54 protein-coding genes (1 of these 54 only partly in view) are annotated in these 56,863 nt (G+C 70.8%); 44 read left to right on the top strand and 10 right to left on the bottom strand.

Features of this window, described 5'->3' with window-relative positions:
* The first annotated feature begins 175 nt into the window (after positions 1-175).
* From secY to map, 3 genes are read left to right on the top strand one after another with little or no spacing between them, the layout of a single operon-like run.
* On the top strand, positions 176-1,498 hold the full coding sequence (gene secY / locus FS532_RS09720; RefSeq protein ID WP_144753328.1) for a preprotein translocase subunit SecY: 1,323 nt from the start codon (positions 176-178) through the stop codon (positions 1,496-1,498).
* Positions 1,495-2,085: an adenylate kinase gene (locus FS532_RS09715; RefSeq protein ID WP_097181254.1), complete on the top strand. Its 591-nt coding sequence runs from the start codon at positions 1,495-1,497 to the stop codon at positions 2,083-2,085. Before secY ends, FS532_RS09715 begins: the two co-directional genes overlap by 4 nt.
* A 6-nt stretch (positions 2,086-2,091) precedes the next feature.
* Positions 2,092-2,925 (top strand): type I methionyl aminopeptidase, encoded by an 834-nt coding sequence (map, locus tag FS532_RS09710; protein WP_144753325.1) that lies wholly within the window; start codon positions 2,092-2,094, stop codon positions 2,923-2,925.
* A gap of 198 nt (positions 2,926-3,123) precedes the next feature.
* Here map and FS532_RS09705 read toward each other — a convergent pair whose 3' ends face one another.
* The gene (locus FS532_RS09705; protein WP_144753323.1) at positions 3,124-4,398 is read right to left on the bottom strand and encodes an LCP family protein; all 1,275 of its coding nucleotides are present in this window, start codon (positions 4,396-4,398) and stop codon (positions 3,124-3,126) included.
* 288 nt (positions 4,399-4,686) lie between these two features.
* On the opposite strand from FS532_RS09705, the gene infA reads away from it, so the two are divergent.
* The 9 genes from infA to FS532_RS09660 all read left to right on the top strand — a co-directional run bounded on the left by infA (position 4,687) and on the right by FS532_RS09660 (position 10,110).
* Entirely contained in the window at positions 4,687-4,908 is a 222-nt protein-coding gene (gene infA / locus FS532_RS09700; protein WP_017885509.1) for a translation initiation factor IF-1, read from the top strand.
* Between the two features lie 70 nt (positions 4,909-4,978).
* Entirely contained in the window at positions 4,979-5,095 is a 117-nt protein-coding gene (gene rpmJ, locus FS532_RS09695) for a 50S ribosomal protein L36 (RefSeq protein WP_022903266.1), read from the top strand.
* A gap of 162 nt (positions 5,096-5,257) precedes the next feature.
* Positions 5,258-5,632 (top strand): 30S ribosomal protein S13, encoded by a 375-nt coding sequence (gene rpsM, locus FS532_RS09690; RefSeq protein ID WP_058728274.1) that lies wholly within the window; start codon positions 5,258-5,260, stop codon positions 5,630-5,632.
* A 9-nt stretch (positions 5,633-5,641) separates the two neighbouring features.
* A complete protein-coding gene (gene rpsK, locus FS532_RS09685) occupies positions 5,642-6,040 on the top strand; it encodes a 30S ribosomal protein S11 (RefSeq protein WP_017885507.1) in 399 nt (132 codons plus the stop codon).
* A 205-nt stretch (positions 6,041-6,245) separates the two neighbouring features.
* On the top strand, positions 6,246-7,241 hold the full coding sequence (locus tag FS532_RS09680; RefSeq protein WP_079237370.1) for a DNA-directed RNA polymerase subunit alpha: 996 nt from the start codon (positions 6,246-6,248) through the stop codon (positions 7,239-7,241).
* A 66-nt stretch (positions 7,242-7,307) separates the two neighbouring features.
* On the top strand, positions 7,308-7,898 hold the full coding sequence (gene rplQ / locus FS532_RS09675; RefSeq protein WP_144753320.1) for a 50S ribosomal protein L17: 591 nt from the start codon (positions 7,308-7,310) through the stop codon (positions 7,896-7,898).
* A gap of 208 nt (positions 7,899-8,106) precedes the next feature.
* Complete coding sequence (locus FS532_RS09670) at positions 8,107-9,225, top strand: FUSC family protein (RefSeq protein WP_144753317.1); 1,119 nt, start codon at positions 8,107-8,109, stop codon at positions 9,223-9,225.
* Between the two features lie 38 nt (positions 9,226-9,263).
* Positions 9,264-9,620, top strand: a complete 357-nt coding sequence (locus FS532_RS09665) for an ArsR/SmtB family transcription factor (RefSeq protein ID WP_144753314.1) — start codon at positions 9,264-9,266, stop codon at positions 9,618-9,620.
* Between the two features lies 1 nt (position 9,621).
* Positions 9,622-10,110: an SRPBCC family protein gene (locus tag FS532_RS09660; RefSeq protein WP_144753311.1), complete on the top strand. Its 489-nt coding sequence runs from the start codon at positions 9,622-9,624 to the stop codon at positions 10,108-10,110.
* A 19-nt stretch (positions 10,111-10,129) separates the two neighbouring features.
* Here the strand turns inward: FS532_RS09660 and FS532_RS09655 are convergent, their stop codons facing one another.
* Positions 10,130-11,260 (bottom strand): hypothetical protein, encoded by a 1,131-nt coding sequence (locus FS532_RS09655; protein ID WP_144753308.1) that lies wholly within the window; start codon positions 11,258-11,260, stop codon positions 10,130-10,132.
* An 81-nt stretch (positions 11,261-11,341) separates the two neighbouring features.
* Between FS532_RS09655 and FS532_RS09650 the strand changes: the two genes are divergently transcribed.
* Positions 11,342-14,551 (top strand): BTAD domain-containing putative transcriptional regulator, encoded by a 3,210-nt coding sequence (locus tag FS532_RS09650; RefSeq protein ID WP_144753304.1) that lies wholly within the window; start codon positions 11,342-11,344, stop codon positions 14,549-14,551.
* Here FS532_RS09650 and FS532_RS09645 read toward each other — a convergent pair.
* Positions 14,533-15,363: an ABC transporter permease gene (locus tag FS532_RS09645; protein WP_144753301.1), complete on the bottom strand. Its 831-nt coding sequence runs from the start codon at positions 15,361-15,363 to the stop codon at positions 14,533-14,535. The genes FS532_RS09650 and FS532_RS09645 overlap by 19 nt on opposite strands.
* On the bottom strand, positions 15,360-16,349 hold the full coding sequence (locus tag FS532_RS09640; protein ID WP_144753298.1) for an ATP-binding cassette domain-containing protein: 990 nt from the start codon (positions 16,347-16,349) through the stop codon (positions 15,360-15,362). Before FS532_RS09640 ends, FS532_RS09645 begins: the two co-directional genes overlap by 4 nt.
* Before the next feature lie 173 nt (positions 16,350-16,522).
* Here FS532_RS09640 and truA point away from each other — a divergent pair, with 173 nt between their 5' ends.
* The 6 genes from truA (at position 16,523) to glmM (ending at position 23,797) form a co-directional block, all read left to right on the top strand.
* Positions 16,523-17,428, top strand: a complete 906-nt coding sequence (gene truA, locus FS532_RS09635; protein WP_144753295.1) for a tRNA pseudouridine(38-40) synthase TruA — start codon at positions 16,523-16,525, stop codon at positions 17,426-17,428.
* Positions 17,425-18,171 carry an MBL fold metallo-hydrolase gene (locus tag FS532_RS09630; protein ID WP_144753291.1) on the top strand — a complete coding sequence of 249 codons (747 nt, stop codon included), beginning with the start codon at positions 17,425-17,427 and terminating at the stop codon, positions 18,169-18,171. The genes truA and FS532_RS09630 overlap by 4 nt, the downstream gene beginning before the upstream one ends.
* 115 nt (positions 18,172-18,286) lie before the next feature.
* On the top strand, positions 18,287-20,968 hold the full coding sequence (locus FS532_RS09625) for an ExeM/NucH family extracellular endonuclease (RefSeq protein WP_144753286.1): 2,682 nt from the start codon (positions 18,287-18,289) through the stop codon (positions 20,966-20,968).
* A gap of 462 nt (positions 20,969-21,430) precedes the next feature.
* Positions 21,431-21,877: a 50S ribosomal protein L13 gene (rplM, locus tag FS532_RS09620; protein ID WP_022906970.1), complete on the top strand. Its 447-nt coding sequence runs from the start codon at positions 21,431-21,433 to the stop codon at positions 21,875-21,877.
* A gap of 38 nt (positions 21,878-21,915) precedes the next feature.
* Positions 21,916-22,401 (top strand): 30S ribosomal protein S9, encoded by a 486-nt coding sequence (rpsI, locus tag FS532_RS09615; RefSeq protein ID WP_144753283.1) that lies wholly within the window; start codon positions 21,916-21,918, stop codon positions 22,399-22,401.
* A gap of 22 nt (positions 22,402-22,423) precedes the next feature.
* The gene (gene glmM / locus FS532_RS09610) at positions 22,424-23,797 is read left to right on the top strand and encodes a phosphoglucosamine mutase (RefSeq protein ID WP_144753280.1); all 1,374 of its coding nucleotides are present in this window, start codon (positions 22,424-22,426) and stop codon (positions 23,795-23,797) included.
* A 98-nt stretch (positions 23,798-23,895) separates the two neighbouring features.
* Here glmM and coaA read toward each other — a convergent pair whose 3' ends face one another.
* Both coaA and FS532_RS09600 read right to left on the bottom strand, forming a co-directional pair.
* Positions 23,896-24,840: a type I pantothenate kinase gene (gene coaA, locus FS532_RS09605; protein ID WP_144753277.1), complete on the bottom strand. Its 945-nt coding sequence runs from the start codon at positions 24,838-24,840 to the stop codon at positions 23,896-23,898.
* 105 nt (positions 24,841-24,945) lie between these two features.
* Positions 24,946-25,431 (bottom strand): glutathione peroxidase, encoded by a 486-nt coding sequence (locus FS532_RS09600; protein ID WP_144753274.1) that lies wholly within the window; start codon positions 25,429-25,431, stop codon positions 24,946-24,948.
* Positions 25,432-25,501: 70 nt separating this feature from the next.
* Here FS532_RS09600 and glmS point away from each other — a divergent pair, with 70 nt between their 5' ends.
* The 15 genes from glmS (at position 25,502) to FS532_RS09525 (ending at position 41,452) form a co-directional block, all read left to right on the top strand.
* The gene (gene glmS, locus FS532_RS09595) at positions 25,502-27,349 is read left to right on the top strand and encodes a glutamine--fructose-6-phosphate transaminase (isomerizing) (RefSeq protein WP_144753271.1); all 1,848 of its coding nucleotides are present in this window, start codon (positions 25,502-25,504) and stop codon (positions 27,347-27,349) included.
* 7 nt (positions 27,350-27,356) lie between these two features.
* Positions 27,357-27,737, top strand: coding sequence for a holo-ACP synthase (locus tag FS532_RS09590; RefSeq protein WP_144753268.1), 381 nt, complete (start codon positions 27,357-27,359; stop codon positions 27,735-27,737).
* Positions 27,738-27,881: 144 nt separating this feature from the next.
* The gene (gene alr / locus FS532_RS09585) at positions 27,882-28,985 is read left to right on the top strand and encodes an alanine racemase (protein WP_144753265.1); all 1,104 of its coding nucleotides are present in this window, start codon (positions 27,882-27,884) and stop codon (positions 28,983-28,985) included.
* Positions 28,982-30,142, top strand: coding sequence for an alanine racemase (gene alr / locus FS532_RS09580; RefSeq protein ID WP_186321979.1), 1,161 nt, complete (start codon positions 28,982-28,984; stop codon positions 30,140-30,142). Before alr (FS532_RS09585) ends, alr (FS532_RS09580) begins: the two co-directional genes overlap by 4 nt.
* Positions 30,139-30,645: a tRNA (adenosine(37)-N6)-threonylcarbamoyltransferase complex ATPase subunit type 1 TsaE gene (gene tsaE / locus FS532_RS09575; protein WP_144753259.1), complete on the top strand. Its 507-nt coding sequence runs from the start codon at positions 30,139-30,141 to the stop codon at positions 30,643-30,645. Before alr (FS532_RS09580) ends, tsaE begins: the two co-directional genes overlap by 4 nt.
* Before the next feature lie 93 nt (positions 30,646-30,738).
* Complete coding sequence (locus tag FS532_RS09570; RefSeq protein WP_144753256.1) at positions 30,739-32,064, top strand: AAA family ATPase; 1,326 nt, start codon at positions 30,739-30,741, stop codon at positions 32,062-32,064.
* On the top strand, positions 32,064-32,753 hold the full coding sequence (locus FS532_RS09565) for a hypothetical protein (protein ID WP_144753253.1): 690 nt from the start codon (positions 32,064-32,066) through the stop codon (positions 32,751-32,753). The genes FS532_RS09570 and FS532_RS09565 overlap by 1 nt, the downstream gene beginning before the upstream one ends.
* Positions 32,754-32,873: 120 nt before the next feature.
* Positions 32,874-34,307 carry a 3' terminal RNA ribose 2'-O-methyltransferase Hen1 gene (locus FS532_RS09560; protein WP_144753249.1) on the top strand — a complete coding sequence of 478 codons (1,434 nt, stop codon included), beginning with the start codon at positions 32,874-32,876 and terminating at the stop codon, positions 34,305-34,307.
* Positions 34,304-36,949, top strand: coding sequence for a polynucleotide kinase-phosphatase (locus FS532_RS09555; RefSeq protein ID WP_144753246.1), 2,646 nt, complete (start codon positions 34,304-34,306; stop codon positions 36,947-36,949). The genes FS532_RS09560 and FS532_RS09555 overlap by 4 nt, the downstream gene beginning before the upstream one ends.
* Before the next feature lie 90 nt (positions 36,950-37,039).
* Positions 37,040-37,633 carry an RNA polymerase sigma factor gene (locus FS532_RS09550; RefSeq protein ID WP_260852631.1) on the top strand — a complete coding sequence of 198 codons (594 nt, stop codon included), beginning with the start codon at positions 37,040-37,042 and terminating at the stop codon, positions 37,631-37,633.
* Positions 37,630-38,322: a hypothetical protein gene (locus FS532_RS18675; protein WP_186321978.1), complete on the top strand. Its 693-nt coding sequence runs from the start codon at positions 37,630-37,632 to the stop codon at positions 38,320-38,322. The genes FS532_RS09550 and FS532_RS18675 overlap by 4 nt, the downstream gene beginning before the upstream one ends.
* Positions 38,323-38,398: 76 nt before the next feature.
* Complete coding sequence (gene tsaB, locus FS532_RS09540) at positions 38,399-39,034, top strand: tRNA (adenosine(37)-N6)-threonylcarbamoyltransferase complex dimerization subunit type 1 TsaB (protein WP_144753240.1); 636 nt, start codon at positions 38,399-38,401, stop codon at positions 39,032-39,034.
* Positions 39,031-39,576 carry a ribosomal protein S18-alanine N-acetyltransferase gene (gene rimI / locus FS532_RS09535; protein WP_186321977.1) on the top strand — a complete coding sequence of 182 codons (546 nt, stop codon included), beginning with the start codon at positions 39,031-39,033 and terminating at the stop codon, positions 39,574-39,576. Before tsaB ends, rimI begins: the two co-directional genes overlap by 4 nt.
* The gene (tsaD, locus tag FS532_RS09530) at positions 39,563-40,618 is read left to right on the top strand and encodes a tRNA (adenosine(37)-N6)-threonylcarbamoyltransferase complex transferase subunit TsaD (protein WP_144753237.1); all 1,056 of its coding nucleotides are present in this window, start codon (positions 39,563-39,565) and stop codon (positions 40,616-40,618) included. Before rimI ends, tsaD begins: the two co-directional genes overlap by 14 nt.
* Before the next feature lie 111 nt (positions 40,619-40,729).
* Positions 40,730-41,452: a DUF4190 domain-containing protein gene (locus FS532_RS09525; RefSeq protein ID WP_144753234.1), complete on the top strand. Its 723-nt coding sequence runs from the start codon at positions 40,730-40,732 to the stop codon at positions 41,450-41,452.
* A gap of 120 nt (positions 41,453-41,572) precedes the next feature.
* Here the strand turns inward: FS532_RS09525 and FS532_RS09520 are convergent, their stop codons facing one another.
* Positions 41,573-42,790, bottom strand: a complete 1,218-nt coding sequence (locus FS532_RS09520) for a class I SAM-dependent methyltransferase (RefSeq protein ID WP_144753231.1) — start codon at positions 42,788-42,790, stop codon at positions 41,573-41,575.
* Between the two features lie 163 nt (positions 42,791-42,953).
* Between FS532_RS09520 and groES the strand changes: the two genes are divergently transcribed.
* The gene (gene groES / locus FS532_RS09515; protein ID WP_071292506.1) at positions 42,954-43,250 is read left to right on the top strand and encodes a co-chaperone GroES; all 297 of its coding nucleotides are present in this window, start codon (positions 42,954-42,956) and stop codon (positions 43,248-43,250) included.
* Positions 43,251-43,471: 221 nt separating this feature from the next.
* The gene (gene rarD / locus FS532_RS09510; RefSeq protein ID WP_186321976.1) at positions 43,472-44,434 is read left to right on the top strand and encodes an EamA family transporter RarD; all 963 of its coding nucleotides are present in this window, start codon (positions 43,472-43,474) and stop codon (positions 44,432-44,434) included.
* A gap of 106 nt (positions 44,435-44,540) precedes the next feature.
* Here the strand turns inward: rarD and FS532_RS09505 are convergent, their stop codons facing one another.
* Together FS532_RS09505 and guaB are read right to left on the bottom strand one after the other, a co-directional pair.
* The gene (locus FS532_RS09505) at positions 44,541-45,872 is read right to left on the bottom strand and encodes an ABC transporter substrate-binding protein (RefSeq protein WP_144753228.1); all 1,332 of its coding nucleotides are present in this window, start codon (positions 45,870-45,872) and stop codon (positions 44,541-44,543) included.
* Between the two features lie 211 nt (positions 45,873-46,083).
* Positions 46,084-47,586: an IMP dehydrogenase gene (gene guaB / locus FS532_RS09500; RefSeq protein ID WP_144753225.1), complete on the bottom strand. Its 1,503-nt coding sequence runs from the start codon at positions 47,584-47,586 to the stop codon at positions 46,084-46,086.
* Positions 47,587-47,822: 236 nt separating this feature from the next.
* On the opposite strand from guaB, the gene FS532_RS09495 reads away from it, so the two are divergent.
* The 7 genes from FS532_RS09495 to FS532_RS09465 all read left to right on the top strand — a co-directional run bounded on the left by FS532_RS09495 (position 47,823) and on the right by FS532_RS09465 (position 55,455).
* Complete coding sequence (locus FS532_RS09495) at positions 47,823-49,271, top strand: branched-chain amino acid ABC transporter permease (RefSeq protein ID WP_260852630.1); 1,449 nt, start codon at positions 47,823-47,825, stop codon at positions 49,269-49,271.
* Between the two features lie 11 nt (positions 49,272-49,282).
* Positions 49,283-50,269 carry a branched-chain amino acid ABC transporter permease gene (locus FS532_RS09490; protein WP_144753222.1) on the top strand — a complete coding sequence of 329 codons (987 nt, stop codon included), beginning with the start codon at positions 49,283-49,285 and terminating at the stop codon, positions 50,267-50,269.
* Positions 50,262-51,149 carry an ABC transporter ATP-binding protein gene (locus tag FS532_RS09485; protein ID WP_144753220.1) on the top strand — a complete coding sequence of 296 codons (888 nt, stop codon included), beginning with the start codon at positions 50,262-50,264 and terminating at the stop codon, positions 51,147-51,149. Before FS532_RS09490 ends, FS532_RS09485 begins: the two co-directional genes overlap by 8 nt.
* Complete coding sequence (locus FS532_RS09480; protein ID WP_144753217.1) at positions 51,146-51,973, top strand: ABC transporter ATP-binding protein; 828 nt, start codon at positions 51,146-51,148, stop codon at positions 51,971-51,973. The genes FS532_RS09485 and FS532_RS09480 overlap by 4 nt, the downstream gene beginning before the upstream one ends.
* A 150-nt stretch (positions 51,974-52,123) precedes the next feature.
* Positions 52,124-52,315: a hypothetical protein gene (locus tag FS532_RS09475; protein WP_144753214.1), complete on the top strand. Its 192-nt coding sequence runs from the start codon at positions 52,124-52,126 to the stop codon at positions 52,313-52,315.
* Positions 52,316-52,382: 67 nt separating this feature from the next.
* Complete coding sequence (locus FS532_RS09470) at positions 52,383-53,504, top strand: GuaB3 family IMP dehydrogenase-related protein (RefSeq protein WP_144753211.1); 1,122 nt, start codon at positions 52,383-52,385, stop codon at positions 53,502-53,504.
* A 94-nt stretch (positions 53,505-53,598) separates the two neighbouring features.
* Complete coding sequence (locus tag FS532_RS09465) at positions 53,599-55,455, top strand: glycerol-3-phosphate dehydrogenase/oxidase (protein WP_144754246.1); 1,857 nt, start codon at positions 53,599-53,601, stop codon at positions 55,453-55,455.
* A gap of 87 nt (positions 55,456-55,542) precedes the next feature.
* Here the strand turns inward: FS532_RS09465 and FS532_RS09460 are convergent, their stop codons facing one another.
* Positions 55,543-56,058, bottom strand: coding sequence for a hypothetical protein (locus FS532_RS09460; RefSeq protein ID WP_144753208.1), 516 nt, complete (start codon positions 56,056-56,058; stop codon positions 55,543-55,545).
* 94 nt (positions 56,059-56,152) lie between these two features.
* Here FS532_RS09460 and hutH point away from each other — a divergent pair, with 94 nt between their 5' ends.
* Positions 56,153-56,863: the 5' portion of a histidine ammonia-lyase gene (gene hutH / locus FS532_RS09455; protein ID WP_144753205.1), read on the top strand. It continues 837 nt past the right edge of the window; 711 of the gene's 1,548 nt are visible here — the first part of the coding sequence; the start codon lies at positions 56,153-56,155; its stop codon lies off the right edge, out of view.

The following is a 56,863-nucleotide window of genomic DNA, read 5'->3' as shown; positions in this document are numbered from 1 at the left end:
GGCGGGGGGGGGCGCCCCCCAGGAAGCACCCCGGCGGGGGGCCGGGGGGTGGGCGGGGGCCCCGCCGTTACGGTTTCCTTGACAGTGGTCGGCGTCCGCCGACCAGGTCGGTCCTGCCGACCACACCGGTGACGGCCCCTCGAAGGGCCGCCGGTCCCAGAAGTTCGGAGTCCTCGTGTTCAGAGCGGTCGCGCGCATCATGCGCACCCCCGATCTTCGCAAGAAGATCGGCTTCACCCTCGCGATCATCGCGCTGTTCCGCCTGGGGTCGTACATCCCCGCGCCGTTCGTCGACTACGCCTCCGTGCAGACCTGTCTCGCCAGCGCCTCGTCGCAGCAGGGTCTCTACGACCTGATCAACCTGTTCTCCGGCGGCGCGCTGCTGAAGCTCTCGGTCTTCGCGCTCGGGATCATGCCGTACATCACGTCGTCGATCATCGTGCAGCTGCTGCGCGTGGTCATCCCGCACTTCGACGCCCTCTACAAGGAGGGGCAGTCCGGTCAGGCCAAGCTGACGCAGTACACGCGCTACCTCACCATCGCGCTGGGCGTGCTGCAGTCCACCACCCTGATCACGGTCGCCCGCTCGGGTGCCCTCTTCGGCACGAACGCCTCGTCCTCCTGCTCGACGATCATCTCGAACGACAGCTGGTACGCGATCATGCTCATGGTCGTCACGCTGACCGCCGGTACCGGCCTCATCATGTGGATGGGCGAGCTCGTCACCGAGCGCGGCATCGGCAACGGCATGTCGCTCCTCATCTTCACGTCCATCGCGGCGCAGTTCCCGTCGGCGCTCTGGGCCATCGAGCAGTCGAACGGCTTCGAGGTCTTCCTGTTCGTCATCCTCGTCGGGCTGGTCATCATGATGGCCGTCGTGTTCGTCGAGCAGTCCCAGCGGCGCATCCCCGTCCAGTACGCCAAGCGCATGGTCGGTCGCCGCACGTACGGCGGCAACAACACGTACATCCCGATCAAGGTCAACATGGCCGGCGTCGTGCCCGTCATCTTCGCCTCGTCGCTGCTCTACCTGCCGGCCCTGGTCGCGCAGTTCAACCAGCCGTCGGACGGCAAGGAGCCGGCCGCGTGGGTGACGTGGATCCAGAACAACCTGACCTCGGGTGACAACTGGTTCTACATGGCGCTGTACTTCCTGCTCATCGTCGGGTTCACGTACTTCTACGTCGCGATCACCTTCAACCCCGAAGAGGTCGCCGACAACATGAAGAAGTACGGCGGCTTCATCCCGGGCATTCGGGCTGGTCGACCCACCGCTGAGTACCTCGACTACGTTCTCACCCGGGTGACGTTGCCCGGCTCCCTGTACCTCGGTCTCATCGCACTGATCCCGCTGGGCGCACTGGCGTTCTTCGGTGCGAACCAGAACTTCCCGTTCGGCGGCGCGAGCATCCTCATCATCGTGGGTGTCGGCCTCGAGACCGTGAAGCAGATCGACTCGCAGCTGCAGCAGCGTCACTACGAAGGGCTTCTCCGTTGAGCGCACGTCTCATCATCGTCGGACCTCCCGGAGCCGGGAAGGGCACCCAGGCCGGTCGTATCGCCGAGGCCTTCGGGATCCCCGCGGTCTCGACGGGTGACATCTTCCGCAAGAACGTGGCAGAGGGCACGCCGCTCGGTGTGCAGGCCAAGGCGATCATGGACGCCGGCGACTACGTCCCGGACTCCCTGACGAACGAGCTCGTGAAGTCCCGCCTCAACGAGGCCGACGCCGAGGGCGGGTTCCTGCTCGACGGCTACCCCCGCACGGTCGGGCAGGTCGAGTACCTCGACGCGCTGCTCGCCGAGCAGGGCACGGGCATCGACGCGGTCATCCAGCTCGTCGCCGACCAGGACGAGCTCGTGGGCCGTCTCCTGAAGCGCGCCGAGGAGCAGGGCCGCAGCGACGACAACGAGGAGACGATCCGTCGTCGCCAGCAGGTCTACACGGAGCAGACCGCTCCGATCGTGGCCGCCTACGGCGAGCGTGGCCTCGTGGTCGACGTCGACGGCCTCGGTGGCATCGACGAGGTCGGTGACCGGATCCAGGCGGCGCTGTCGTCGCGTGGGCTGACCGCGGGCGTCTGACCCCGCGTGGTCCGCTTCCGCAAGCCCTCGATCTACAAGACCCCCGAGGAACTCCGCGCGATGGTGCGGCCCGGGCAACTGACCGAGGCCGCCCTGACGGCGGTCTGTGAAGCGGTCCGTCCGGGAACGACGACCGGCGAACTCGACGCGATCGCCGAGGCAGTCATCCGTGACGGCGGCGGCATCCCGAACTTCCAGCTCGTGCCGGGGTACCGCCACACGCTGTGCGTCTCCGTGAACGACGAGATCGTGCACGGCATCCCCGGCGACCGGGTGCTCCAGCCCGGCGACATCGTGTCGGTCGACGCCGGCGCCGAGGTCGACGGGTGGAACGGCGACAGCGCGTTCACCGTGGTCGTGCCCGGCGGCGACGCCGGCGTCACGGCAGCACGGCAGACGCTCTGCGACACCACCGAGCGTGCGCTCTGGCACGGGATCGCCGCGTTGGCGCACGCCAGGAACCTGCACGAGGTCGGCGCCGTCATCGAGGACGCCATCGACGAGACCGGTGCGTGGGGCATCGTGGAGGACTACACCGGGCACGGCATCGGCCGGTCCATGCACGAGGACCCGCCGGTCTTCAACTACCGCGTCCGCGGCGCGGGTCCGGCGATCCGCCCGGGACTCGTGGTCGCGATCGAGCCCATGGTCACCGCCGGCACGATCGACAGCTCGACGGACGACGACGACTGGACCGTCCGGACCCTCGACGGGTCGGACGCCGCGCACTGGGAGCACAGCATCGCGGTCCACGCGGACGGCATCTGGGTCCTGACCGCCGCCGACGGCGGCGCTGCGGGCCTGGCCCCGCTGGGTGTGACGCCGGTCCCGATCCCGTAGGTCGCGCCTCCAGGCAGGTGCGTGGTCCCCATCTGTCGGCCTGGAGGCACGGCGCGGCCCCGCCACGCGGCTCCCGTCCGGCTGGTCCCAGCCCGGATGCGTCCGCCCGAGACTCGGTCCGAGCGACGGTTCTCGCGCCGTGCGGCGCGAGAACCGTCGCTGCGCCCGAGTCTCGCCTCGCGGAGCCCGATTCTCGGCTCAGTTGTTGCCGACGGAGCAGGTCTCCTCGGACGCGCTCTGCCCGGTGATCGACGAGGGCAACGGCGTCGACGAGGTGGTCGCCGTGCTCGTGGCCGCCCCCGTGCTCGTGCCCGACGACGACCCGCTCGATCCGGTGGAACCAGCTGAGGTGCCCGTCGACGGAGCCGTGGTCGCCGTGCCGCTCGCGGTACCGGACTCCTCGGACGCCCGCCCCGTGCTGGAGTCGCTCAGCGAGGTCTTCTGGTCGTTCTGCAGCGCGACGTTGAGGGTGTGCGCCGCGTCCTGGTCGACGATCACGCGCGCGCTGTCCGCCGGGTCGTCCGCGACGGGGTACTGCACGAAGAGCATGTTCGCGGTGCTCATGCCGCGCAGTGCGCCGGCGAGCCCGACGAGCGTGCGTGCCTGTGCGAGACCGTCGGACAGGGTCATGTTCGAGAGCGCGGCGCCGGCGAGCTTGTAGAGCGTGATCGGGTTCGAGAGGGTGCCGTCGGCGGTCACCTTCCGGAGGAGCGCCGACAGGAACACCTGCTGGGAGCTGATGCGGGCGAGGTCGCTGCCGTCGCCGACGCCGTGCCGGGTGCGGAGGAAGGCGAGTGCGTCCGACCCCTCGAGGTTGTGGGAGCCCGCGGTGAGGTGCAGGCCCGTGTAGGTGTCGTTGATCGGCTCGGCCACGCAGACGTCGACGCCGCCGAGCGCGTTCGACATCTCGATGACGCCGTCGAAGGTGATGAGGCCGGCGTAGGGGATGCTCAGCCCGGTGAGGTTCTCGACGGTGTCGACCACGCACGAGACACCGCCGTTGCCGAGGGCCGTGTTGAACTGCGCCGACGTGGCCGCCGGGTACGCGGTCCCCGTCTCGGGGTTGGTGCACGCCGGGATCGGCACCATGAGGTCGCGCGGGAAGCTGATCGCCGTGAGCTGCTGGTGGTCCTGCGAGATGTGGATCAGCATCGTGACGTCGTTGCGGGCGCCCTCGACGTCCTCGTCCGAGTCGAACTGGCCCACCCGGGTGTCGCTGCCGATGAGCAGGATGTTCGCGCCGCCCTTGATGGCGGTGATGTCGGCGGTCTGGGCGGTGCTCTGGTCGTCCGTGCTGAGCTTGACGGTCTTCGGCGCACTGGCGAGCTGCGCCCCGGCGATGGCGGCCACGCTCGTGCCGCTCACCAGGACGACCGCGAGGGCGGACGCGACGATCGAGGCGAGCGTCGTCCACCCGCGACGGCGGGGGAGCCGGCCGTGGCGGGCGAGCGGGCGTCGAGTGGCGTCGGGCACGTGGTCTCCGTTCGGTGGTCCGGCGCGGTCGTGCGGCGCGGACGAGGCTGCGGGTCACGCTAGGGTCCGGTGACATGCGGTGGCCCGGAAGCCGCCGACAAACCACTGTGGAACGCTCAGGCACGTCTGTGAAGCCCCAGACGTGGGGACTTCGCGGCCTCCACTTGGCAATCCTGGGTTTACCACATAAGATCGATCTTTGGTGTGCCATGCCTTCTTGGCGTGGCGCCCGACCCGCAGACCGGCTCGGGGATCACACCGGTTCTCCAACCAAGCGACAGTGAGGCTATGGCCAAGAAAGACGGCGTCATCGAGATCGAAGGCTCGGTGCTCGAAGCTCTGCCCAACGCGATGTTCCGCGTTGAGCTGACCAACGGACACAAGGTCCTCGCGCACATCTCCGGGAAGATGCGCCAGCACTACATCCGCATCCTCCCCGAGGACCGCGTGATCGTGGAGCTGAGCCCGTACGACCTGACCCGCGGCCGGATCGTCTACCGCTACAAGTGATCCGCGAGCTGGAAAGGAACGGCTCGGCAACCCTGCCGGGCACGAAGCCAGCGAGCACGAGGAAACAACAATGAAGGTCAACCCCAGCGTCAAGCCCATCTGCGAGCACTGCCGTGTCATTCGCCGCAAGGGCCGCGTCATGGTGATCTGCAAGAGCAACCCGCGTCACAAGCAGCGCCAGGGCTAGTCCCGGCTGCCTGATGCGGATCGCCCTCGGGCGGCCTGCGCAGGAACCACAACTCAACATCGAACGCAGTACCAAGAACCGCGCGAGCGGGGACACCTCGGGTCGGAGGCCCGAGCACCGGTACTGCTCCACACCTCCATCGACAACAGGAGCAGCCATCACATGGCACGTCTAGCAGGCGTCGACATCCCGCGCGAGAAGCGCGTGGAGATCGCACTCACGTACATCTACGGCGTCGGCCGTACCCGCGCGGTCCAGGCACTCGCCGAGACCGGTATCTCCGGTGACATCCGCGTCAAGGACCTGACCGACGACCAGCTCGTCGCCCTCCGTGACTTCATCGAGGGCAACTTCAAGGTGGAGGGTGACCTCCGCCGCGAGGTCGCAGCCGACATCCGCCGCAAGGTCGAGATCGGTAGCTACGAGGGTCTTCGCCACCGTCGTGGTCTCCCGGTGCGCGGTCAGCGCACCAAGACCAACGCGCGTACCCGCAAGGGACCGAAGCGCACCGTGGCAGGCAAGAAGAAGGCTCGATAGGAGACCCCGATGGCTACCCCCAAGACTGCCGCGCGCAAGCCGCGCCGCAAGGAGAAGAAGAACGTCGCCGTGGGCCAGGCCCACATCAAGAGCACGTTCAACAACACGATCGTGAGCATCACCGACCCGTCGGGTGCCGTCCTCAGCTGGGCGTCCTCGGGTGCCGTGGGCTTCAAGGGTTCGCGCAAGTCGACGCCGTTCGCGGCGCAGCTCGCCGCCGAGTCCGCTGCGCGTCAGGCGCAGGAGCACGGCGTCAAGAAGGTCGACGTGTTCGTGAAGGGTCCGGGTTCGGGCCGCGAGACCGCGATCCGCTCCCTCCAGGCCGCTGGCCTCGAGGTCGGCTCGATCAACGACGTCACGCCGCAGGCGCACAACGGGTGCCGCCCGCCCAAGCGCCGTCGCGTCTGACGCGAGGAGCAACCGGCCGCGCCCTGCTCGTCCCCTGATCGGATCCACTCCGACGGGGCCGGGCGGGGCCCGCGGCCATTCCTGGTCGTTCGATCGCGCACCTCGGTGCGCGTGATCACAACTCAACAGACCCGTCGGGGCCCGGTCGGCCCCGTCGTACCGCCGAGTGTCATATAGCGGACACTCCGCCGAAAGGAATCCCACAGTGCTCATTGCACAGCGCCCCACCCTGACCGAGGAATCGATCTCCGAGTTCCGCTCGCGCTTCGTCATCGAGCCGCTCGAGCCGGGCTTCGGTTACACCCTCGGCAACTCGCTGCGCCGCACGCTCCTCTCCTCGATCCCCGGCGCGGCTGTCACCAGCATCCGCATCGACGGCGTCCTCCACGAGTTCAGCACCGTTCCCGGTGTCAAGGAAGACGTCACCGAGATCATCCTCAACATCAAGAGCCTGGTCGTCTCCAGCGAGCACGACGAGCCCATCACGGCGTACCTGCGCAAGCAGGGTGCCGGTCAGGTCACCGCCGCGGACATCTCCGCGCCGGCCGGCGTCGAGATCCACAACCCGGACCTCGTCATCGCGACCCTGAACGACACCGCGCGCTTCGAGCTCGAGCTGACGATCGAGCGTGGCCGTGGCTACGTCTCGGCGACGCAGAACCGTTCGGAGTTCAGCGAAGCCGGTCAGATCCCGATCGACTCGATCTACTCGCCCGTCCTCAAGGTCACCTACCGCGTCGAGGCGACGCGTGCCGGTGAGCGCACGGACTTCGACCGCCTGGTCGTCGACGTCGAGTCGAAGCCGGCCATCACGCCGCGCGACGCCATCGCGTCGGCTGGTCGGACGCTCGTCGAGCTGTTCGGGCTCGCCCGCGAGCTCAACACCGCGGCCGAGGGCATCGAGATCGGCCCCGCGCCGGTCGACGCCGTGCTCTCGAACGAGCTGCAGACCCCGATCGAGGACCTCGACCTGTCGGTCCGCAGCTACAACTGCCTCAAGCGGGAGGGCATCAACACGGTGTCCGAGCTCGTCGCCCTGTCGGAGACGCAGCTCATGAACATCCGCAACTTCGGTCAGAAGTCGGTGGACGAGGTCAAGGACAAGCTCACCGAGCTCGGCCTGTCCCTCAAGGACACCGTCCCCGGATTCGACGGCGCCCACTTCTACAGCGGGTACGACGAGGACGAGTCCAACAACTGACCTCGCGCTGACGCGCACGCGCGCCGCTGACGCAGCGCGCAACACCATCACCACTGGAGAACTGACATGCCGAAGCCCACCAAGGGCCCCCGCCTCGGTGGCGGCCCCGCCCACGAGCGCCTGCTCCTGAGCAACCTCGCCAACGCCCTCTTCACGCACGGTCGCATCACGACCACCGAGACGAAGGCCAAGCGCCTCCGTCCCGTCGCCGAGCGTCTCATCACGTTCGCGAAGCGTGGCGACCTTCACGCGCGTCGTCGCGTGATCAGCATCCTGCGCGACAAGTCCGTCGTGCACACGCTGTTCACCGAGATCGCTCCGCAGGTCGAGGAGCGTCCGGGCGGCTACACCCGCATCACGAAGCTCGGTTTCCGCAAGGGCGACAACGCTCCCCTCGCGTCGATCGAGCTCGTCCTCGAGCCGCTCTCGAGCACGCCGGCCCCCGTCACGCGCAAGTCGGCTCCGGCCGCCGCCGCGCCGGTCGAGGAGCCCGCAGCCGACGAGACGAGCACCGAGGAGGCCCCGGTCGAGGAGACCGAGACCACCGAGGAGTCCGCTCCCGTCGCCGAGGAGGCCGACACCGAGGCTGCCGCCGAGGTCGAGGAAGACGCCGCGACGAAGTCTGACGACGCCGAGAAGTCGGACGACGCCAAGTAACCTCAGCACCACCACGAGGAAGCCCCCGCAACATGCGTTGCGGGGGCTTCCTCGCGTTCTGGGGGCGACCAGGAGGCGGCCTGGAGGCGCGGTGCGGGCCCGCCACGTGCCTCCAGGCCGACAGCGGCGCAGGTCGCAGAACGCGGATCAGCCCGGTCTCCCAGCCGCGGGCCCGTATCGTGACCGGCCGACACGACGAGAGGAAGCGATGCCGTTCGAGCACGTGGCGGGGGTGGGCACCCGCCTCTGGCGGTGGAGCCGGACCTCCGGGACGCAGCCACGCCTGCTGCACGCCGCGAAGGCGGCAGCAGCCGCGGTGATCGCGTGGTTCCTCGCCCGGCACGTCCCCGGCGTCGCGGCGGAGTACCCGTACTACGCCCCGCTCGGCGCCGTCGTGGCGATGCAGACGACGGTGTTCGCGGGCATCCGGAGCGGGGTCCAGACGCTGATCGGGATCGCGCTCGGCATCGTCATCGCCGGGTTCACGATGTGGGTCGGTGACCCCGGGTTCCTCGCCGTCGCGCTGGCCGTGGGCATCGGGGTGCTCGTGGGTGGGTTCCGGGTGCTCGGGGAGGGCAGCTCGTGGGTGTCCACCGCGGCGCTGTTCGTCCTGCTCGTCGGCGGAGCACACGCCGAGGGCTACTCGCTGGGGTACCTCGTGCAGATGGCCGTCGGCGTCGTGGTCGGCCTCCTCGTGAACTTCCTCGTCTTCCCGCCCCTGCACTTCTGGGACGCCGAGCACCGCATCGACGCGGTCAACGAGGTCCTCGCCGACCACCTCGAGGGGCTCGCGAACGTCCTCGAGGAAGGAACGCGCGACGAGAAGGCGTGGGACCGCCAGCAGGACCGGCTCGACCGTGCGATCGCCGACGTGCGGTCGCGGGTGTCGATCGCGCACGAGAGTCGTCGGCTGAACCCCCGCGGGGCGCTCCGTGGTTCGCGCGCCCGGCTCGAGCAGGACGGTGCGCGCTTCCGTGCACTGGAGCGCGTGGCCTGGTACACGACGGACCTCACCGAACTGGTCGCTCGTTCCGGCCCGGTGTCCGAGGGGCTCGGTCGGCCCGATCCGGCGTTCGCGGAGCCGCTGGCGAAGGCGATGCGACAGCTCTCGTGCGTCATCCGCGGGGAGTGCCCGGAAGAGGAGGGCGACGACGCCATCGCGGAGGTCGAGCGGGCGCTCGACGCCTCGCGGGAGAACCCGTCCCACGTCGCCGTCACGTCGGCAGCCCTCGTGGCGCTCCGCGGCATCGTGGAGTCGGAGCGGCGTGCGACCGCGGACCTGGACACCCGGACGGGTCCGTCGGCGTTCGGGAAGCCGCGCGGCTGACCCTCGACTTCATAACACCGCGGTTATAGAGTGTCGGTGTGCACGCCTTCGACGTCCTCGGTGACCCTGTCCGACGCCGGCTCACGGAACTCCTCGCCGAAGGAGACCGGACAGCCGGTGCGCTGACCGACGTCATCGCAGGGGAGTTCGGCATCTCCCAGCCCGCGGTCTCCCGGCACCTGCGCGTCCTGCGCGACGCCGGGTTCGCCACGGCGGCACCGCGGGGGACCGCACGCGTCTACCGACTGGAGCCCCGCGCCGTCGAGGAACTCGACCGCGCCGTCGAACGGTACCGCGCCCTCTGGCGGCAACGGCTCGACGCCCTCACGACCGAGATCGCCCGGGGTCGACGTGCTCCGGGTGCGCCGCCCGACGTCCACCCCGAGGAGCACTGACATGCGCACCACCGACGGCACCGTCGAGGACTCGCCCTCCGGCGGGTACCTCATCCGCTTCGCCCAGACCTACCCGACCACCGTCGAGGACCTCTGGGACGCCATCACCGACCCCGAACGGCTTTCGCGGTGGATGGCCCCGTACGAAGGGGAGTTCCGCCTCGGCGGCCGCTGGCTCGCGCGGTACGACGACGGCACGGTCTTCACCGAGGGCACGGTCACGGCGTGCGACGCCCCGCGCACGTTCACGACCACCTGGCACGCCAGCGAGGAACAGGAGACGACGATCACCGTCACGGTCGAGCCCGTGGCGGGCGGTGCGGCCCTCCGGCTCGAGCACGACGGCGTCGGCGGGCGGGACTACGCGCCGGGGTGGCACACGTACCTCGAGCTGCTCGAACTCGATCTCGCCGGGGATGTCGACGGCATCGCGGCGTTCGACTGGGACGCGCGCTACGCCGAGCTGCGGGGGCGCTACCGCGGCGAGTGACCGGTCTGGCGGCGACCGATCAGGAGCCGAACGACGACTCGACCCACCGTGCGATCGCGCCGCTCGTGTCCGGGGCGGCTCGGCGGAACAGCACGTAGTGCGTCCAGTCACCGCCCCGCACGACGTCCACCGTGCAGGCGTCGTCGTCGCAGGTGCGCCAGGCGGCATCGCGCGCACCCAGCCCGTCGACGTCGAGGCGCTCCGCACGTGCCACGGTGCCGGCCGCGAGTCGACGCTGGACGATCCACCCGGCGTCGGGGACCCGCGTGAAGAGTGCGTCCGCCGTCGGGTACGACCCGGCGGTGCCGACGAACACGCACGAGTCGCCGCCCACGCGGTTCCGGGCGAAGTCGTCGGCCTCGGGAGCGGTGCTGCTGTTCACGAACGGTCCGACCGCGAGTTCGGTCGCGGTGACCGCGTTCACGTTCCCCGCGTCACACGTCGTGATGGAGCCGTCGTCCGCCGCGGTGTCGTCGGACGCGGTGCCGAGCGGGGACGCCGAGACCTGTCGGACCACCGCCGACAGGAGCGCGTCGAACGCCGGTTGCGCCTGCTCGGGGGTGGCGTCGGTGTCGTCCTGCAGCCGCGTCGAGGCGAGGTGCACCCAGGCGTTGCCGGCGAGCACGTCGGCCGTGCAGTACACCCGCGCGGAGTCGCTCGCCCCGCAGGCGGTCGGTGTCCCGCCGCCGTCGTACTCGGTGTGCTCGGCGAGGGCAGCTCGAGCGTCCGGCAGCACGCTGAGACGAACGCCTTCGAACAGGGCCTCCCCGGCGCGTCCCGGCACGTGGTCGTCGAGCGGCGCGACACCGTTCGACCGGTCGCAGACGATCCCGCCGGCACCGGGGACGAACGCTTCGGACCCGGCGATGTGCGCCGAGTCGGTCAGGGTGTCCACGGCACGCAGCCCGGGCACGAGGGCCGCGACGAGGTCGTCCGGCAACGCCGTCGAGCAGGCGAGGCGCCCGGTCGCGTCCGGGGTGGGACCGAAGTCCACCGTCGTCGCGGCGTCGGTCGGCGCCGGGGTGCCGGTCGGTGCGGTCGAGGCACTGACCTCGGCGGTCGGGGTGCTCGGGACGGAGCAGCCGGTGACGACGATGATCGACGCGAGGGCGACGGCGGCCCCCACGACCCCCCGGGTGAACGTGTGCATCCCCACAGGCTAGGTGTCGCGAGCGCGCCGCAGCGCTCGGGAGCCATCACGATCCGACAACGCTCGACCTAGACTCGGACCGTGCCCGTCCAGCCTCGCGTCGCCGTCCTCGGACCGGTCGAGGTCGCGGACCAGGAGGGGCGCCCGACCGCCGTCCCCGGAGCCCTCGCACGCTCGTTCCTCGTCGCGCTGGTGCTGGCACGCGGGCACGCCGTGACGACCGAGGCGCTCATCGACGAGCTCTGGGGGGACGACCAGCCAAGGGGTGCACGTGCGGCGCTGCAGACGCTCGTCTCCCGCCTCCGGCGCAGCACGGCTGACGGTGTCGTCGTGTCGACGAGCACCGGTTACGCACTCGGGGTCGACCCCGGCTCGGTCGACCTCACGGCTGCCGAGCACGCGGCGTCGAGCGACGACGTCGTGACGGTCCGGGCAGCGCTCGACGAGTGGCGGGGCGACCCCGGAGCGGACGTCGACGGGGACCTCGGCGCATCGCTGGCCGACCGCGCGGCCACTGCCCGCCGTGCGCTCCGACGCCGGCTCGGTGAACTCCTCCTCGACCGTGGCGACGCGGGCGAAGCAGCCGTGCTCTGGCTCGCCGAGTCCGAGGCGAACCCGTTCGACGAGGTCGCGGTCGCCGGGTGCATGCGTGCCCTGGTCGCCGCCGGTCGGACGGCCGAGGCGCTCGCCGCGTTCGCGGCGCACCGGGACCGTCTGGCGGACGAGCTCGGCGCGGACCCCTCGGCCGACCTGGTGCGGCTGAACGCCGAGCTGCTCCGACGGTCCGCCGCCGACTCCGGTCGCGCTCGCCGGGTCGGGCTGCGGGCCGCGCCGAACACGCTCGTCGGGCGACAGGAGGACCTCGCCACCGTCACGGACCTGCTGTCCCGCAACCGGCTGGTCACGATCCTCGGTGCGGGCGGGCTGGGCAAGACCCGTCTCGCGCAGGCGGTCGCCGCCGATGTGCCGCCGACCACCGGGGTGGTGGTGTTCGAGCTCGCGCCGATCGCCACCGCCGAGGACGTCGTCCCCGCGCTCGGTGCCCTGCTCGGGGTGGCCGAGTTCCGCTCCGCCCGGGCACTGCGGGACGTCGTCGTCGCCGACCTGCGGGCGCGGGTGGGGCGGGCGCTCGGGGAGGCCCCGACGGTCCTCGTCCTCGACAACTGCGAGCACCTCGTCGCCGATGTCGCCGGCCTCGCCGCTGACCTGCTCGCGAGCATCCCGGACCTCCGGATCCTCACGACCTCGCGCGCACCGCTCGCGATCGCCGGTGAGGTCGTGGCCCCGCTCGCGCCCCTGCCGGTCGAGGCCGACGGTGCCGCCGTCCGCCTCTTCACCGAGCGCGCCCGGGCCGCCCGACCCGGGGCCGTGCTGCCCGTCGACACCGTCCGACGCATCTGCACGCGGCTCGACGGGTCGCCGCTCGCGATCGAGCTGGCCGCCGCGCGGATCCGGGGGATGAGCATCGACGAGATCGAGCGTCGGTTGGACGACCGGTTCGCCCTGCTCCGCGGCGGCGACCGGAGCGCACCGGAACGGCACCGCACGCTCCTGGCGGTCATCGAGTGGAGCTGGCGGCTGCTCGACGCCGGTGCGCAGGACCTCCTGACGCGCCTGGCGCTGTTCCCGGACGGCCTGGCGGTCGACGCCGTCGAGGCAGTGGCCGCGCCGGACCGCCGGGACGATGCGCTCGACGACCTCGCCGAACTCGTCGAGCAGTCCCTCGTGCAACTCGTCGAGGTCGAGGGGGAGCCGGTCCGCTACCGCCTGCTCGAGACCGTCCGCGAGTTCGGGGCCGCACGGCTCGACGAGCGCGGCGCCACCGAGACCGTGCGCACGGCGATGATCCGCTGGGGGCGGGACTTCGCCGCCGCCCGGAACCTGTTCACGCTCACCGGCCCGGAGCAGCTCGGCCGCTTCCACGAGGTCCAGCGGGAGGCCGACAACCTCGTGACCCTGCTCCGCTGGAGCCTCCGCGCCGAAGACGCCTCGGCGACCGCGCACGTCTTCGCCGCCCTCGGTGCCTACTGGACGCTCCGGGGCGCCCACGGCGAGGTCACCGCGATCGCCTCGGACGTGGTCGCGGTGCTGCGCTCGGGCCCGCCCGCTGCCGAGGACGTCGCCGCGGTGCACGTCGGACTCGTCGTCGCCGGTGCGTCCTCGGCGTTCGACGACCGCCGGACCGCGGCGTGGGCGATCTCCACGCTCCGACGGCTCCGTCGTGCGGGGACCACGGGCTTCCCGGTGCTCGACGCGCAGGCCGCCCTGCTCCTGACCCTCGGTCGTCCGGCAGCGGGCACCGCACTGCTCGAGCGTCTCCGTGACGACCCCGACGAGGGCGTGGCCGGGACCGCCAACATGCTGAGTGCGCCCCTCGCCGAGAACGACGGCGAGTTCGAGGCCGCCCTCCGGTACGCCACCCGGGCGCAGACGCTCGCGGAGCGCACCGCCGACGCGTGGACGATCGGCACCGTGGCCGTCACCATGACGCAGCTCCTCGCCCAGACCGGCCGGTACGCGGACGCCCTCGCGAACGCCGGCCGCGCGCGGGAGCAGCTCGAGCGCTTCGGCGCCGAGGACGACCTGTACGAGATCGGCTGGACCGTCGGCCTCTGCTCGGCCGCGACCGGAGCCGTGGACACCGCCCGGTCGGTCGCTGCCGAGCTGCAGCACCGCCCGGTCGCGGGGCGCGGCGGCTTCGACGGCGACCGCTCCCAGATCGGCGTGCTCGCGGTCGCCATCGGTGCCGAGTGCCTCCGGTTCGAGGGCGACCTCGACGGTGCCGCGGCACAGTACACGGCCGCGTGGGACTGGGTCCTGCCGCACCGGAAGGCGACGCCGCACTGGACCGTGATGGCGGGCGCGGCACGGATCGCGGCGGTCGACGAGGCGGCGGTGCGCGCGGCCGACGGGGCCGCACCGTGCCTCCAGGCCGACGAACGCACGGTCGCTCGCCGTATCCGGAACGCCGCCCTCGTGATGATCCGCGTGCACCCGTGGTGGCTCGACCTGCCGGTCATCGGCACGACGCTCGTGGGGCTCGCCGTCGCGGCCGCGCGGAGCGGCCGTCCGGCCGAGGCAGCCCGCTGCTGGGGGACCGCGATGCGCTTCGGCACCCGCCAGGACTTCGCGGTGCTCGCGCACGCACGGTTCCGACCGCTCCTCGTCGACGCGGTCGGCGAGGGTCCGGTCGCGGACGCCGAGACGGCCTCGGCCGGATGGGACCGGACCGAGGCCGTCGCGCAGGCGAGGCTGCTGCTCGAGGACCTCCGCTACGCCTTCCGCATGTAGGCGCGGACCGTCAGCGGCGCGAAGACCGCGACGACGACGGCGGCGCCGAGCAGGCTGATCCACAGGTCACCGGTGACGGCACCGTGGTTGATCAGCTCCCGCACGGCGGTGATGAGGTGCGAGATCGGGTTGACCTCGGTGAACCACCGCAGCCAGCCCGGCAGGGTGTCGGTCGGGACGAACGCGTTCGACAGGAACGTCAGCGGGAACAGGACCAGGTTGGCGATGCCCGAGACGCTCGACGCGGTGCGGGCGATCACGCCGAAGTAGGCGAAGATCCAGCTGATCGCCCACGCGACGACGATCACGAGCAGGCCGGCGAGCACGACCGCGGCCGCGCCGCCCTCGGGACGGAGGCCCATGATGATGCCGACCGTGAACGTGATGGCGGTGGCGATCGCGTACCGGACGGTGTCGGCCAGCAGTGCGCCGGCGAGCGGCGCGATGCGGGCGATCGGGAGCGACTTGAAGCGGTCGAACACACCCTTGTCCATGTCCTCGCGGAGCTGGACACCGGTCACGATCGACGAGGTGATGTTCGTCTGCACGAGGATGCCGGGGATGATCACGGGCAGGTAGCTGCCGATGTCGCCGGCGATCGCGCCACCGAAGATGTACGTGAACATCACGGTGAAGACGATCGGCATGAGCGTCACGTCGAACAGCTGCTCGGGTGTGCGCCGGACCTTCACCAGGCCGCGGTACGCCATCGTGAAGGACTGCCGGATCGTGGCGCCGAGTCCCGTCGCTCCGACACCCGGGCGGGGTGTGACGCGTGGAGTCGAGGTGGGTGCGGGGGCGATGGTGGTCATGCGATGCTCCCTTCGAGCTCGCGCTGGGTGTCGTCGTCGGCGGTGGCCGGGGCACCCGTGATGGTCAGGAAGACCTCGTCGAGCGTCGGCTTCTGCACGCTCATCTCGGCGAGGGAGATGCCGGCCTCGCGGAACGACACGAGCAGGTCGGTCACGCGGTCGGGGTCGGACATCGGCGCGGTGAGGCGCGAGCCCTCGGGGCTGGCCACCGCGTCGACGCCCAGGGTGTTCCGGACGATCGCGCGGGCGGCGTCGAGCCGCAGGGCGTCGGCCAGCCGGAGCTGGAGCGAGCTCGAGCCGATGGACGCCTTCAGCTCGTCACCGGTGCCCTCGGCCACCACCCGACCGTGGTCGATCACGGCGATGCGGTCGGCGAGCTGGTCGGCCTCGTCCAGGTACTGCGTCGTCAGCAGGACTGTCGAGCCGGTCGCGACGAGCTCCCGGATCGTGTCCCACATCTGTGCACGGGTGCGGGGGTCGAGGCCCGTCGTCGGCTCGTCGAGGAAGATCAGCGGCGGCTGCGCGATGAGGCTCGCAGCCAGGTCGAGCCGCCGGCGCATGCCGCCGGAGAACGCCTTCAGCGGGCGCTTGGCGGCCTCGGTCAGGCCGAAGCGCTCCAGGAGCTCGACCGACTTGCGCTTCGACTCGGCACGGCTCAGGCCGAGCAGCCGCGAGAAGATGACGAGGTTCTCGGTCGCGCTGAGCGTCTCGTCGACGCTCGCGTACTGACCGGTCACGCCGATCAGGGAGCGGACGAGCTGCGCCTCGCGCCGGACGTCGTGGCCGAAGACGCGGGCCTCGCCGGCGTCCGCCTTGAGCAGGGTCGCGAGCATCGAGATGGTGGTGGTCTTGCCGGCGCCGTTGGGGCCGAGCACGCCGTAGACCGTGCCGGCCTCCACGCGGAGGTCGACACCGTCCACTGCGCGGTTCGTCCCGAAGGTCTTCACGAGGCCGGTGGCCTCGACCGCGAGCGGTGTGGTGGTCATTCGCGCAGGTCCTTTCGTGGTGACTCGACGTGGTTCGTCGATGTCGAGGACGATCGTGCCGCGGGCCGCTCACGCGGCACTGACGTGGCGCTGACACCGGTGCACGGCGCACGTCAGGCGGGTCCTGTGGAGGACTGCCTGGAGGCGCGGCTCACCGCCGGTACGGTGGTCGCGTGGACGAGACGGCTGGCTCCCAGAACGGTGGTGCAGGTGGCAGCACCCGCTTGCGGCTGGACATCGCGTACGACGGCGCCGCGTTCTCCGGGTGGGCCCGGCAGCCCGGACTCCGCACCGTGCAGGGAGCGCTCGAGTCGGCGCTCGCCACCGTCTTCACCCGCTGGGGGGAGCCGCCGCTGCTCACCGTCGCCGGCCGCACCGACTCCGGGGTGCACGCCACCGGTCAGGTCGCCCACGTCGATCTGACCGCGTCGCAGTGGGCGGCCCTCAGCACCAAACGCTCGCCGCTCGAGTCCCTCGTGAAGCGTCTCAACGGCATCGCCGCACCGGAGGGCGACGTCGTCGTCACCCGGGCCTCGGTCGCGCCCGACGGGTTCGACGCCCGGTTCTCCCCGCTCTGGCGGCGCTACTCGTACCGGATCGCGGACGCCGACGCCCCGCGCGATCCACGTCGACGGGGGCACACCGTGTGGCACCCGACGCGTCTGGACCCGGCGGCGATGGAGAGCGGTGCGCTGCGGTTGCTGGGGCTGCACGACTTCGCGACCTTCTGCAAGCCGCGCGAGGGCGCGACCACGATCCGGACGCTGCAGGAGTTCCGCTGGGACCGCGAGCCGGACGGCGTGCTGGTGGCGCGCCTCCAGGCAGACGCCTTCTGCCACTCCATGGTGCGCGCGATGGTGGGGGCGACCATCGCCGTCGGCGAGGGCCGGTTCGGAGCCGACCGTCTCGAGGAGCTGCGCGTCGCCGAGACCCGTACGAGCGAGTTCAAGGTGGCACCCGCGAAGGGGCTGACGCTGACCGAGGTCGGGTACCCGGCGGACGAGGATCTCGCCGCCCGGGCGACGCAGACCCGTGCGCGGCGTGGGACGAGCGACGACGGCGGTACCGTCGGGGGATGAGTCCCCGCGAACCCCGCTCCGTTGTGTCCGTCGCACCCGGGGTGGTGTTCGTCGAGGGGCCAGTGTCGAACTGGGTCGTCCTGGCGGAAGAGGACGGTGTCGCCCTGATCGACGCCGGCTACCCGGCCGACGCCGACCTCGTGCTCGACACCGTGCGGTACGCCGGACACGACCTCGACGACCTGCGCCGCGTGTACGTCACGCACGGGCACGTCGACCACGTCGGCGGCATCCCCGGCATCCTGGCGCGGTACCCGCACGTCGAGGTACTCGCGCACGCCGACGAACTCGACAACGTGCGCGGGCCGTCGCGGCAGCAGGTGACGCCGGCGGAGATCGGCGGACGGCTGGCGTCCCCGCGGGTGCTGCGCTGGCTGAGCCGGGCGATCCGGTCCGACGCCCTCCGCCCGACCGCGGTGCCCTCCGCGCGGGCGTTCACCGCGGCGGACTTCGACGGACGGGCGATCACGCCGTTCCCGGCCGACGGGCACACGGTCGGGTCGACCGCGTACCTGCTGCCCGCGGCGAACGCGATCGTCACCGGCGACGCCGTGGTGAGCCGGCACGACACGCAGCCCGGGTCCTGGGCGCCGCGGCCGCGGATGATCACGCCGTTCTTCACCGCCGACCAGGACCGCGCACTCGAGTCCGCCCGGGCCCTGCCGATCCCGGAGATCCTGCTGCCGGGGCACGGGCCGGCGGTACACCGGGTCGGATCGGCCTGGCTGCCGATCGGGTCGTGAGGGGGCGGCGAGGCGCCGCGGGCCCGAGTCTCGGCTCCAGCCCCCGACCGGGGGTGGAACGGATCGTTCACCAGCCGGAAACCTGAGGGCCCCTGCAGCTCGGTAGCGTGCGACCATGCACAGATCCGTCGGGCGCACTCTGCTGTGCGCCACCGCTGCCGCCGCGCTCGTCGCCGCACCGCTCGTCTCCGTCTCCACCGCCAGCGCGAACCCCGCCGGCACCGGCCTCGTCATCGAGGAGGCCTACCTCAAGGGCGGCAGTGCGAACCAGCCGTTCACGAACAAGTTCGTCGAGCTCGGCAACCCCACCGACACCGCCGTCAGCGTCGACGGCTGGTCGGTGCAGTACCGCGCGGCGACCGGAACCGGTTCCCCCGCGGTGGGGAAGCTCAGCGGCTCGGTCCCGGCGCACGGCACCTACCTCGTGCAGATGGGGTCGAACGGCACGAACGGCCAGGCGCTCCCCGAGCCCGACGCCGTCACCGGTCTGAACCCGTCCGGATCCACGGGCACCCTCGTGCTCGCCGACCAGGCCACCGCGCTCTCGCTGCCCGCCGGCGCGGTCACCACGGGTACACCGGGCGTCGTCGACCTGCTCGGGTACGGCACCTCGAACACGTTCGAGACCGCGGTCGCCACGGCAGGCACCGCCAACTCGGTGCCGGACGCGCTGACCCGCCAGGGCACGACCGACACCGACTCGAACGCCGCGGACTTCACGGTCACGTCGACGGTCACGCCGGAGAACGCGGCGGGCGAGACCACGCAGCCGACGGACCCGACGGATCCGACCGACCCCACCGACCCGACCGACCCCGGGACACCGGCCGAGCAGGTCACCATCGCGCAGCTGCAGGGCACCGGCGACGCCTCCCCGTACGTCGGCGGGACCGTCCGCACCGACGGCGTCGTCACGGCGGTCTACGCCACGGGCGGCTTCAACGGCTACACGGTCCAGACCGCCGGCACCGGCGGGGCGCTCGACCTGGCGAAGCACACCGCCTCCGACGCCGTGTTCGTCTACTCCGCGGCCACCGCCGGTTCGGTCCGCGTCGGCGACGCGGTCCGGCTCACCGGCTCCGTGTCCGAGTTCAACGGCCTGACCGAGCTGACGGTCCCGTCGGCCGCGGGCCTCGAGCAGTTGCCGAAGGAGGGCGTCGTGCAGCCGGTCCCGGCCACGATCACCCTCCCGCGGACGGACGCCCAGCGCGAGTCGCTCGAGAGCATGCTCGTCGCCCCGCAGGGTGACTACACGGTCGCCGACAACTACACGACGAACCAGTACGGCGAGGTCGTGCTGGCCAGTGGCAAGCAGCGGCTCCTGCAGCCCACCGAGGTCGCGCGTCCGGGCAGCGCCGAGGCGGCCGCGGTGATCGCGGACAACGCGGCGCGCACGGTCACGCTCGACGACGGTGCGAGCACGAACTTCCTCAGTGCCGCGAACCAGTCGATCCCGGTGTCCTGGCTCACCCAGGGGCCGGTGACCGTCGGCGCCGCCGCGACCTTCCGGAAGCCGGTCGTCCTCGACTACCGGAACGACGCGTGGAAGTTCCAGCCCACCTCGCCGATCACCGGAGCGACCGCGGCGGCGGACCTGCCGACGGCGTTCTCGAACGTGCGGACCACCGCCCCGGAGAACGTCGGCGGCGACATCCGGCTCGCCGGCTTCAACGTCCTGAACTACTTCCCCACGACCGGCGACCAGCTCACCGGCTGCACGTACTACACCGACCGTGACGGCGACCCCGTGACGGTCCGCGGCGGCTGCGACGCCCGAGGCGCGGCGAACGCGGACGACCTCGCCCGGCAGCAGGTGAAGATCGTCAAGGCGATCAACGGCCTCGGTGCCGACGTCGTCTCCCTCGAGGAGATCGAGAACTCCGCCCGCTTCGGCAAGGACCGCGACGCAGCCGTGGCCACCCTCGTCGCCGCGCTCAACCAGGCGACCGGCAAGGACACCTGGGCGTACGCGAAGTCCCCGGCGAAGACCCCCGCGAGCGAGGACGTCATCCGCCTCGCCCTGATCTACAAGCAGGACCGCGTCCAGCCCGTCGGCGGGTCGACGATCCTCGACTCCACCGCGTTCGCCAACGCCCGGCAGCCGCTTGCCCAGGCGTTCGCGCCCGTGGTGAAGAAGCCCGGCAAGGGCAACGGATCGGCCAAGCCGAGCAAGCAGGACACCTTCCTCGTCATCGCGAACCACTTCAAGTCGAAGGGGTCCGGCGAGGGCGTCGACGCCGACCAGGGCGACGGGCAGGGTGCCTCGAACCACTCCCGCGTCGAGCAGGCGAAGGCGCTCGTGTCGTTCTCGACCGCCCAGCAGCGGCAGGCCGGCACCGACAAGGTGTTCATGCTCGGCGACTTCAACGCCTACAGCCAGGAGGACCCGGTCAAGGTCCTCGACGACGCCGGCTACACCGACCTCGGGCCGACGCAGGACGCCACCGAGTGGTCCTACGTGTTCGACGGGCTGAGCGGCTCGCTCGACCACGTGTTCGCCTCGAAGGCGGCGCTCAGGACGGTCACCGGTGTGGACATCTGGAACATCAACTCGGTCGAGTCCGTCGGCCTGGAGTACAGCCGCTACGACTACAACGTCACGGACCTGTACCGCGACGACGTCTACCGGGCGAGCGACCACGACCCGATCCTGGTCGGCATCGACCTGCCCGGCGTCGGCGACCCGGGACAGGGGAACCCGGGCCACGGCGGCCCCGGTCACGGAGGTCACCCGGTGGCGGACGCGCTCGCGGCGCTCGCCGCGTTGATCGCGTGGTTGCGGAGCCTGTTCGGCTGATCGAGTGAGCAGCAATGGTCGCGTTCGTGGTGTGGATCCGACCATTCCTGCTCACTCAACGCGGCCCTGGCCGCGACCAGCTGCCGGACTGGAGGCGCGGTGCCAGCTGGCACCGCGCCTCCAGTCCGTCCCTGCGTGCGTTCCGACCCATCGCGCGTGACCTGGAAAGCAGAATCGCGCATGGGAGGCAGGAACGGCCTGCCTCCCATGCGCGGAACAGCCTCCTACGAGCGGAACGGCCTCCTACGAGCGGAACGGCCTCCTACGCGCGGAACAGCCCCCACGCGGCCCCGTTCGACAACCGGACCTGCGTCGGGTAGGCTCTCACCTTGGTCTGCGCGCTCTGTGCGCCGGACAGTCAGATGAGCCCTCCACCGGGCCGTTCACACGGGTTCTCCCGCGTGAACACCCACCGGAGCGGGATTCACGGACTCCTCACCTCGACACGAAAGCAGCACCACTGTGACTCGTACGTTCTCCCCGAAGCCGGCAGACGTCCAGCACGACTGGATCGTCATCGACGCGACCGACGTCGTCCTCGGCCGCCTCGCCACCCACGCCGCGGCGCTCCTGCGCGGCAAGCACAAGGCCACCTTCGCCCAGCACATGGACATGGGTGACTACGTCATCATCGTGAACGCGGACAAGGTCGCCCTGACCGGTTCGAAGCTCGCGAAGAAGGTCTACTACCGCCACTCGGGTTACCCGGGCGGCCTCACGGCGACCTCCTACCCGGAGATGCTCGAGAAGCACCCGACCCGCGCCGTCGAGAAGGCGATCCGCGGCATGCTCCCGAAGAACACCCTCGGTCGTGAGCAGCTCAAGAAGCTGAAGGTCTACGCCGGCGCGGAGCACCCGCACTCGGCGCAGCAGCCCAAGGCGTACACCTTCGACCAGGTCGCACAGTAGTTCCGGCCACGACGACTTCCAAGGACTAGGTAAAACTCATGGCTCAGATCGCTGACTCCCTCGACCAGACCCCGGAGAGCTTCACCACGGAGAGCGCACCCGCCGCTGCCGAGGCTGCTCCCCGTCAGATCCTCAACGTCTCCGGCGGTGCCGTCGGGCGCCGCAAGGAGGCCATCGCGCGCGTCCGTCTCGTGCCGGGCTCCGGCTCGTTCACGGTGAACGGCCGCACGCTCGAGGACTACTTCCCGAACAAGCTGCACCAGCAGCTCATCAACGACCCGTTCAAGGTCCTCGAGCTCCTCGGCTCGTACGACGTCGTCGCCCGCATCACCGGTGGCGGCCCCTCGGGTCAGGCCGGCGCTCTCCGCCTCGCCATCGCCCGCACGCTGAACGAGATCGACCGCGAGAACAACCGCGCGACCCTCAAGAAGGCCGGGTTCCTCACCCGCGACGCGCGCGTCATCGAGCGCAAGAAGGCCGGTCTCAAGAAGGCCCGCAAGGCTTCGCAGTTCTCGAAGCGCTAGTCGTCACCGGCTGAAGATCGCAATGCCGCGTCTGTTCGGTACCGACGGGGTTCGTGGTCTCGCCAACGGCGAGCTGACGGCCGCGCTCGCACTGGGTCTTGCCCAGGCGAGCGCGGCCGTCCTCACACACGGACACCATGCGGACGCCCGTCGGGCGTCCGGTCGACCGCGCCCTCGCGCGGTCCTGGCGCGCGACCCGCGCGTCTCCGGTGAGTTCCTCGGTGCCGCTGTCGCGGCCGGGCTCGCCTCCGCCGGCGTCGACGTGCTCGACGCCGGGGTCATCCCCACTCCCGCAGCGGCGTTCCTCGTCGCGGACATCGACGCCGACTTCGGCGTGATGATCTCCGCGTCGCACAACCCCGCGCCGGACAACGGGATCAAGTTCTTCGCAGCGGGCGGCCGCAAGCTCCCCGACGAGGTCGAGGACCGCATCGAAGCGGCCATGCACGACCACTCCGCACCGACCCCCACGGGCGCCGAGGTCGGTCGCATCACCCGCTTCGCCGACGCCGAGGACCGTTACGTCGTCCACCTGCTCGGTACGCTGCCGCACCGGCTCGACGGTCTGCACGTCGTGCTCGACTGCGCGAACGGTGCTGCCGCCGGGGTCTCGCCCGAGGTGTTCGTGAACGCCGGGGCGAAGGTCACGCTGATCGGGGCCGACCCGGACGGCATGAACATCAACGACGGTGTCGGGTCCACCCACATCGACAACCTGGCCCGTGCGGTGCTGTCGCACGGTGCGGACGTCGGCATCGCGCACGACGGCGACGCGGACCGCTGCCTCGCGGTCGACGCCGCCGGCAACGCGATCGACGGCGACCAGATCATGGCGATCCTGGCGCTGTCGCTCAAGGAGCGCGGACACCTCGTGTCGGACACCCTCGTCGCGACGGTGATGTCGAACCTCGGACTGATCCGGGCGATGGCGGACGCCGGCATCGCGGTGGAGCAGACCGCGGTGGGTGACCGCTACGTCCTCGAGAAGATGAACGAGGGCGGGTTCTCCCTCGGCGGTGAGCAGTCCGGCCACGTGATCTTCAACGAGTACGCGACCACGGGTGACGGCATCCTCACGGGGCTGCACCTCGTCGCCGAGATGGCGCGCACGGGCAAGTCGCTGCAGGAGCTCGCCTCGTGCATGACGGTGTTCCCGCAGGTGCTCCTCAACGTGCGCGGCGTCGATCGGCACGGGCTGGCCGACCAGGGCGTGCAGGACGCGGTCGCCGCCGCCTCCGCTGCGCTCGGTGACACCGGCCGGGTGCTGCTGCGTCCGTCCGGGACCGAGCCCGTCGTCCGTGTGATGGTCGAGGCCGCCTCGCAGGAGGACGCCCAGCGCATCGCCGACGAGCTCGCCGCGGTTGTGCAGGAGCGTCTGGCGCTCGACGCCGCGTAGGGCGTCGGCGTCCGCGTAGGTCCTCCGCAAGACACCGGTGTTCGTCGGTCGAACACCCGCATGGCGCGGTGCGACACACGAACACCGGTGTTTTGCGTTCAGATCTTGCGGAGCAGCACCGACGACACCTTGTGGTCCGCCGCCTTCTTCAGCACGAGGGTCGCCCGGGAGCGCGTCGGCAGCACGTTCTCGAGCAGGTTCGGCTCGTTGATCGCCCGCCAGACCTGGGTCGCCGTCTGGACCGCGTCGTCGCGCGACAGCGAGGCGAACCGGTGGAAGAACGAGTCCGGGCTCGAGAACGCCTCTTCCTGCAGGGCCAGGAACCGGTCGACGTACCAGGCCTCGATGTCCTTGGTCTTGGCGTCGACGTAGATCGTGAAGTCGAACAGGTCGGACAGCGCGAGTCGCCCGTGCACCGGTGGCGCGAGCACGTTGAGGCCCTCGACGATGAGGATGTCCGGCTGTCGCACGACGATCTCGGCGTCCGGCACGATGTCGTAGACCAGGTGCGAGTAGTACGGCGCCCGGACCTCGGTCGCGCCGCTCTTCACCTGGCTCACGAACCGCAGCAGGGAGCGACGGTCGTAGGACTCCGGGAAGCCCTTCCGGTCCATGATCCCGCGGCGCTCGAGCTCGGCGTTCGGGTACAGGAACCCGTCGGTGGTGACGAGTTCCACGCGCGGGGTGTCCGGCCAGCGCTTCGTGAGCTCGCGGAGCAGTCGCGCGACGGTCGACTTCCCGACGGCGACGGACCCGGCGACACCGATCACGAACGGCGTGCGTCCGGCTCGGTCACCGAGGAACGCCGAGGTCGACGCGTGCAGGTTCCGGGCTCCGGCGGCGTACAGCGTCAGCAGCCGCGACAGCGGGAGGTAGACCTCCTGCACCTCCTGCATGTCCAACCGGTCGCCGAGACCGCGCAGCTGCACGATCTCGGTCTCGGTGAGCGACAGGTGCTCCTTCGGAGCGAGCTGCGACCACTCGCCACGCGGGATCTCCACGAAGGGGGTCGGGTGCGCGACGGTGGTCTCCGGGATCGGCATGGGAACGAGCGTACAGACGGGAGGCGCAGATCACGTGAGCCGACCGGCCCACGTGATCCGGGCCTCCCGTCCAGTGCTCGGGGTGCGTCCGCAGGACGCGGCGCGTCAGGCGGGCAGGGCCGCCTCGATCGCGGCGATCACCTGCGGTGCGTCCGGCTTCGTGGTCGGCCGGAAGCGCGTGACCGTGCCGTCCGGCGCGACCAGGAACTTCTCGAAGTTCCACGTGACGCGGCCGGCCTTGCCCTCGGCGTCCGGGGTCTCCTTGAGGGCCTGGTAGAGCGGGTGGGCGCTCTTGCCGTTCACCTTGACCTTCTCGGACATCGGGAAGGTGACGCCCCACGTGGTGGAGCAGTACTCGTCGATGGCCTCGGAGCTGCCGAGCTCCTGCAGGAACTGGTTGCTCGGGAACCCGAGCACGGTGAAGCCGCGCGGGCCGTACTCCTTCTGGAGCGCCTCGAGCTGCTCGTACTGCGGGGCGAGGCCGCACCGCGAGGCGACGTTCACCACGAGCACCACCTTGTCCGCGTAGGCCCCGAAGGTGGTGTCCTCGCCGTGCAGTGTCGTGATCGCGATGTCATCGAACCGTCCCATGTCCCAAACGTTATCCCCAGCCCTGCTGCTTCGCAGGGTCGGTGTCCAGGCAGACCGTAGGATCGGTGCCATGTGTGGAATCGTCGGCTACGTCGGCAGCAACAGCAGCCAGGACGTGCTCCTCGGTGGTCTCCGTCGGCTCGAGTACCGCGGCTACGACTCGGCGGGCATCGCCGTCGTCGACGGCTCGCACGAGCTGGCCTCGGCGAAGAAGGCCGGCAAGCTCCAGGCCCTCGTCGACGAGCTCGAGTCGCACCCGATCGCCGACGGCGGCACGGGCATCGGACACACCCGCTGGGCGACCCACGGCGGGCCGACCGACGGCAACGCGCACCCGCACCTGGCGGACGGCGGCAAGCTCGCCCTCATCCACAACGGCATCATCGAGAACTTCTCCGAGCTCCGCGCCGAGCTGCAGGCCGAAGGTGTCGAGTTCCTCAGCGAGACCGACTCCGAGGTCGCCGCGCACCTCGTCGCGCGGTCCTTCCGCGAGACCGGTGACCTGACCAGCGCCATGCAGCAGGCCGTGCAGCGGCTCGAGGGTGCGTTCACGCTCCTCGTCGTGCACGCCGACCAGCCCGGCGTCGTCGTCGGCGCCCGTCGCAACTCCCCGCTGGTGGTCGGCCTCGGCGACGGCGAGAACTTCATGGGCTCGGACGTCGCAGCGTTCGTGGCGTTCACGCAGCGAGCCCTCGCCATCGGGCAGGACGAGATCGCCACGATCCGCCCCGACCGTGTCGACGTCATCCACTTCGACGGCACCCCCGCGACGCCGTCCGAGTTCGAGGTGAACTGGGACGCCTCCGCCGCCGACAAGGGCGGCTGGAGCTCCTTCATGGCGAAGGAGATCAGCGAGGAGCCCGAGGCCGTCGCGAAGACGATCCTCGGTCGCGTGCACGACGGCGCCGTGACGCTGACCGACCTCGACCCGATCGCCGAGCGCCTGGCGACGGTCGACCGCGTCATCGTGATCGCCTGCGGCACCGCCGCGTACGCCGGCATCCTCGGCAAGTACGCCATCGAGCAGTGGGCCCGCATCCCGGTCGAGGTCGAGCTCGCCCACGAGTTCCGCTACCGCGACCCCGTGCTGAACGACCGCACGCTCGTCGTCTCGATCAGCCAGTCCGGCGAGACCATGGACACGCTCATGGCCGTCAAGTACGCCCGTGAGCAGGGCGCCCAGGTCCTCTCGATCTGCAACACCCAGGGAGCGACGATCCCGCGCGAGTCCGACGCGGTGATCTACACGCACGCCGGGCCCGAGGTCGCCGTCGCGTCGACGAAGGCCTTCATCGCCCAGGGTGTCGCGCTGTACCTGCTCGGGCTGCACCTGGCCACCCTCCGGGGCACGCTGACGGCCGAGCAGATCGCGGAGCAGGTCGCCGAGCTCGAGGGGCTCGCGCCGAAGCTGCAGCAGACCATCGACGACGCGTCCGGCATCAAGGACCTCGCCCGCTGGATGGCCGACACCCGCAGCGTCCTGTTCCTCGGACGCCACGTGGGGTACCCGATCGCGCTCGAGGGTGCGCTGAAGCTCAAGGAGCTCGCGTACATCCACGCCGAGGGCTTCGCCGCCGGGGAGCTCAAGCACGGCCCGATCGCGCTCATCGAGCCCGGCCAGATCGTCTTCGTGATCGTGCCGTCCCCGCGTGACCCGCGGTCGCTGCACCCGAAGGTCGTCTCGAACATCCAGGAGATCCGCGCCCGCGGTGCCCGGGTGATCGCGATCGCCGAAGAGGGCGACGCCGCCGTGCTGCCCTTCGCCGACGAGGTCCTGCGCATCCCGCTCGCGACGCCGCTGTTCGAGCCGCTGCTCGCGGTCGCGCCGCTGCACATGTTCGGCATGGAGCTCGCCGCGGCCAAGGGCCTCGACGTCGACCAGCCGCGCAACCTCGCGAAGTCGGTCACCGTCGAGTAGTCGCACGATGATCATCGGCATCGGGGTCGACGTGGTCGACCTGGAGCGGTTCGAGCGGGTGCTCGACCGGACGCCGGCGATGCGCGCGCGGTTGTTCACCCCGTCGGAGCTCCTCCGCGACGGGGAGCCCCGACCGATCGCGTCCCTCGCCGCCCGGTTCGCGGCGAAGGAAGCGCTGATCAAGGCCTTCGGGTCGAGTGCGGGGCTGAGCTGGCAGGACCTCGAGGTCGTCTCCGACGACCAGCGGAACCCGTCGCTCACGCTGCGCCAGGGGGCGCAGCGGGTGGCGGAATCGCGGGGGGTCGGGTCGGTGCACCTCTCGCTCTCGCACGACGGAGGGATCGCGACGGCGTTCGTGGTCCTGGAAGGAACAGGGGAACAGGCGTGAGTGCGTTCACCGGCATCACGGTCGACCGACCGGCGACGGTTCTGTCGCTGATCGCCAAGGGGGTCGCGTCGTGAGTGCGTTCACCGGCATCACGGTCGACCGACCGGCGACGGTTCTGTCGCTGATCGCCAAGGGGGTCGCGTCGTGAGTGCGTTCACCGGCATCACGGTCGACCGGGAGGCACTGATCGCCAACTACGGTCGGGTCGCCGAACAGGTGGCCCCGTCCGGCGTCATCGCGGTCGTCAAGGCCAACGGGTACGGGCACGGCGCAGCAGAGGCAGCGCAGGCCTTCGTGGACGCCGGCGCGGAGTGGCTCGGCGTCGCGGACATCGACGAAGCGGTCGCGCTGCGGCAGGCGGGCATCGACGAGGGCGTCCGGATCCTCGCGTGGCTGCACGCCCCCGACGAGGACTTCCGTCGCGCGGCCCGGTACGGCATCACCCCGGCGGTGTCGAGCGTGTCGCAGCTCGCCGCGGCCGCCGACTCCGAGGTCCCGGAGGTGCACGTCTGCGTCGACACGGGCCTGAGCCGCAACGGCGCGGTCGAGTCCGAGTGGGCGGAGCTCTTCGCGACCGCCGGGCGTCTGGCCCGCAGCGGGAACCGCACCCGCGTCGAGGGACTCATGTCGCACCTGGCGAACGCCTCCCGCGCGGACGACCTCGACCAGGACGCCGCACTCCAGCGGGCGCTCGACGGCCTCGCCGCGAACGGCATCGTGCCCGACATGGTGCACCTCGCTGCCAGCGCCGCGGGTCTCGCCGTCCCGGAGACCCGTCGTGACGTCGCCCGGGTCGGTCTCGCGCTGTACGGCCTCAGCCCCTTCGCCGACCGCACCTCGGCCGACCTCGGTCTCCGCCCGGCGATGCGGGTGACGGCAGCGGTGCTCCGGACGGTGCCGGTCCGGGCCGGCGAGGGCGTCAGCTACGGCTACACCTGGCGTGCCGAGACGGACACGCGGCTCGCGGTCATCGGCCTCGGCTACGCGGACGGCTTCGACCGCGACTTCGGCAACCGCGTCTCGGTCCGCATCGGCGACCGGACGTTCCCGGTCGTCGGGCGTGTGGCCATGAACGCGATGCACGTCGACATCGGTGACGCCGACGTGCAGGTCGGCGACGAGGCCGTGCTCTGGGGCGACCCGGCGAACGGCGACCCCGCGGTCGAGGACTGGGCGGCGGCCGTCGGCACGATCAACTACGAGGTGGTCGCCCGGGTCGGCCGCAGCGTGGAACGGAGGACGACGTGAACGCGCCGCTGCGCCGGGCCGAGATCGACCTCGACGCCTACCGCGCCAACCTCGACCTGGTCCGCGAGTGGATGGACCCCGTCGAGCTCATGGCGATCATGAAGGCCGACGCGTACGGGCACGGCCTCGAGCCGATCGCCCTCGCCGCGGTGGACGCCGGCATCCGGTGGATCGGCGTGCTCACGGTCCCTGCGGCCCTGCGCCTGCGATCGATCGGTGTCAGCGAGGACGTGCACCTCTTCACGTGGCAGCACGACCCCGCCCTGGACTTCCGCGACGCGATCGACTCGGCGGTCGACCTCGGCGTCTCGAACGTGCCGGAGCTGCAGCGCGTCATCGACGCCGTCGACCAGCGACCCGCGCGCGTGCACCTCGGGTTCGACTCCGGGCTGCACCGCGACGGGGCGACCCCGGAGACCTGGCCGGCGCTCGTGTCGCTCGCGCTGGACGCACAGCGGGCCGGCCGCATCGAGGTCGTCGCCGCCTACACGCACCTGGCGGAGTCGTCGGACCAGGACGACACCGACGCCGTGGCGCTCTTCGACGCCGCCGTCGAGCGGGCCGACGACCTCGGGCTCGACATCCCGACGGAGCACGTCGCGGCGTCGCTCGCCGGGCTCGAGCGCAAGGAGTTCCGCAAGGACATGGTCCGGATGGGCGCGAACCTGTTCGGCATCCCCGGTGCGGACGGGGTCTCCGCCGCCGACCTCGGCCTCGAACCCGTCATGACCCTCACCGCCTCGGTCGCGAAGACCAAGCGGGTGCCCGTCGACACCGGCGTCTCGTACGACTACACGTACCGGACGACCACCGAGACGACCCTGGCGCTCGTGCCGGTCGGGTACGCCGACGGGGTGCCGCGGCTCGCCCAGGGCCGGATCGAGGTCGCCATCGCCGGCAAGCGGTACCCGATCGCGGGTCGTGTGGCGATGGACCAGTTCCTGGTGGACGTCGGCGACGACGACGTCCGGACCGGTGACGCCGTCGTGCTGTTCGGCACGGGGGAGCACGACGAGATGACCGTCCTGGAGTGGGGCGAGGCGCTCGGCACCATCGGCGAGGAGATCGTCTGCCGCATCGGCGCCCGTGTCCCGCGGGAGTACCAGGGCCACAGCGTCGAGGGGCACGTCGCGGAGTACCTCCGGGGTGAGCGGTGACCGACGCCCGCGTCCTGCTCGACACCGCCGTCGCGACGACCGACGAGATGGGCGCTCTCGGTGCCCGGCTCGCCGCGGTCCTGCGTGCCGGGGACCTCGTCGTGCTGACCGGTCCGCTCGGCGCCGGCAAGACCACGCTCACCCGGGGCCTCGGCGCCGCGCTGGGCGCTCGGGGGCAGGTGTCCAGCCCGACGTTCGTGCTCGCGCGCACCCACCCGACCACGTCCGGCCCCGACCTCGTGCACGTCGATGCGTACCGACTGTCCGACCCCGTGGAGCTCGACGACCTCGACCTCGACTGGGACGCCTCGATCGTCGTGGTGGAGTGGGGCCGCGGCTTCGTCGACGGCATTTCCGACAGCGTGCTCGACGTCGAGATCGTCCGCGCGACGGGTGCCGGTGCGGACGACCCGGACGACCTCGACCCGGACGACGTCCCGGACGAGCCGCGCCGTGTGGTCGTCACCGCCACCGGGCCGCGCTGGGCCGTCACGACGCTTTGAACCGGAACTCTCGAGGACTGATACTTGCTCGCCTTTGAGTGATCTGAGAGCGTCGGGGAGCATTAAGTGCCGGCGTGTCCTACGCTGACGATCATGGCGGCGAGCGGTGATTGGCACGTTGACAAGCTGATTCTGGAGAATTTCAGGTGCTTCGAGCGACTCGAGGTTGACTTTGACCCATCGTTAACAGTGCTAGTTGGGGTCAACGGCACCGGCAAGACGTCTGTTCTGGACGGGCTCGCCGTCATGCTCTCGACGGTGCTCAGGCAGTTCGAAGGCTCGACGCTCGGGTTCAAGCTGGGCGACGCGCGTGAAGTTCCGCATGACCTCGACTCGAGTGGTGGCGTTGCGCGAATGGAACCGACTTACCCGGTGTCCGCTTACGTCGAAGGGACATTGGCGGGTGAGGGCGCCTGGTGGCGCCGCGTGCGACAGACAGCTTCAGGGCGCACCTCCTGGGCGGACCGCAACACCGAGGTTGGTCACATTGCCGCGCGAGTCTGGCGTGATTCGGATACCGACTCGGTGACAGCGCCGATGCTTCCGGTAATCGGGCTGTACGGCGTCGAACGCCTTCTGGGCGTTCGACGGGCTGCCGGGGCAATCTCCCGTTCCCGTTCGGGCGCCTATGATTCGGCCCTCGACGGGAAGTCTGATCTCGTTAGGCTGTCCAAGTACATCCGTGGATTGACCCTGGCAGAGTTCGCTGCAGACAAGCGCGGCTCTGGCGGGGAAGCCGCGAGCGAGCAGCTTCGAGCGATCTCACTCGCCGCGAATGAGGTCTTGAAGCACACGGGTTGGCATGATCCCGAGTGGAGTCCCATCGTCGAGGAGATCGCGATCACGCATGCCCAGCGGGGTACCCTCCCGCTTTCGTCGCTATCGAGCGGTATCAAGATTGCCGTGGGCCTCGTCGTCGACCTCGTAAGTCGAATCGCCCGAGCTAATCCTCGAGTGGGCGCGGAGATCCTCCTGGAGCGGGCCTCGGGCATCGTTCTCATCGACGAGGTCGACCTGCATCTCCACCCGACGTGGCAACAGCGCATATTGCCGCAGCTCCGCAAGGTCTTCCCGCGAATTCAGTTCATTGTGACGACTCACAGTCCCCAGGTATTGTCGACCGTCAACGCTTCTGAGATCAGGATCATCGACGGAAACTCTGTTCACCATGTCGACTTTGCGGCTGGACTTCGGAGTGACATCGTCATGTCAAAGGTGCTCGGCACGGATCCTGAGCCGGATCTGCCGATTAATCAAACCCTCGACCGATACGTGGAACTGGTCGATAGCGGGCAAGGGCGGACCGGCGAGGCTAATGGTCTCCGATTGGAACTTGACCAGAAGCTAGGTGGAGTGGCGAATGTCCCGAAGCTCGCCGACGCGGACGCGAGCATGGCCTTTGATGATCTCGACGTCTGATGAGGAAGATCGAAGCGCATGCCGAACCCGCTGCGATGCTCACGTTGCGCCGACAAGGAGCAACGTTTGGTGAACTGACCTCTGAGTCCTCGATACGCCGAACTCTCTGGGAGCAGCAGGGGCGGCGCTGCGCCTACTGTGAGCGCAGTCTCGCTGACCCTGCGACGCCCGGCCACAACACCCGAATCGAACATTTTCACCCGCAGAACGGCAGCGATTGGACCGCGGACTGCGAGCGTGGGAGTCACGCATCTGCTGATGATCAAGCCCCAGTCGCGTGGGGAAATCTGCTTTTGTGCTGCGATGGGAACGAACGAGCGGGAAGGGACTTCACCTGCGACAAGGCGAAGGGCAACCTTGACGTGTGCGGCAGGTTTCGTAATCCCAGGGATTGGACTGTTGGTCGGTTGGTCAATGTCGCGCCAGACGGGCGGGTCGCCCCGCTGTCCGGCCTGCCAGATGGGGCCGATGGGGTCCTCGGACGGGTGCTAAACCTGAACGCTGATCACCTTGTGGTTGCTCGGAAAGTGGTCCTCGCTGCGCTGAAGCGGGAGATCAGTGCTCGGGCAGCTCGACGACACGGTTTGTCACCCCAGCAACGCTCGGCGATGGCCGACAACTTGCGACGTGATGCCGGTATTCGCGAGTTTGGGGCCTGCTATCTCGCGGTCGCTGCTCGCCTGGCCTGACGAGCGGAGGGAGGATGGGTGCCGAGTTGCGATTCGCAACGAGGCCCCGGTCGTTAAGATCGTCCTCCGGTCGACCGCCGGCCGGTGGACAGCGCCGGAGGACGACCGACGGAGGTCCACGTGCTCGTGACGCTCTCGACCCGGGGCGAGGCCGCCCCTGACCTCTCCCACCTGCTGCACAAGCACCCCGGCCGGGCGCAGTCCTTCGACCTGAGCGTCGGGACCGCGCACGTCTTCTACCCCGCCGACACCGCCGAGGTCTGCACCGCCGCGCTCCTGCTGGAGATCGACGCCGTCGCCCTCGCCCGGAGCAAGCGCTACGGCGCCGACGCGCAGGCGCTGTCCCGCTACGTGAACGACCGGCCGTACGTGTCGACGTCGATGCTCGCGCTCGCGATCGGGCAGGTGTTCCGGAGCGCGATGGCCGGCAAGAGCGAGTCGCGGCCGGAGCGTGCCGCCGCACCGATGGACCTCGACGTCGCCCTGACGAGCGTGCCGAGCGAATCGGATGCGCACGGTGTCGGCCTGGCCACCCGACTGTTCGCACCGCTCGGATGGGCGGTCGAGGAGACCCGCCGCCCGCTCGACGACACCCGCCCGGAGTGGGGCGACGCCCGGACCGTGGGGCTGCGCCTCCGGGGGAGCGTCCGGCTGTCCGATGCGCTCCGGCAGCTGACGGTGCTGCTGCCGGTGCTCGACGACGCGAAGCACTACTGGGTCGGGGACGACGAGGTCGGCAAGCTCCTCCGCCGGGGAGAGGGGTGGCTGGCCGAGCACCCGCTCCGGGACCTCATCACCACGCGGTCGCTGGCGCACCAGCGCTCCCTGGTCGAGGACGCGACGAGCCGCCTGCTCGGGCTCGACGAGACGAGCACTGCGACCGCGGACGGCGCAGCTGCGACCACGGACAGGACGGAGGCAGCCGCCGAGACCCCGCTCCACCGTCGCCGCGCCGACGCCGTCCTCACCGCGCTCGCCGACACGGGCGCCAGCACCGTGGCGGACGTCGGCTGCGGCGAGGGCGCGCTCCTCCGGCACCTGGTGGCCGACCGCACGTTCACGACGGTCATCGGCACCGACGTCGCACCGCGCGAGCTCGAACGCGCCGAGCGCCGCCTGCACCTCGACGAGGCGAGCGACGAGCAGCGGGCACGGGTCCGGCTGCTGCAGTCCTCGGTGACCTACTCCGACGACCGCATCGCCGGGCTGGACGCGATCGTCCTCATGGAGGTCGTCGAGCACGTGGACCCCGAGCGGCTGCCGGCGCTCGAGACGTCGGTCTTCGCCGCGGCTCGCCCGGCGGCGGTGGTGGTGACGACCCCGAACGCGGAGCACAACGTCCGGTTCGAACGGCTCGCCGCCGGGCGGTTCCGGCACTCGGACCACCGGTTCGAGTGGACCCGCGACGAGTTCCGGGCCTGGGCCACAGCGGTGGGCGACCGGCACGGGTACACGACCGAGTTCCGCCCCGTCGGCGACGACGACCCCGAGGTCGGTCCGCCCACCCAGCTCGCACTGTTCCGCCGCCTGCGCGGCTCGGAGGACGCCGCATGAACGACCGCACCAGCAGCACCGACCTGACCATCCCGGAGATGTCCCTCGTGCTCCTCGTCGGCACGAGCGGCTCCGGCAAGTCGACGTTCGCCGCGCAGCACTTCGGTCCCTACGAGACGCTGTCGAGCGACGTGTTCCGCGGGCTCGTCTCGAACGACGAGGACGACCAGGCGGCGACCGCGGCGGCGTTCGACGCGCTGAAGCACGTCGCAGCACTCCGGCTCCGGAAGGGACTCCTCACCGTGGTGGACGCGACCAACGTCCAGCCCGAGGCACGTCGGGACTTCGTCCGGCTGGCCCGGGACCACGACGTCCTGCCGGTCGCGATCGTGCTCGACGTCCCGGAGTCGGTGTGCGTCGCGCGCAACGCCGCCCGGCCCGGACGGGACTTCGGGGCCGCGGTGGTCCGTCGGCAGCAGGGCCAGCTCCGACGCGGGCTGAAGGGCCTCGGCAAGGAGGGCTTCCGTCGTGTGCACGTCCTCCGTGGCGAGGACGAGATCGGCGCGGCGACGATCGTCCGGCAGCCCCTCCTCAACGACCGGAAGGGTGAGCACGGCCCGTTCGACGTCGTCGGCGACGTGCACGGCTGCCGGTCCGAGCTCGAGTCACTGCTCGGCCGGCTCGGCTGGTCCCTGGTCCACGACGAACTCGGTCGTCCGGTCGACGCCGAGCACCCCGACGGCCGTCGGGCGCTGTTCCTCGGCGACCTGGTCGACCGCGGCCCGGACACTCCCGGCGTCCTCCGGCTCGTGATGGGCATGGTGCGGAACGGGCACGCGCTCGCCGTCCCGGGCAACCACGAGGACAAGCTCGTCCGGGCCCTGGACGGTCGCAAGGTGCAGACGTCGCACGGTCTCGCCGAGACCCTCGCCCAACTGGCCGCCGAGCCCGAAGAGTTCCGCACCGAGGTCCGGGAGTTCTGCCGCTCGCTCGTCGGGCACCTGGTGCTCGACGACGGTGCCCTCGTCGTCGCGCACGCCGGCATGAAGGAGCAGTACCAGGGCCGGGCGTCCGGACGGGTGCGGTCGTTCGCGCTGTACGGCGACACCACCGGCGAGAGCGACGAGTACGGCCTGCCGGTCCGGTTGCCGTGGGCGGACTCCTACCGGGGGTCGGCGATGGTCCTCTACGGGCACACGCCGACCGTCGACACCGAGTGGATCAACGGCACGATGTGCCTCGACACCGGGTGCGTGTTCGGCGGGAAGCTCTCCGCACTCCGGTACCCGGAACGCGAGGTCGTGCAGGTGGACGCCGAGCGCGTGCACTACGAGCCGGCCAAGCCGCTCGAGCCGCTGCGCGGCCCGGCCACGTCGTCGACGGACGGCGACGCGGCGCAGGCGGGTCGCGCCTCCAGTCCGACCCAGCAGACTGACGGGAGGCGCGGTGCCGGTCCGTCACCACGTCGCGTCCCCGGCGTCCTCCCCATCGAGGACGTGACCGGCAAGCAGATCGTCGAGACCCGGCACCACGGCCGGATCGGGATCCGCGCCGAGAACGCGGCGGGCGCGCTCGAGGTGATGAGCCGCTTCGCGATCGACCCGCGCTGGCTGCCCTACCTCCCGCCGACGATGAGCCCGGTGGCGACGAGCGCGCTCCCCGATCACCTGGAACACCCTGCCGAGGCGTTCGCGTACTACCGCGGGCAGGGCGTGACGCAGGTCCGGATGGAGGAGAAGCACATGGGCTCCCGGGCCTCGGTGCTCCTCGCCAGGGACCCGGCACGGTTCGACGCGCCGGCCGGCTGGCACGGCATCGCGTACACCCGCACCGGACGCTCGTTCTTCGACGAGGCGACCTCCGCCACGTTCACCGAACGACTGTCCGACGCGTTCGAGCGCGCCGGACTGTGGGCCGAGCTCGGCAGCGACTGGGTCCTGCTCGACGGCGAGGTGCTGCCGTGGGCGGTGAAGGCCGAGGGCATGATCCGTGACTGGTACGCCGAGGTCGGCGCTGCAGCGGCCGGGGCGTTCCCGAGCGCGATCGCGGCGCTGGAGTCCGCCCGCGACGCCGGCGTCGACGTGTCCGCCTTGCTCGACCGGACCCGGCGGCGGTCGGACGACGCCGAGGCGTACGTCGCCTCGTACCGGCGCTACGCGACCCCGGCCACGGGCATCGACGACGTGCGGTTCGCCCCGTTCCAGGTGCTCGCTGCGGAGGGTCGCACGTTCGCCGACCGTCCGCACGGGTGGCACCTGGACGTGGCCGACCGGCTCGTGGCGGCCGCTCCCGACGCCGTCCGGTCGACCCTGTCGGTGCTCGTCGACGTCGACGACGAGGCGAGCCGGGCCGCAGCGACGGACTGGTGGCAGGAGCTCACGGGCGCCGGCGGCGAAGGCGCGGTCGTGAAGCCCGAGGAGAACCTGACCCGCGGGCCGAAGGGGCTCGTGCAGCCGGGCGTGAAGGTCCGCGGGCGGGAGTACCTGCGGATCATCTACGGGCCGGACTACACCGAGCCCGGGAACCTCGCGCGACTGCGGGACCGCGACCTCGGACACAAGCGGTCGATGGCGCTGCGCGAGTACGCCCTCGGCCTGGAGTCGCTCGAGCGCTTCGTGGCGGGCGAGCCGCTGTGGCGCGTGCACCAGCCGGTGTTCGGTGTGCTGGCGATGGAGTCGGAGCCGGTGGACCCGCGCCTCTGACACTCGCGAGCACCCCGATGGAACCGATCGGCCCCGATCGGCCCCGACCGGACACCAACTGGGAAAGGGACCGGAACGGGGAAGCAGACGGTGGACGACGAAGGACTGTGGCACGCAGCGCGGAACGGTGACCCGCGCGCGTACGAGCAGGTGTACGAACGACACCGCGACCGGGTGTTCGGACAGGCCGCACGTCTGTTGCGCTCCCGGATCGAAGCGGAGGACGTCACCGCGCTGGTGTTCCTCGAAGCCTGGCGCCGCCGCGCGGACGTCCGGGTCGTCGACGGGTCGGTGCTGCCCTGGCTGCTGGTGACCACGAACAACGTCGTCCGGAACGTGGCACGGGCGGCCCGTCGTCACCGTGCGGCGATGGACCGCATCGCGTCGCTCGCTCCGGTCCGCGCCGAGGCCGAGGAAGCCTTCGACGACGTCGACTCCGGCCCGGAACGGTCGGCGGTGCGTCGGGCGCTCGCCTCGCTCCGTACGCCGGACCGCGACGTCCTGGTCCTCTGCGTCGTCGGCGAGCTGCCGATGGAGGCCGCCGCTGCCGCACTCGGCGTACCCGTCGGCACCGTGAAGTCCCGACTCTCCCGGGCGAAGCGCCGGCTCGCCGAACAGCTCAGCGGACCCTCCGGCAGCACCGATCCACTCGCCGGCCTCACGTCGAAGGAGGAAGCACGATGAACGACGTCCGGTTCGACCTGCAGCGAGACGCCGCGATCCGCGCGGTCCTCCGCGACGAGGTCACAGCATCCCGCACCGGGGGCTCCCTCCGTCGGCTCCGCATCGTCGTCGCGATCGTGGTGGCCGGGCTCCTCGCACTGGGTGGTGGCGGGTACGCGCTCGCCGCCGCGCACCCCGAGTTGTTCGGCTCGAGCGCCGCTGGTCCCGATGCCCCGAGCAGCGCCCCAGCGTCGGCGTCGTCCGGTCCGGTGGGCTCGCCGATCATCCCCACCGAGGAACCGACGGCTCCCCGCTCGACCCCGCCCGCGGTCGCACCGTCGCCGAGCCCGCTGCCGGTGGCCGCCGTGCCGCTCATCGTGACACCGACCGACGGCACGACCAGTCCCGGCGGCGCGATCACGATCTCCGGCACCGGGACGCCCGGATCGCACGTGTACCTGACGGAGTACTGCACGCTCGCGCCGCCGGCCTGCACCGTGCCCGAGGAACTCGGTCAGCCGGGGCAGCCGCAGATCGTCGTCGGTGCGGACGGGCGCTGGAGCACCACCACGTCGATCGTGCCGCCGCAGACGCTGACGTTCCGCCTCGCCGCCAGCGCCGCGTTCGTCAGCGCGGACGGATCCACCGTCGGCACGGGCTCCGGCTCGTCGCCGGAGCGCCGGTTCACCGTCACCGGATCGGCGGGATGAGCCCTCGGGCGGGAGCGGTCGTGGGGGGCGCTCCCGCCCGGGGCGGGGAGGGCGACGACACGCCTACGATGGACGGGTGCTGCTCGCCATCGACACCTCCGCCGGGACCTCCGTGGCCGTCGTCGACCCAGCCACCGGCCAGGCGCGCGCGACGCGGAGCACCGAGGACAGCCGCCGTCACGCCGAGGTGATCGGCCCGTTCCTCGCCGAGGTCCTCGACGAGGCCGGCATCACCGGAGCGGACGTCTCCGGCGTCGTCGCCGGCATGGGTCCGGGGCCCTTCACCGGCCTCCGCGTCGGCATCGCCGCCGCCCGCACCTTCGCCGCTGCACGCGGCGTCCCGTTCCTCCCCCTCGTCAGCCACGACGCCGTCGCCGCCGACCAGCGTGCGTCCGGCCGGGACGGCGCGTTCGTCGTCCTGACGGACGCCCGCCGGCGCGAGGTCTACTGGAGCGTGTACGACCAGACCGGCACGCGCGTCGCGGGTCCGGGACTCGCGAAGCCGGACGACCTCGACGAGGCGATCCGTGCCTCCAGGCCGGACGCCGTGGGCTGGGACCGCGTGACCGTCGCGTCCATCCCGGCCTGGAGGCTCGGCGCGCTCGCCGCGGACCGGCTCGCCTCCGGCACGCCCTTCGCCCAGGACACGCCCCTCTACCTCCGCGACCCCGACGTGACCGTGCCGGGTGCGCCGAAGCGGGTGAAGCAGTGACCCTGCCCGACGGGCTGCGCCTGCGGCGCGCCCACCCGCAGGACCTCGACGACGTGATGTGGTTGGAGCACACGTCGTTCCCGACGGATGCCTGGTCGGCGTCGCAGATGTCCGGCGAGCTGTACTCGCCACACGGGTACTACGTCGTGGTCGAGACCACCGAGGGCGGTGCGCCGACGATCGTCGGCTACGCGGGGCTCTCGTCGCTCGCGGGCAACCCCGTCGCCGACGTCCAGACCATCGCGGTCGCGGCCGAGCAGCGCGGGAAGGGCATCGGCCGAGTGCTCTTCACCGAGCTCCTCGACGAGGCCCGACGCCGCGGCGTGCAGGAGGTCTTCCTCGAGGTCCGTGCGGACAACCCCGTCGCCCAGACGATGTACACCGCGTTCGGGTTCGAGCGGATCGCCGTGCGCCCGCGGTACTACCAGCCGGACGGGGTCGACGCGTGGGTGATGCGGGCATCGCTGACCCCGGCACCCAGCGGCCCGGCACCCAGCGGCCCGGGACCGATCGGACAGGAGACCCTCGATGACCGCAGCTGAACCCCTCGTGCTCGGCATCGAGACGAGCTGCGACGAGACGGGCGTCGGCATCGTGCGGGGGACCACCCTGCTCGCGAACGTCATCGCGTCGAGCATGGACGAGCACGCGCGCTACGGCGGGGTCGTGCCCGAGGTCGCCGCGCGGGCGCACCTCGAGGCGATGACCCCGACGCTGTCCGCCGCGCTCGAGCAGGCCGGTGTCACCCTCGACGAACTCGACGCCGTCGCGGTCACCGCCGGCCCGGGCCTCGCCGGTGCGCTCATGGTCGGGGTCGGTGCCGCGAAGGCGCTCGCCGTGGCGACGGGCAAGCCGCTGTACGGGGTGAACCACCTGGTCGGGCACGTCGGTGCCGACGTCCTGCGGTCCGACGGCTCCGAGATCGAGCTGCCGACGGTGGCGCTCCTCGTGTCGGGTGGCCACACGTCCCTGCTGCTCGTGCGCGACCTGGTGGGCGACGTCGAGCTCCTCGGCGAGACCATCGACGACGCGGCGGGCGAGGCGTTCGACAAGGTCGCACGGTTGCTCGGGCTGCCGTACCCGGGCGGTCCGCAGATCGACCGGGCGGCGGCGGACGGCGACCCGACCGCGATCCGGTTCCCCCGCGGGCTCACCCTGCCGAAGGACATGGCCGCGCACCGCTACGACTTCTCGTTCTCCGGGCTGAAGACCGCCGTGGCGCGGTGGGTCGAGCGCTGCCGCGACGAGGGTCGCGAGGTCCCCGTAGCTGACGTCGCCGCGAGCTTCCGGGAGGCCGTGGTCGACGTGCTCCTGACGAAGGCCCTGAACGCCTGCGCGGATACCGGGGTCGACCGGCTGCTGCTCGGCGGTGGCGTGGTGGCGAACGCCCGGCTGCGTGCCGTGGCCGAGGAACGCTGCGCGGCGGCCGGGGTCGCGCTCCGGATCCCGCCGTTCGACCTCTGCACCGACAACGGGGCGATGATCGCGGCGGTCGGCGCCCGGCTCGTCGCCGAGGGCCACGAACCGAGCGACCTCGGGATCGCGGCGGACTCGACGTTGCCGGTGACGACCGTCCAGGTCTGAGGCGGCAGCGCGCCTGGCCGCGTCGGGCAGTGCGCGGGTTCGGGATCTGCCCCGGCGTGTGTGGGAGGATTCACAGGGCACCGACGACCGAGGTGCCGAGAGGGGTGGACGGTGTCCGATCAGAACCAGTGGCCGAAGCCGGGCGAATCGACGCCGGACGGTGGGGCCTCCGCGAACCAGCCGGCTCCCGAGCAGGGCGCGCCGTCGAGTGCCGCGCAGCCCGAGTTCGGCCAGCCGCAGCAGTACGGGGCTTCTGCTCCCGAGGGCTCCGCGGACGCACCGCAGAACCCGTACGCCGCGCCGAGCAACCCGTACGCAGCGCCGGGCCAGCCGGGGCAGCAGGGGCAGCAGGGGCAGCCGGGCTACGGCGCCCCGCAGAACCCGTACGCGGCGCCGCAGAACCCCTACGCGGCCCCGCAGAACCCGTACGCTGCTCCGCAGCAGCCGAACCAGAACCCGTACGGCGCTCCGCAGGGATCGAACCCGTACGCCGCCCCGGCCTACGCGCCCGGCGGCTACCAGCCCTACGCGCAGCGTCCGAAGACGAACGTGCTCGCGATCCTGTCGATCGTCTTCGCCTTCGGCGGCATCATCATCTGGCCGCTCGTGATCCTCACGAGCCCGGCCGGCGCGATCATGGGGCACATCGCCCTCGGCAAGATCAAGCAGACGGGTGAGGGCGGACGAGGTCTGGCGCTCGCCGGGGTGATCGGCGGGTGGGTGCTCACCGGCCTGTTCATCCTGATCGTCGGGCTGTTCATCATCATCGGTGTGGCCGCGGGGTCGTCGAGCAACTACGACTACGGCTACGACTCGGGCGCCTTCATCGGCTGACCCGGACGGATCCGGTGTGGCCGGGTGGCATCGCCACCCGGCCATCGTCGTGTCCGGACCCGGTCAGCGCTCTGCGCCACCCCGGCCACCAGACCCGCTCAGCACCCAACGCCGCCCCGGTCAGCGCCCCGCGCCCGGCCCGGCCACGTCGGTGAGCCGCTCGCACAGGATCGCGGTGTGTCGTCCCTCCAGGCGGGTGAGCACGAGCGTGACGCGACCGCGTCCGCGCAGCCGCAGCCGCTTCCGGAACTGCGCCGGGTCGACGTCGACGCCGCGCTTCTTGATCTCGACGGTGCCGATGTCGTCCGAGGCCAGTCGTGCGGCGAGCTGCTTGACGTCGAGCGGCAGCGTGTCGATGACCCGGAACCCCTGAGCGAACGGTGTCGCGACCGCCTGGTCCGAGGTGACGTACGCGATGCCGTCGGAGAGCATGCGGCCGTCGATCGACCGGGCGAGGTCGCCGATGAGCCGTGCTCGGATGACCGCGCCGTCGGGTTCGTAGAGGTACGCGCCGAGGGGGCCGACGGGCTCGTCATCGGCGTCGAACGCGCCCACGAGCTCCGCGATGCCGTGCGACCCGATGACGGTGGCTGCGCGACGGATGCCGGGTCGAGCGAGCGGGCCGAACCAGAGGGCGAGCTCGACGACCTCGCGGTCGACCGACGTCCACTGCGCCTCGGCGGTGTCGGGGATGAGGTCGCGGTCGACGCCCGGCCCGAGCTTCACGCCGGTCGGGGTCGTCGTGGCCGCTGCGAACACGGTGTCGAGCGAGGGGGACCAGTCGTCCGGGTCGGCCAGTCGCTTCGTGTTCGTGTGCCCGGAGGTGCGCCGCGCCGGGTCCATCCAGACGCCGTCGACCCGCGACAGGTCGAACCCGGCCGCGTCGCCGAGTTCCACGCGCGCACTCGGCCAGAGCGCGAGGTTGTGCGTCGCCACGGCCGCGGTCACCTCGTCGCGGTCGACCGCGGTGACCTCGAGGTCGAGCGCGGCCATCGCCATCGCGTCCCCGCCGATGCCGCACCCGAGGTCCGCGACGCGAGTCAGTCCGGCCGCGGCGAAGCGCCCGGCGTGCTGCGCGGCGACCTGCAGGCGGGTCGCCTGTTCGAGGCCGGCCTCGGTGAAGAGCATCCGTGCGGCGAAGTCCCCGAACTTCCCGCGGGCCTTCTGGCGCAGCTTGGCCTGCGTCAGGACCGCCGCCACGAGCCCGGGGTCGTGGCCCTCGGAGCGCAGTCGGGAGACGACCCGGACGATCTCACCACCGTCGGACACGGCCGGGGTACGGTCGAGCAGGGCCATCCCCTCGGGGGTCAGCAACTGGGCGAGATCGGCGGCTTCCACCCGACGATCCTCCCAGGTCGCCGTGAGCCCGGTCGGACGTTGGCACTCGGATTGACCGAGTGCCAACGACGCCCTAGAGTTGGGGCGGTTGGCACTCTCCTGTGCGTAGTGCCAACACGGTTTTCATCTGTACCGAGTCTGTACCGAGAAAGAAGAGGTCACCGTGGCCGTCAGCATCAAGCCGCTCGAGGATCGCATCGTCATCCGCCAGGTCGAGGCGGAGCAGACCACTGCTTCCGGTCTGGTCATCCCGGACACCGCGAAGGAGAAGCCCCAGGAGGGCGAGGTCGTCGCCGTGGGTCCGGGTCGTATCGACGACAACGGCAACCGCGTCCCGCTCGACGTCGCCGTGGGTGACAAGGTCATCTACTCGAAGTACGGCGGCACCGAGGTCAAGTACTCGGGCGAGGACCTCCTCGTCCTCTCGGCCCGCGACGTCCTCGCGGTCATCGAGCACTGAAGGAACGAGCACTGAGACAGCGTTCTCTGCTGCGAACGCCCCGTTCGGCTCCGGCCGGCGGGGCGTTCGTGCGTCTGCACGTCCGGTAGGTGGTCGCGTTCCAGCGGCCTGGGCCCATGTCGCCGGTTCCGACGCGACGCGCCAGCGGCGTGGCGGCCGTGCCGATGGGGAGAGGCACGGTGCGGCCCCGCAGCGTCGGTGCCCGTTCCTAGGATGGTTCCGTGAGTGAACCGACCCCGGCGCGCCCGGTCCGCAGCGAGGCATCCGTCGGCGTCGTGCAGGCGATCGTCGCGTACGGCCTCTGGGGTCTCATGCCCCTGCTCTTCGCGGCGATGGCCCCGGCAGGCGCATTCGAGATCGTCGCCTGGCGGGTCGTCTTCGGCCTGGTCTTCTGCGCCGTGGCGATCGCCGTCACCCGGTCGTGGCTCCGGACCCGGTCCCTGATGGCCCAGCGCCGAGTGATGCTCGTGATGGGCCTCGCCGCGGTGCTCATCCTGGTGAACTGGACCGTGTACGTCGCGGCGACGACCACCGGCCACACGGTCGAGGCCGCGCTCGGCTACTTCATCAACCCGCTCGTCACGATCGCGCTCGGCGTGGTCGTGCTCCGCGAACGCCTCCGCCCGCTGCAGTGGACGGCCGTCGGGATCAGCGTCGTGGCGGTCATCGTCATCGCGGTGGGCTACGGCCGCATGCCGTGGATCTCGCTCGCGCTGGCGTTCTCGTTCGGCCTGTACGGGCTCGTGAAGAAGCGCGTCGGCGGCACGGTGGACGCACTGTCCGGGCTGACGATCGAGACCGTGTGGCTGCTGCCGATCGCGGTCGTCGCGCTCGTGGTGCTCGGGGCGACGGGCCTCGGCGGCGGGGTGACGTTCACGAGCGAGGGCTGGGTGCACGTCCTCGTGACGGTGCTGACCGGGCCGGCGACGGCGGTGCCGCTCCTGCTGTTCGCGTCCTCTGCCCGTCGGGTGAGCCTGTCCACGCTCGGGCTGACGCAGTACCTCGCGCCGATCATGCAGCTGCTCGTCGGTGTCGTCGTGCAGCACGAGCCGATGTCCGGCGCCCGCTGGTTCGGCTTCGGGATCGTCTGGCTGGCCCTGGTCATCCTGACGGTCGACTCGTTCGCTGCCGCTCGGGCATCGCGGCGCCGGGCGCTGGCACCCACGGCGGCCGGCGCGGCCTGACGGCCCCGCACCGCGCCTCCAGGCCGTGCCTCTGTCGGTTCTGGACCCGCCAAAGCGACAGTCCCCCGCGGGAGTTGCGCGGGGGACTGTCGCTTTCGCAGTTGTGTTACTTCTTGACCGAGCCCTGGATGGCGCTCTGGTAGACGGGCTTGTTGTCGCCGTCGAACTTGTAGATGCCGATGTAGGCGCTCGACGGGTCGTTGTTGTCGTCGAACGGACCGATGCCCGACGGACCCGTGTAGTGGATGTCCTCACCCTTGTCGAGCAGGTCCTTGCAGTCCTTGAACGTCGAGCACTCGGTGCCGCCGTCGGCTCCGGACACCGCGGCCATGTTGGCCTGGATGGTGCCCGAGTCCGTGCCCTTGCCCTTCACCGCGGCGAGGGCGGCGAGGACGGTGGCGTCGTAGGACTCCGCCGCGTACGAGTAGTCGGCGAGGTCCTTGCCCGACGACTTCTTGTAGTACGCCGCGAGCTGCGCCTTGAACTCGTCCTTCGGCGAAGCGCCGGGGATCGTGCCCTGTGCGCCGGTCAGCGTGCCCTTGTCGAAGTCCTTCGAGTAGTCCGCCGTGTTGCCGTCGGACATGTAGATCTTCGACATGTCGGCGTCCTGGGACTTCAGCTCCGGGATGATCGACTTCGTCTCGTCGAACGCGAGGACGACGATGGCGTCGGGCTTCGTGGCGAGCGCCGCGGTGACCTCCGACGAGAACGTCGTCTGGCCGGGCGGGAACTCCTGGCCCTTGCCCTTGCCGCCGTAGACCACGGATCCGCCCGAGTCCTCGACGGCCTTCTGCACGGTGTTGCGGAGGCCGGTGCCGTAGGTGTCGTTGAAGACCAGGAACGCGACCTTGGCGTTGCCGTCACCCGTGACGAGCTGGCCGAGCGCCGAACCCTGCACCGAGTCCGGCGGAGCGGTCCGGTAGTAGTACGACGAGTAGCCCGAGAGGTCCGCCGCGGTGTTCGCGGGGGAGATCTCCACGATGCAGTTGCTCGTCAGCTGGTCGATGACGTTGAGCGTGACGCTGGAGGACTCGGCGCCGATCGCGACCGGGACCTTCGCGTTCACGAGCTTCGTGGCCGCGGAGCTCGACACGGTCATGTCGTTGCTGTCGCCGGAGTCGGTGGCGGGGTCGATCGTGACGTCCTTGTCGAGGACGCCGCCGGCGGCGTTGATGTCCTGCACCGCGAGTCCCACACCGGACTCGGCGGGCGGGTTGAGGTACGCCAGCGAACCGGTGAGCGGCAGGATCGTGCCGATCTTCAGCGCGTCGGTGCCGGGGGTGTCTGGGGCCTTGCAGCTCGCGGCGGGGTCCTTCTTCGCGCCGCTGGACGCGGAGTTGGACGGGGACGCGCTGCCGCTGGTGGAACAGGCGGCGAGCAGGAGCGCCGCCGCTCCGGCCACTGCCAGTGCCGTGGTGGCACGGGTGGTTCTGATCATCCGTGGTGCCCTTTCTCTTCGCGGAAGGCCCCGGCGCATCGGGTCGAGCGCGGCGTCCTCCACGTGGGATGTCGAGAAAGCTAGAGCGGATGTGTTTCGCCCGTGTGTCGATCATCCACCCCTGAGTGTTTCGTTACAGACCCGTGATGAATCTGAGCGGACGCACAAACGCCCCGCTCCGGATCGGAGCGGGGCGTTCGGGTTGGACTGGTCAGCCGCGGTAGTTCGGCGCCTCGACGACCATCTTGATGTCGTGCGGGTGCGACTCCTTGAGCCCGGCCGCTGTGATCCGCACGAACTTGCCGCGTGCCTTGAGTTCCGGCACGGTGCGGCCGCCGACGTAGAACATCGACTGGCGGAGGCCGCCGACGAGCTGGTAGACGGCGTTCGCGACTGATCCCCGGTAGGGCACCTGGCCCTCGATGCCCTCGGGGATGAGCTTCTCGTCCGAGGGGACGTCGGCCTGGAAGTAGCGGTCCTTCGAGTACGAGGTCTTCTCGCCGCGCGTCTGCAGGGCGCCGAGGGAGCCCATCCCGCGGTAGGCCTTGTACTGCTTGCCGCCGACGAACACCAGCTCGCCCGGGGACTCGTCCGTGCCGGCCAGCAGCGAGCCGAGCATCACGGTGTCCGCTCCGGCGACCAGGGCCTTGGCGATGTCGCCCGAGTACTGCAGACCGCCGTCGGCGATCACGGGCACGCCGGACTCGCGCGCCGCGAGGAACGCCTCGTACACGGCGGTGACCTGCGGGACGCCGACACCGGCGACCACGCGGGTGGTGCAGATCGAACCAGGGCCAACGCCGACCTTGACCGCGTCGACACCGGCGTCGATGAGCGCCTGCGCACCCTGACGCGTCGCGACGTTGCCGCCGATGACGTCCACGCCCGCGAAGCGCGGGTCGGCCTTGAGGCGACGGACCATGTCGAGCACGCCTTCGCTCTCGCCGTTCGCGGTGTCGACCACGAGCACGTCGACGCCCGCCTCGAGCAGGGCCTCGGCGCGCTGCCACGCATCGCCGAAGAACCCGATCGCCGCGCCCACGCGCAGGCGGCCCTCGTCGTCCTTCGTGGCGTCCGGGTACTTCTCGCTCTTGTCGAAGTCCTTCACGGTGATGAGCCCACGGAGCTTGCCGTCGGCGTCCACCAGCGGGAGCTTCTCGATCTTGTGCTGCGCGAAGATCGCGACGGCTTCCTCGGGGTCGATGCCCTCGTTCGCGGTGATCAGCGGCGCCTTCGTCATGACGTCGCGGACGAGGGTCGTGCCCAGCTCGAACGGGGCGACGAAGCGCATGTCCCGGTTCGTGATGATGCCGACGAGCGTGCCGTCCTGCTCGACGACCGGCAGGCCGGAGACGCGGAACTGCCCGCAGAGGGCGTCCACCTCGGCGACGGTGGCGTCGGGTCGCGTCGTGACGGGGTTGGTGATCATGCCCGACTCGGAGCGCTTGACCTTGTCGACGTAGGCGGCCTGGTCGGCGATCGACATGTTGCGGTGCAGGATGCCGATGCCGCCCTGACGGGCCATGGCGATCGCCATCCGGGCCTCGGTCACGGTGTCCATCGCGGCGGAGAGCAGCGGGACGTTGACGGAGATCCGCTTGGTGAGCCGGGACGTGGTGGACGCCTCGCTCGGGATGACGTCGGTGTGCCCCGGCAGGAGCATGACGTCGTCGTACGTGAGTCCGATGAATCCGAACGGATCCGGCTGGTCCATGGGTCCCCTTCGTGGGCGAGGTGAAGTGGTTGCGCGAACACCGGGAACGCAGCGGCGGGTTCCGGATAGACCATGGTAACGCGCGCGTCCACCCCGCCATTCCTGCCCGGACCAGGGCTCCGCGCTTCCTGTGCAGGATCACGGTTGCGGCACGATTTCTCCAGGGAACGTGATGGAAACACGGGGGACACAAAAAATCCCTAGGGTCCTCGACTATCCGAACGAGAGGCTCATCCGTGGGTTCCATCACTCCGCCGGGGTCAGCGCTGCGGCGCGGGCTCCGCCGCGGGGCACCAGGCCGCAGCCGCCTGGTCCTCGCCGCAGTACTCTTCCTCGCTTTCCTCGCCACCTTCGCGGTCGACTGGGCAGTGTCGCCCTCGGCGCAGGGCGCGACGAGCCCGACCAGCACGAGCAGTCCGACCAGCACCAGCAGCGCGACCAGTACCGAGGCCCCGGCCAGCAACCAGCCCTGCACGGTCAGCCCGACCAACGGCTGCATCCAGGGCACGATCACCGACTCCGATCGGAAGTCGGTCGAGGGCGTCGCGGTCGACGTCACCGGGCCGGGCGGGTTCGCGCAGACCGCGACCACCTCGGACACCGGCCGGTGGTCCGTGAGCGTGACGACGGCGGGCAGCTACACCGTCGCCGTCGATCAGGACACGCTGCCGAAGGGGCAGTACCTGACGAACGCGGCGGACGCGAAGCGCACCGTCACCGCGAGCCTGAACGCGAACGTCGGGCAGATCTTCCAGCTCTCCGACCAGCAGGGCGTGGTCACGAACGACGACGCCACGAGCGTCACCCCGCAGCGGGCGTGGCAGCAGTTCGCGTCCGGCATCCGGCTCGGGCTCCTCATCGCCCTGGCGTCGGTGGGGCTCTCGCTCATCTACGGCACCACGGGGCTGTCGAGCTTCTCGCACGGTGAGCAGGTGACCCTCGGCGGCCTCCTCGCCTACCTGTTCGCGAACCAGCTCGGGTGGAACATCTGGCTCACCGGCATCGTCGTCACGCTGCTGTGCGCGGCGACCGGGTACCTGCAGGACGCCGCGATCTGGCGGCCCCTGCGGCGGAGGCGGATCAGCCTCACCCAGCTCATGATCGTGACGATCGGGCTCTCGATCGCCGCGCAGTACGCGTTCCAGTACTTCTTCGGCGCCTCGACGGTCCGCATCCAGCAGGGCAACCCGGAGACCATCCGGTTCGCCGGGGTCACGCTGACGGTGCAGTCGTACGTGGCGATGGCGATCGCGCTCGTGGTGCTCGTCGCCACCGGCCTGTTCCTGGCGAAGACCCGGTTCGGCCGGGCGACCCGGGCGGTGTCGGACAACCCGGCACTGGCCAGTGCGTCCGGGATCGACGTCGACCGGGTGATCCGGTTCGTGTGGACGCTCGCCGCCGGCCTCGCGGGGCTGTCGGGCGTGATGCTCGGCCTCGTGCTCAACGGCGTCAACTGGCAGACCGGTCTCCAGCTGCTCCTGCTCATGTTCGCCTCGGTCACCCTCGGCGGTCTGGGAACCGCCTACGGTGCGCTCGTCGGGTCGATGATCATCGGCATCGTCGTGGAGCTGACGAACCTGGTGCTCCCCGGTGACTTCAAGTACGCCACCGCCCTCGTCATCCTCATCCTCATCCTGCTGTTCCGGCCGCAGGGCATCTTCGGCCGTGCCGAGCGGATCGGCTAAGGAGCGCCGCCATGGACTACATCCTCAACCTGCTGTCCTCGCTCACACAGGAGGCACTCGCCCCCACGACGGCGGCGTTCGCGCTCGCCGCGATCGGCCTGAACGTCCACTTCGGACTCACCGGTCTCATCAACATGGGACAGGCCGCGTTCCTGCTCCTCGGTGCGTACGGCTTCGCCATCTCGATCACCAACGGCCTGCCGTTCGTGATGGCGGTCCTGGTCGCCCTGCTCGTGGCCATCGTGTTCGCGATCATCCTCGGCATCCCGACCCTGCGGCTCCGCGGCGACTACCTGGCGATCGTGACGATCTCCGGCGCCGAGATCATCCGCATGGTGGGACGTTCGAGCCTGCTCACCACGACGACCGGCGGCTCGAACGGCATCACCGGGTCGAGCTACCGCGACCCGTTCAACGCCCTCAGCCCACTGCCCGACGGCACCACCACGATCCTGTGGTTCACGTACTCGAACAACGGCGTCAACGGCTGGTGGATCCGCATCGCGGCATGGGGCCTCGTCGCCCTGTTCACCCTCGTGCTCTTCCTGCTCATGCGCAGCCCCTGGGGCCGGGTCCTGAAGGCGATCCGCGAGGACGAGGACGCCGTCCGCTCCCTCGGCAAGAACGTCTACTCGTACAAGATGCAGGCGCTCGTCTTCGGCGGCGCGCTCGGAGCCCTGGCCGGCATCATCTACGTCCTGCCGAGTTCGGTGCAGCCGGACGCGATGGGTCGCTCGATGACGTTCTTCATCTGGACCGCGCTCATCCTCGGCGGTGCTGCGACGGTGTTCGGTCCGGTGCTCGGCGCCGTGCTGTTCTTCGTGGTCCGGCTCTTCATCCGCACCCTGGCGGGCGACTTCATCCCCGACTCGATCATGAACGCGCAGCAGGCTGAGCAGTTCTCCTACGTGCTCGTCGGCGTCGCGCTGATGCTGTTGATCGTGTTCCGTCCACAGGGTCTCCTCGGCAACAAGAAGGAGCTGACGTTCAGTGTCTGAGTCGTACGCCCACAGCAAGACCGACCCCATCCTCACCGTCGACACGGTCACCCGGCGCTTCGGCGGCATGACCGCGGTGGACGTCGACCACCTCGAGGTCCAGCGCGGGTCGATCACCGCCCTCATCGGTCCGAACGGCGCCGGCAAGACGACGTTCTTCAACCTGCTCACCGGGTTCGACAAGCCGAGCCCCGGCGCCGTCACCCGCTTCGACGGGGCGACCCTGCAGAAGACGAGCGCGACGCACATCGCCAACCGCGGCATGGTCCGCACGTTCCAGCTCACCAAGGCGCTGAGTCGGCTCACGGTGATGCAGAACATGCTCCTCGGGGCGCGGGACCAGCCGGGCGAGAACTTCTTCGCCGCTCTGATCCCCGCGGTCTGGCGGCCGCGGGAGCGCGCGATCACGGCGAAGGCCGAGGAACTCCTCGCCCGGTTCAAGCTCGACACCAAGGCGGACGACTACGCGGGCTCGCTGAGCGGCGGGCAGCGGAAGCTCCTCGAGATGGCCCGGGCGCTGATGTCCGACCCGACGATGATCATGCTCGACGAGCCGATGGCCGGCGTGAACCCCGCGCTGACGCAGTCGCTCCTCGGCCACATCCAGTCCCTCCGCGACGACGGCATGACCGTGCTGTTCGTCGAGCACGACATGCACATGGTCCGGCACATCTCGGACTGGGTGGTCGTGATGGCAGAGGGCAAGGTCGTCGCCGAGGGGCCGGCCGACACCGTGATGGACGACAAGGCCGTCATCGACGCGTACCTCGGCGCCCACCACGACACCGACCTGGGCGACGACTCGCTCCTCACCGAGGAGACCTACGAGGAACTCGCCGAGGAAGTAGCGGAAGAAGACGAGCAGGAGGCGACCCGATGACCGACGCAACGGACCCCACGAACGCGAGCAGTGCCTCCAGTCCGGAAGCGACGCACGCGACGCAAGCCGGCACGGCCACGCTGGAACGCGAGCCGGTGCTCAGCGCCAAGAACCTCGTCGCGGGGTACCTGCCGGGGGTGAACATCCTGAACGGCTGCGACCTCGACTGCTACCCGGGCGAGCTCATCGGCATCATCGGCCCGAACGGCGCCGGCAAGTCGACGCTCCTCAAGGCGTTGTTCGGCCTCGTGTCCATCCGCGAGGGCTCCGTCACGCTGCAGGGCGAGGACATCACCAACCTCAAGGCGAACAAGCTCGTGCAGGCCGGCGTCGGCTTCGTCCCGCAGACGAACAACGTCTTCCCCTCGCTGTCGATCGAGGAGAACCTGCAGATGGGCCTGTACCTGCGGCCCCGGAAGTTCGCCGAGCGCCTCGAGGTCATCTACGACCTGTTCCCCGTCCTCGGTCAGCGCAAGGGCCAGCGTGCCGGATCGCTGTCCGGTGGCGAGCGGCAGTCCATGGCGATGGCGCGGGCGCTGATGATGGACCCGAAGGTGCTGCTGCTCGACGAACCCTCCGCCGGGTTGTCGCCCGTCCGCCAGGACGAGACGTTCATCCGCACACGCCGGATCAACAAGGCCGGTGTGTCGATCGTCATGGTGGAGCAGAACGCGCGACGCTGTCTGCAGATCTGCGATCGTGGGTACGTGCTCGACCAGGGGAAGAACGCGTACTCGGGCACCGGGAAGGAGCTCGCCGACGATCCGAAGGTCATCGAGCTGTACCTGGGGACGCTCGCCAAGGACGTCGACTCCGCTCGCTGAGCGAGCGGTGTCGACCGCGGGTGTCGCTGTGGGGGCGGCATCCGCACCGAGGAGGGTCGTGCGAAGTCGCTGATGCGCCGCACGGCCCTCCTCTCACACACCCGGCCTGGAGGTGCGGCTCGCCCCCGCCGGGTCGGTATCGTTCCGCACGTGCGTACCCCCGGCCCCCTCGTGCTCGACGCCCTCGTCTGGCTCGTGTTCGCCGCGCTCTTCGTCGGGGCGGCGCTGCTCGTGAAGGTGGCGGCGGCGCTCCTCGGGGTCCTGGTCGTGCTGGCGCTCCTGCTCGGGTTCGTCCTGCGTGCGCTCCGCAAGCGCCGCGCCCGCCCGCGCCGCCCGCGCTGAGGCTCGCACGGTGCGAGCCCGGCGCCCGCCCGTGTCACCCGGGGGACACGACCGCTAGGCTTGCCGGGTGAGTGAAGTCGAGATCGGTGCAGGCAAGCGCGGACGTCGGGCGTACGCATTCGACGACATCGCGGTGGTCCCCTCGCGTCGGACGCGTGACCCGCGCGACGTGAACGTGCAGTGGTCGATCGACGCGTTCACGTTCGAGTCGCCGATCCTCTCGGCCCCGATGGACTCCGTCGCCTCGCCGGCCACGGTCATCCAGATGGGCAAGCTCGGCATGCTCGGCGTGCTGGACCTCGAGGGGCTCTGGACCCGCTACGAGGACCCGACGCCCTACTTCGACGAGATCAAGACGCTCACCGACGGCAACGTCACGAAGCGCATGCAGGAGATCTACTCCGAGCCGGTCAAGGCCGAGCTGATCACCGCGCGTCTCGCCGAGATCCGCGCCGCGGGCGTCCCGGTCGCCGGGTCGCTCAGCCCGCAGCGCACGCAGGAGTTCTCGAAGACCGTCGTCGACGCCGGCGTGGACCTGTTCGTGATCCGCGGCACCACGGTCTCGGCCGAGCACGTCTCGCAGAACACCGAGCCCCTCAACCTCAAGAAGTTCATCTACGAACTCGACGTCCCGGTCATCGTGGGCGGTGCCTCCACGTACACGGCAGCGCTGCACCTCATGCGCACCGGTGCCGCGGGCGTGCTCGTCGGGTTCGGCGGCGGCGCAGCCTCGACGACCCGTGCCGCGCTCGGCATCCACGCCCCGATGGCCACGGCCGTCGCGGACATCGCCGGCGCTCGCCGTGACTACATGGACGAGTCCGGCGGCCGGTACGTGCACGTCATCGCCGACGGTGGGCTCGACACCGCCGGTGACGTCGTGAAGGCGATCGCGATGGGTGCCGACGCCGTGATGCTCGGCACCGCCCTGGCCCGTGCGACCGAGGCTCCCGGCGGTGGGTTCCACTGGGGTGCCGAGGCGCACCACCCGGAGCTGCCCCGCGGCCGCCGGGTCGAGGTCGGCACGATCGCTCCGCTGGAGAACGTCCTGAACGGCCCGACCCCGACGTGGGACGGCCGCGCGAACATCATCGGTGCACTGCGCCGGTCGATGGCGACGACCGGATACTCCGACGTCAAGGAGTTCCAGCGAGTAGAAGTGGTCGTGGCGCCGTACCACCAGCAGTGATGGTGGCACCCGCACTCCAGCACGGGTGACGCCACGGCGCCGAGCGCGACACCGCGACACGGAGGCGACGATGGCGAAGTCCAGCAGCAGCGCAATGAGGCCGGCCCGGGCCGAGAACGCGGCCCCGGGGGTCGGGTTCGACCCGTCGGCGAAGCTCGGCCCGGACGAACGCGCGGCCGCGATCGAGACGATGAAGACCCGGGAGCTCGACGTCCTGGTCGTCGGCGGCGGGATCGTCGGCGCTGGGAGTGCGCTCGACGCCGTGACCCGTGGCCTGAACGTGGGCATCGTCGAGGCCCGCGACTGGGGTTCGGGGACGTCGAGTCGCTCGTCGAAGCTCGTCCACGGCGGCATCCGGTACCTCGAGCAGCTCAACTTCGCGCTCGTCCGCGAGGCCCTGATCGAACGCGGCCTCCTGCTGCAGCGGATCGCCCCGCACCTGGTGAAGCCCGTGCGCTTCCTCTACCCGCTCAACCACCGCGTGTGGGAGCGGTTCTACATCGGCATCGGCATGGCGATGTACGACGTGTTCAGCTGGTCCGGCGGTCGTCCGCCCGGCGTCCCGCACCACCGGCACCTCAGCCGTGGGCAGGTCCTCAAGAACATGCCGGGGCTCAAGAAGGACGCCTTCGTCGGCGGCATGACCTACTACGACGCCCAGGTGGACGACGCCCGGTACGTCGCCTCGCTCGTGCGCACCGCGGCGTCCTACGGCGCCCACGCCGCGAGCCGCATCCGCATCGAGGGCTTCATCAAGGTCGGGGAGCGCGTCGTCGGGGCCGAGGCGCACGACATCCAGACCGGTGAGAAGTTCGAGATCCGCGCGAAGCAGGTCGTCAACGCGACGGGTGTCTGGACCGACGACACCCAGGCGATGATCGGCACCCGCGGACAGTTCAAGGTGCGGGCCTCCAAGGGCGTGCACCTCGTCATCCCGCGGGACCGCTTCCAGTCGAACACGGGCATGATCCTCCGCACCGAGAAGAGCGTGCTGTTCGTGATCCCGTGGGGTCGGCACTGGCTCGTCGGGACGACGGACACCGACTGGTACCTCGACAAGGCGCACCCAGCGGCGACCGCGGCGGACATCGACTACATCCTCGAGCACGTGAACAAGGTGCTCGCGGTCCCGCTCACCCGCGAGGACGTCGAGGGCGTCTACGCCGGACTCCGGCCGTTGCTCGCCGGGGAGTCCGACCAGACGTCGAAGCTCAGCCGCGAGCACGTCGTCGCCCACACGGTCCCCGGGCTGGTGGTCGTCGCCGGCGGCAAGTGGACGACGTACCGCGTGATGGGCAAGGACGCCATCGACGAGGCCGTCGCCGCGATGGACGGGAAGATCCCGGGGTCGACGACCGAGGACATCCCCCTCCTCGGCGCCGAGGGGTACCCCGCCGCGTGGAACCGCCGTGGCCGCACGGCGCGGAGCTTCGGTGTGCACAAGGTCCGCATCGAGCACCTGCTGAACCGGTACGGCACGCTCGCGACCGAGGTCCTCCGGCTCGTGAAGGAGGACCCGTCGCTCGCCGAGCCGCTGCCCGGGGCCGACGACTACATCGGTGCCGAGGTCGTCTACGCGGCCTCGCACGAGGGTGCCCTGCACCTGGAGGACGTCCTCGCCCGCCGCACCCGCATCTCGATCGAGGCCTGGGACCGCGGTGAGTCCGCCGCCCCCGTCGCCGCGAAGCTCATGGCGGACGTGCTCGGCTGGGACCAGGAGACCACCGAGCACGAGGTGTCGAACTACCTGAAGCGCGTCGCCGCCGAGCGGGAGTCGCAGCTGCAGCCCGACGACGAGTCGGCGGACCGCGTCCGTCTCGAGGCGCCGGACATCGCGTTCGGCTTCGACGAGGACGACGTCGTGGTCGGCGGTGGGCGCTCGAGCGGCGCGGAGGGCGCGAAGGCGTCCGACGAAGCCGTGGTCGGCGAGAAGACGACGGAACCCGAGTAGACCCAGCCACAGCCCGACGCGACCCGCGTCGGGAACACGGGTCGCGCCTCCAGGCTGTCGACGGTCTGGAGGCGCGACCCGCCCCCGTCAGGCGACCAGCGTCCCCGACGTGGCCAGGCGCGCACGGCGTCGCTCACCCACCACGAGGACGACCGGGATCGCGACGAGCGCGATCACGCTGGTGACGTACAGGACGCCGGCCCAGATGGTGTGGTCCTCGCCGCCGATGCCGTACCCGTCGGCGACGTCCATGCCGAGCTGGAACCCCGCGGCGAACGCGGGAACCGCTCCGGCGGCCACGATGCCGAGGAACCAGGCGGCCACGAAGTGCGCTTCGACGCGCTTCCACAGCGTCACGACGGTGACCACGACGGCCAGGCCGACCCCGATGGCCGCGATGACCAGGACACCCACAATGTCGGAGCGCACGTCGAACCCCTGCCCGTCGAGGTGCGCGTAGATCGTCGCGAGCGGTGTCCCCGGCACTGCGGCGAGCGGATCGAGCACGAGTTCCTGCACCGCGAGCAGTGCGGCGTAGGCGATGACCGCCGTGACCCCGACCCCGGCGACGACGATGCGTGTTCTCGCTGTGCTGTTCCCCATGCGCGGACCCTAGCGGAGCGAGCCGGAACGCTGCCATGATCTGTACCGTCCAGTCGGTACTGCACGCACCCCTCACGACCTCCGCAGGAGCACCATGACGACCACCGCCACCCAGCCCGTCACCGTCGACGTCGGAGCCCTCGCTCCCGACGACGTGGTCGCCGTCGCCCGGCACGGCGCACGCGTCGAGCTCGCACCCACCGCGCTCGCCGCGATGGCCGAGAGCCGCGCCGTCATCGAGGCCCTCGCGGACGACACCGTCCCCCACTACGGCGTCTCGACGGGCTTCGGCGCCCTGGCCACGAAGCAGATCCCGTTCGACCGTCGCGCGCAGCTGCAGGCCTCCCTCGTCCGCAGCCATGCGGCGTCGAGCGGCCCCGCCGTCGAGGACGAGGTCGTCCGCGCGCTCCTGCTCCTCCGACTGTCGACGCTCGCCACCGGTCGCACGGGCGTCCGTCCCGAGGTCGCGCAGACGTACGCCGACCTCCTCAACGCCGGGATCACGCCCGTCATCGGCGAGTACGGCAGCCTGGGTTGCTCCGGCGACCTCGCACCGTTGGCGCACTGCGCCCTCGCCGCGATGGGGGAGGGCGACGTGCGGGTCCAGGGTGTCCCGATGCCGGCCGCCGAGGCGCTCGCCGCGGCGGGCATCGAGCCGCTCGTGCTCCGCGAGAAGGAGGGCCTGGCGCTCATCAACGGCACCGACGGCATGCTCGGGATGCTCGTCCTGGCGCTCGACGACCTCGGAGCCCTGCTCAGCACCGCGGACCTCGCGGCTGCGATGAGCGTCGAGGGCCTGGCCGGC

Source organism: Curtobacterium pusillum (assembly GCF_007673235.1).
In the GTDB taxonomy this organism is placed as follows: Bacteria; Actinomycetota; Actinomycetes; order Actinomycetales; family Microbacteriaceae; genus Curtobacterium; species Curtobacterium pusillum_C.
This window is presented reverse-complemented; position numbering and strand designations above follow the sequence as displayed.

Bases quoted from the DNA above. Each gene is read 5' to 3' on its own strand.
- infA (WP_017885509.1), top strand. From the start codon at position 4,687: ATGGCCAAGAAAGACGGCGTCATCGAGATCGAAGGCTCGGTGCTCGAA.
- rpmJ (WP_022903266.1), top strand. From the start codon at position 4,979: ATGAAGGTCAACCCCAGCGTCAAGCCCATCTGCGAGCACTGCCGTGTC.
- rpsM (WP_058728274.1), top strand. From the start codon at position 5,258: ATGGCACGTCTAGCAGGCGTCGACATCCCGCGCGAGAAGCGCGTGGAG.
- rpsK (WP_017885507.1), top strand. From the start codon at position 5,642: ATGGCTACCCCCAAGACTGCCGCGCGCAAGCCGCGCCGCAAGGAGAAG.
- rplQ (WP_144753320.1), top strand. From the start codon at position 7,308: ATGCCGAAGCCCACCAAGGGCCCCCGCCTCGGTGGCGGCCCCGCCCAC.
- FS532_RS09670 (WP_144753317.1), top strand. From the start codon at position 8,107: ATGCCGTTCGAGCACGTGGCGGGGGTGGGCACCCGCCTCTGGCGGTGG.
- FS532_RS09660 (WP_144753311.1), top strand. From the start codon at position 9,622: ATGCGCACCACCGACGGCACCGTCGAGGACTCGCCCTCCGGCGGGTAC.
- FS532_RS09655 (WP_144753308.1), bottom strand. From the start codon at position 11,260: ATGCACACGTTCACCCGGGGGGTCGTGGGGGCCGCCGTCGCCCTCGCG.
- FS532_RS09645 (WP_144753301.1), bottom strand. From the start codon at position 15,363: ATGACCACCATCGCCCCCGCACCCACCTCGACTCCACGCGTCACACCC.
- FS532_RS09640 (WP_144753298.1), bottom strand. From the start codon at position 16,349: ATGACCACCACACCGCTCGCGGTCGAGGCCACCGGCCTCGTGAAGACC.
- FS532_RS09630 (WP_144753291.1), top strand. From the start codon at position 17,425: ATGAGTCCCCGCGAACCCCGCTCCGTTGTGTCCGTCGCACCCGGGGTG.
- FS532_RS09625 (WP_144753286.1), top strand. From the start codon at position 18,287: ATGCACAGATCCGTCGGGCGCACTCTGCTGTGCGCCACCGCTGCCGCC.
- rpsI (WP_144753283.1), top strand. From the start codon at position 21,916: ATGGCTCAGATCGCTGACTCCCTCGACCAGACCCCGGAGAGCTTCACC.
- glmM (WP_144753280.1), top strand. From the start codon at position 22,424: ATGCCGCGTCTGTTCGGTACCGACGGGGTTCGTGGTCTCGCCAACGGC.
- coaA (WP_144753277.1), bottom strand. From the start codon at position 24,840: ATGCCGATCCCGGAGACCACCGTCGCGCACCCGACCCCCTTCGTGGAG.
- FS532_RS09600 (WP_144753274.1), bottom strand. From the start codon at position 25,431: ATGGGACGGTTCGATGACATCGCGATCACGACACTGCACGGCGAGGAC.
- glmS (WP_144753271.1), top strand. From the start codon at position 25,502: ATGTGTGGAATCGTCGGCTACGTCGGCAGCAACAGCAGCCAGGACGTG.
- FS532_RS09590 (WP_144753268.1), top strand. From the start codon at position 27,357: ATGATCATCGGCATCGGGGTCGACGTGGTCGACCTGGAGCGGTTCGAG.
- FS532_RS09570 (WP_144753256.1), top strand. From the start codon at position 30,739: ATGGCGGCGAGCGGTGATTGGCACGTTGACAAGCTGATTCTGGAGAAT.
- FS532_RS09565 (WP_144753253.1), top strand. From the start codon at position 32,064: ATGAGGAAGATCGAAGCGCATGCCGAACCCGCTGCGATGCTCACGTTG.
- FS532_RS09555 (WP_144753246.1), top strand. From the start codon at position 34,304: ATGAACGACCGCACCAGCAGCACCGACCTGACCATCCCGGAGATGTCC.
- FS532_RS18675 (WP_186321978.1), top strand. From the start codon at position 37,630: ATGAACGACGTCCGGTTCGACCTGCAGCGAGACGCCGCGATCCGCGCG.
- tsaD (WP_144753237.1), top strand. From the start codon at position 39,563: ATGACCGCAGCTGAACCCCTCGTGCTCGGCATCGAGACGAGCTGCGAC.
- FS532_RS09505 (WP_144753228.1), bottom strand. From the start codon at position 45,872: ATGATCAGAACCACCCGTGCCACCACGGCACTGGCAGTGGCCGGAGCG.
- guaB (WP_144753225.1), bottom strand. From the start codon at position 47,586: ATGGACCAGCCGGATCCGTTCGGATTCATCGGACTCACGTACGACGAC.
- FS532_RS09490 (WP_144753222.1), top strand. From the start codon at position 49,283: ATGGACTACATCCTCAACCTGCTGTCCTCGCTCACACAGGAGGCACTC.
- FS532_RS09480 (WP_144753217.1), top strand. From the start codon at position 51,146: ATGACCGACGCAACGGACCCCACGAACGCGAGCAGTGCCTCCAGTCCG.
- FS532_RS09465 (WP_144754246.1), top strand. From the start codon at position 53,599: ATGAGGCCGGCCCGGGCCGAGAACGCGGCCCCGGGGGTCGGGTTCGAC.
- FS532_RS09460 (WP_144753208.1), bottom strand. From the start codon at position 56,058: ATGGGGAACAGCACAGCGAGAACACGCATCGTCGTCGCCGGGGTCGGG.